Below are 55,515 nucleotides of genomic sequence, written 5' to 3'. Positions count from 1 at the left end.
TAAAACAATCACCTGCAAACCTCTTTCACCGCTGGTAACGCCATGCGTCCCCGGCAGCGGATGCGTACTTTACGCACGAACCGCCGTGAGGGCAAGGGCTTTTTCAAGAGATTGTCATCAGGGTGTCATGCATCTCGTACACCTCCCATCACCTTGGTGCCGATGCTCTATCGACCAGACCGAGAATCGATTGATAGCTGAGCCCGGAGTGCTCACTCAGCCCTATCTCGCAGGTGCGCGAATTGGAAACTCCGTAGTCGCAATCGGCCACTACCTCCTTCAGCCCCTTCAATGCCGAAGCATTAAGCTCCGGGGTACTGAAGCCCTTGTCGCCGGCGAAGCCGCAGCAGGTGATCTCTTGCGGCACGACGACTTCACTGGCGCACTGCCGCGCCAGCGCCACGAACTGCTCCGCCAGCCCCATTCGGACACTGGAGCAGGTGACATGCACCGCGACTTTCGCCTTGAGCGGTGTGATCGAGAGATAGGGCAATAGATAGTCGAGGACCAGCTGCACCGGCTCGACCAGAGTCAGCGACACTTCAAGATGCTCGCGCGCATAGGCCTGAGCCTGTGCCAGGCACGGGCTGGTATCACAGAAGATCGGCAGCCGTCCGCCGTCACTCGCCTCCACCAGCGCCGCTGCCAACTCGGCGGCCTTGGCATCTCCCGCCTCGAACTGCCCCTTGGACTGGAAGGCCATGCCACAGCACAGCGCTTCCCCCCCTTTCGGCAGCACGACCTCGAAGCCTGCCTTGTCCATCAAGGCCAGCGCCATCTCGGTGACACTGCGCGGATCGCGATCATCAGTAGCGACCCCGAAGACACGCGTGGCGCAGGACGGAAAATAGACGACGTGCCCATTCGGCGCCTCACTGCGACCCAAGGGTTGTGCCAGGCGTTTGAGATACGGGCGCGGCGCGGCCGCCGGCATACTGGGAGACCATTGCTGCACCCTGTCACCGGACACCTTGCGAGCAGCCCGGGTCAGGCGACGCATGTTGCGCGTACCGACGACGCCATGCAGCCCATCCGCCAGCCTGAGCACCCCACGCATGCCACTGGTGATATGAGTGAAGTGCTCTCCGGACCACTGCGCCACCTTCACCTTGCCTGGATGATCGGCACCGGCGTTCTCTTCATGACGCAATCCCCGGATCAGATCACCGGTATTGATACCGACCGGACACTGGGTCGCGCACAGGCCATCCCCCGCACAGGTCTCCATGCCCTGATAGGCGTATTCCTTCCTGAGCGCTGCCAGCTGGTCGCGCTGTGCATCATCCGGTGACTCAAGCGCAGCCAGGCGTGCGATCTCCCGACGGATGACGATGCGCTGGCGCGGCGTCAGGCTCAGATTCTTCGACGGACAGACCGACTCACAGAAACCGCACTCGATGCAGCGGTCCACCAGCGGGTCCGCTGCCGGCAGTGGCTTGAGGTTTTCCAGATGCAGGCGAGGATTGCGCGTCAGGATCACTTCCGGGTTGAGCAGGTTGTCCGGATCGAAGACCTCCTTGATTCGCCACATCAGGGCATAGGCATCCTTGCCCCACTCAAGCTCTACATAAGGCGCCATGTTGCGACCGGTGCCATGCTCGGCCTTGAGCGAGCCACCATATTCCTGCCCCACCAGCTGCGCGACGTCATCCATCAGCGCCTGATAGCGCTCCACCTCACCTTCGCGCTCGAAGCCTTGCGGGAAGACGAAGTGAAGATTGCCCTCCAGCGCGTGACCAAACAGGATCGCCTGGGAGTAACCATGCCGCTGGAAGACCTCCGTCAGCGCACCGACGCCTTCCGCCAGCCGCTCGATGGGGAAGGCGACATCCTCGATGATCACGGTAGTCCCCAGATCACGCACTGCGCCGACAGCCGGGAACAGGCCCTTGCGGATCTTCCAGTACAGCGCATAACGCTGCGCATCCTGAGTGAAGGCCCACGACTCGCAGGTTTCGATGCCTTCCAGCACGCGGCCCACCTCGGCCATGCGCGCCTCCAACTCCTGATGATGCGCGCCCCGCACATCCACCAGCAGCGCGACCGCCGCTTCCGGCAGGGTGCGCAACTCGTCCGGCATGCCCGGTGCGTCCTCGACGGAGCGCAGCGCCGCGCGGTCCATCAGCTCCACCGCCGCGACCGGCGCCGTCTTCAGCAACATGGTGGCGCGACAGGCTGCATCGATGTTCGGGTAGTACACCAGCGCCGCTGCCTTGTGCGGCTCCTCGATCACGGTGCGATAGGTAATGGAAGCGATGAAACCCAGCGTGCCTTCCGAACCGATCATCAGATGCTTGAGGATCTCGAGACCATCGGCATAGTCGACCAGTGCATTGAGGCTATAGCCGGTAGTGTTCTTGAGCCGGTACTTGTGGCGGATGCGCTCGGCCAGCTCGGGGTCGGCGCGCACACTGGCCGCCATGCGCTCCAGCTCCGCCAGCAGGCCACCATGGCTGGCACGAAAGGCCTGCACACTCTCCGGCGACGCCGTATCCAGGCAGGTGCCATCGGCGAGAATGACGCGCAGGTCCTCGACGGTGCGATAACTGTTGTGTGCCGTGCCGCAGCACATGCCGGACGCATTGTTGGCCGCGATGCCGCCGATCATGCAGCTGTTGATCGAAGCCGGGTCCGGGCCGATCTTGCGCCCGAAGGGGGCCAGCAGCTGATTGGCACGCGCCCCGATCACCCCCGGCTGCAGGCAGATGCGGCTGCCCTGCTCCAGCACCTGCGCCCCTCGCCACTCGCCGCCCAGCTGGATGAGCACCGAATCCGTCAGCGCCTGCCCGGACAGCGACGTCCCTGCCGCACGGAAGGTCACCGGCAGCTTGCGCGTCCGGCACTCGCGCAACACATGCCCCAGCTCCTGCTCGTCATGCACCCGCACCACCAGCTGCGGCACCAGCCGATAGAAGCTGGCATCCGTGCCGTAGGCCAGGGTACGCAGCGGATCATGGATCAGGCGCTCACCGGGAATGTGCTGCGCCAACGCCTCGCGCAGGGCGTCGTAGGCAGCAGCGCGCGCCTGGGGTGAAGCATGCCCGCACATGGCAGGGTGAGCAGTGGAGTCAGGGGCAGCAGCGACGGTCATGGCCAGTCTCTTTATCAGTCAGGATATCTTTCAGGGTATCAGTCAGCACGGATCACGCTTACGGCAGCAGCGGATCACTCAGACCCACCAGATGGAACGCCAGAATGCCCAGCACGCCGGAGGCCAATAGATAGTAGGCGGTCGGAATCGCCGTCATGCGCAGGGTACGTCCCTCACGCCCCAGCAGACCGACGGTCGCCGAGGCCGCCACGACGTTGTGGATGGCGATCATGTTGCCGGCCGCGGCCCCGACCGCCTGCAGCGCCACCATCAGCGCTCCCGACAGCCCGAGCTGGGCGGCGACATTGAACTGGAACTGGGACAGCATCATGTTGGAAACCGTATTGGAGCCGGCGATGAAGGCGCCCAGCGCGCCGATGCCCGAGGCGAACAACGGGTAAGCCTGACCGAGGCTGTCAGCCACCACGTCCGCCATCACCACCGGCATGGACGCCAGATCGTTCAGATTGACGCCGGAGTTGATCAGGATGCGCACCATCGGAATGGTGAACACCAGCACGAAGCCGGCGCCGACCAGTGTGCGCCAGGATTCGCTGGCCGCCGCCACCAGCTGGCGAGAGGCCATGCGATGCAGCAGCAGCGTGATCAGGGCCACGAAGACCATGATGCCGCCCGGCAGATAGAGCGGCTGTATCGCGCCGGAGATGCCGCTGGCACCCAGCAGGTCAGTGGCACTGAATTGCACGCTGACCAGCCAGCCCTTGAAGTCACTCGATACGCGCGAGGCGACCAGTAGCAGCGCGATCAGCCCATAGGGCAACCACGCCAGCCACAGAGGCAGCGGCTTTCTGCCCGCTGCGGCGGCCTCGACATCATCACGCTCCAGCGTCAGGTCGCCCAGCCAATGCCTGGGCCACTCGGCCTCGGGCGGAAAATCCCAGCTGTCCTTCGGCAATAGAAAGCCGGCACGCGCCGCTGGCACCACGAGGATCAAGCCGACCAGAGCGCCGATCAGTGACGGGAACTCCGGGCCGAGGAAGATACCTGCCGCCACGTAGGGCAGCGTGAAGCACAGGCCGGCGAACAACGCGAACGGTGCTATCGACAGCCCCTCGCTCCAGCTTTTCTTCGCTCCGAAGAAGCGCGTCATCATCACGGTCATGAACAGCGGCATCAGCAGGCCGACGATGCCATGCACGATGGCGACTTCCGAGGTGATCAGCTGCAGGAAGGCCTCCCAGCTGGAATGGTTCGCCAGCAGCTGCTCACCGAGATTGGCCTTGTCGAGGCCCGCATTCACGCCGATCACGATCGGCGTGCCCACCGCCCCGAAGGATACCGGCGTCGACTGGATCATCATGCCCACCATCACCGCCCCCAGCGCCGGGAAGCCGATGGCGACCAGCAACGGCGCCGCGATGGCCGCAGGCGTCCCGAAGCCGGAAGCCCCCTCGATGAAGCTGCCGAACAGCCAGGCAATGATGATGGCCTGTACGCGGCGGTCGGGACTGACGGTGGTGAAGGCGCCGCGGATTACCGCGATCGCCCCGGAATGCTTGAGCGTATTGAGCAGGAAGATGGCGCCGAAGATGATCCACAGCACCGAGACGGTCACCATCAGCCCCTGCAGCGTGGAGGCCAGAATGCGCGTCAGCGACATCTGCCACACGAAATAGCCGATGGCAGCGGTGACGAGGAAGACCAATGGCATGGCGCGACGCGCGGGCCATTGCAGACCGACGAGCAGGATGCCTGCCAGCAGGATAGGGGTGAAGGCCAGCAAGGCCAGCAGTGGCTCGGACATGACGGAAACTCCGCGGGCGGATTGTTGTGATTGTTGTCTGGCACGGCAGTGAAGGACTCGGGGTTGGCGCACCCTTGGGTCAGGCCTTTCGATAAATTGGTCATACCAATTTACCCTGACGTGCTTCGGCATAATCTAGGCGTCGCCTCGAAAGGGGTCAAACATCATGTTGCATAGGGCATCTAGACATTGGTCAAAGCATCTCCATTGCGTAAAATTGGTCTTACCAATTATTGATAGTCCTCATCTCCCACGCGAGGCGTGGTTATCACACATATTGGTAAGACCAATGTCGGCTGTGGCGTGGAATGCCCACGGGCCACACTGATCATCGGCAGCGCCGCAAGCGCCCCTCTCTTGCATGCCGCACTCTGGCCTTCCAGCGCTCGGCGCCGCCTTTCACCTTTGCCGCAAGGACACTTCCATGCGTTACGCCCCCGTCCGCCAACCCCGTATCGCCGATGTACTCACCGAGCGCCTCGAAAGCATGATCATCGAAGGCAGCCTGAAACCCGGCGAGCGCCTGCCACCGGAGCGCACCCTGGCCGAGCAGTTCGAAGTCTCGCGCCCCTCCGTGCGGGAGGCTATCCAGAAGCTGGCCGCGCGCGGACTGCTGACCTCACGCCAGGGCGGCGGCACCTATGTCTCTGAAGAGCTGGCGCGCGCCTGGTCGGACCCGCTCAGTGCACTGCTGGGTCGCCACGGTGAGTTCAATCTCGATCTGCTGGAATTTCGTGATGCGCTGGAGGGCATCAGCGCCTACTACGCCGCCATGCGCTCCACACCTGCCGACAAGGCAATGCTGCGCCAGCGCTTCGAGGACCTGGAGAAGAGCTTCGAGGGACGTGACCCACAGCGCGAGGCCGGTGCCGATGCCGCCTTCCACCTCGCCATCGCCGAGGCCGCGCACAACGTGGTGCTGCTGCATTCCATGCGCAGCCTGTTCCAGCTGCTGGAGAAGAGCATCGTGGCCAACCTGCGCCACCTGTTCGAGAAGCCGGAATCACGCCCGCGCCTGATCCAGCAACACCGCAGCCTGTTCGAGGCGATCATGGAAGGCCGCGCCGAAGATGCGCGCAACGCCGCCCATGAGCATCTGGTCTTCGTCGAGGATTCACTGCTGGAACTGGAACGCGCCGAGACTCGTGCCCAGCGCGCCTTGCGCCGTGCCCAGGCGGCGCCGGATGGCTCATGACGCTCAGTCATGACGCCCTGGCTGAACATGAAGCTCCGGATAAGCAGAGCTTGAGATGAGGGCCTGAACATGAAGGCTTGCCGATGAAGGACACGCGCCTGCCGCAGCTGTGGCGTCTCGTACTGGCGGTCGTGTTACCGCTGGGGCTGATGCTGTGCGTGTGGCAGGCGGTCTCGATGGCGCGCAGCCAGGGGCTGGAGCGCCTGGGGCATGAGGCAGACAACGAACTGCGTCTGACTGCCGCCAGCCTGCGCGGCCAGTTGAATCGACACGCCTATCTGCCCAGGCTGGTGGCAGAGAATGACCAGCTGCGCGACTTTCTGGATCACCCTGAAGATCTCAGCGCGGAAGTGGCGCTCAATCAGCGCCTGGACCGCATGCGTGAGCTGGCCGGCATCTCGGACCTCTATCTGGTCGATGACACCGGCACCACCATCGCCGCCAGCAACTGGCGCTCCGCCAACACCTTCATCGGCCAGAACTACCGCTTCCGCCCCTACTGGCAAGACGCCATCAATGGTGGTGAAGGCCGCTTCTACGGGCTGGGCACCAGCTCAGGAGAACGCGGTTACTTCTTCAGTGCCGCCGTCACCAGCCCCCAGGGGCGACGTGGCGTGGCCGTGGTCAAGGTGCAGATAGAGGCGCTGGAGGCGGCATGGCTCGACCAGAATGCCGACATCATGGTCACTGATCCGCATGGCGTGATCTTCATCGCCAGCCAGGCGCAACGGGTGCTGCGCACGCTGGAGCCACTCAGCGAGGAGACACGCAACCGACTGCTCGATACCCAGCGCTATGCCAATCAGCGCCTGCGTCCGCTGCGCCTGCATCATCGCGAGGCGCTGCCGGAGCTGCTGGGCTCGCCCCTTGAGTCGCGCCGCGACACGACCTCCATCGAATTGTTGCAGCTGACACCGGGGGATCTCTGGCAGCACGCCTGGTTGAGCCTGTCCCAGCCACTGCCGGATATCGGCTGGCGCCTGCATGTACTCAAGCCACTGGCTCCGCTGCGCAGCGGTATCTGGCAGACGGCTGGTCTCGCGGCCGGTGGCTATGCCTTGCTGTGTCTGCTGGCAGGGCTGGGCTGGCAGCGACTGCGCATCCTGCGTGAGCGTCGCCTGTTCGCCGAGCGCGAGCGCCAGAATCTCGCCAGCAGCCAGCAACGGGTGCGCGGCATCATCGACCGCACTCAGGCTGGCCTGTGTATCCTCGATGAGCGGGTGCGGCTGGTGTATCTCAACCCGACGGCCATCGCGCTGTTCGGCTCGCCCTTGAGCGCCGACACCTCACCGGACGACTCAACCCGCCAGCCCAGCGCCCGCGAGGGGCGTGATCTGCGCGAGCTGTTCCTGCCGGCCGAGCGCCACCTGCTGGGCCGCCTGACCCAGGACCGCGCCGTCGGGCCGCTGGAAGTGCATGGCCTGCGCGAGGGAGTCGCGGTGCCACTGGAGCTTTCCTGCTCGCCACTGCCCAGCCCCCATGGTCCACGATGGCTGGTCACGGTCTTCGATGTCAGCGAACGCCGTGCCCAAGCCGAGCAGCTCGCTCAGGCACGTGATGCCTTCGAGCAACGGGTGGTCGAGCGTACCCGCGACCTCGCCGCCAGCAACACGCGCCTGAGTGCCGAAGTCGAGGAACGCACCCGCGCCGAACGCGAGCTGCGCGAGACGCGTGATGAATTGATCCAGACCGCCAAGCTGGCGGTGCTGGGGGAGCTGGCCGCCGGCATCAATCACGAGCTCAATCAGCCTTTGGCCGCCATCCGCGCCTATGCCGAGAACGCGACCGCCTTCCTCGCTCGCGCCCAGACCTCCCAGGTCGAGAGCAACCTGCACCAGATCACCGAGCTGACCCAGCGTATGGGCGAAATCAGCGCGCAGCTGCGTCAGTTCTCGCGCAAGAGCGGTGACCGCCTGGAGGCCATCGACCTCACCACCAGCCTCGACTACGCCCTGCGCCTGCTGCATGCACGCTGCGAGGCGCTCGGCGTGACCCTCATTCGCGAAGCGGGTCCAACGCTGGCCCGGGTGCGCGCCGAGCCGGTACGTCTGGAGCAGGTATTGGTCAACCTGATCGGCAATGCACTGGATGCGCTTGCCGACATGCCCCCCGAGCGCCCGGAGCCCCCCAGCATCCAGCTCAACCTGCATGAGAAAACGGGCAGCGCCGGTGATCAGGTCGTGCTGGAAGTCCACGACAACGGCCCCGGCCTCGAGCCATCGCAACTGGTGCGCGTGTTCGAACCCTTCTATACCCAGCGCGCCGACGGCCAGGGACTCGGGCTGGGGTTATCGATCAGCGCGCGTATCGTCGCCGACCTCGGCGGCACCCTCGAGGCGCACCCCTCTCCACTGGGTGGCGCACTGTTCCGGCTAACGCTGCCGGCGCTCTCGATGCCCTCACAATCCCCGATGCCACCCACCGCCAACCCTTCACAGGAGCCGTCATGAGCGACGTCACGAATACCGACATGCAGGTGCTGGTGGTGGATGACGAACCGCACCTTCGCGACAGCCTGAGCCAGAGCCTGATGCTGGCCGATTACCGCACTCGCCCGCTGGCCAGTGCCGAGCAGGCGCTGGAAATCCTGCGCGCCGAAGCGCCCTTCGAGGGTGTGGTGATCACGGACATTCGCATGCCGGGCATGGATGGCCTGAGCCTGCTGCACGCGGCGCATGCCGTGGATGACGAGCTGCCGGTGATCGTGATGACAGGGCATGGCGACATCGACACCGCCGTCGCGGCCATGCAGGCCGGTGCCTGGGATTTCATCGAGAAGCCCTTCGATCGCGAGCGCATGCTCGATGGCGCGCGGCGCGCGGTGGCCGCTCGCAGGCTGGCGCTGGAGAACCGCTCGCTGCGCGAACAGCTGGATACCCAGCGCAACAGCGCCGGCCCCAGACTGGTGGGCAGCAGTGACCTCATGCAGCGCCTGGATGCTCAGGTGTCACGCCTGGCGGCAGTCGATGCCGACACCCTGCTGTATGGAGAGACCGGTGCCGGCAAGGACCGTGTCGCCCGCTGCCTGCACGAGCGCAGCGCCCGCGCCAGCAAGCCCTTCGTGGCGCTCAACTGTGGCGGCATGCCGGAGACGTTGATCGAGTCGGAACTGTTCGGCCATGAGAAAGGTGCCTTCACCGGTGCCAGCGAGCGCCGCATCGGCAAGCTGGAACACGCCGACGGCGGCACCCTGTTCCTCGATGAGATCGAATCGATGCCGATGTCGTTGCAGATCAAGCTGTTGCGGGTGCTGCAGGAGCGCAGTATCGAGCGGCTCGGCAGCAATACACCACGCCCCATCGACATCCGCGTCATCGCCGCCACCAAGCGGGACCTGCGCGAAGCGGCCAGCGCCGGCGAGTTTCGCGAAGACCTCTACTACCGCCTGAACGTGGTCACGCTGTATCTGCCACCACTGCGCGAGCATGCCGAGGATATCCTGCAACTGTTCCGGCACTTCGCGATCCTGGCCAGCGAACGCACCAGCCTGGAAGTCCCGCCGCTGGACGCCACCACCCTGCAGGCGCTGCTGGCGCATGACTGGCCGGGCAACGTGCGTGAGCTGAGAAACTGTGCGGAGCGCCATGTGCTGCTGGGCGGGCTGGAGGGCAACATCGGCGACAGCATGGCGGAAGGGCGGCCGCTCACCGCGGGCACGAGTGGCACGGCCGTGGACAGCACGAAAGCCACAGGAGAGGCGGACAGAGAAGACATCACCGCCGGCACGGGCGAGCTGGGGAAACTGGAACACAACGTGAAGGCAGCCACGCAGGCGCAATCGCTGCCACAGCGCATGGAGGCGTTCGAGGCCGCGCTGATTCGCGAGGCCCTGGCGACCAGCAAAGGCCAGGTGGTGATGGCCTGCGAACGGCTGGGGCTGCCGCGCAAGACGCTCTACGACAAGCTGAAGAAGCATGGCCTGAGCGCCGAGCCCTATCGTGGTTGAGGCACCGTGGTTGAGGCACCGTGGTTGAGGTATCGTGCCTGATGCACCACAACAGAGGCATCAAAACCAAGGCATCACGACCAAGACAACGCAACGGAGATTCACGCCGACCTTCAGCCAGACAGCATCAGACGCCTGCCATCAGCCGCGAAAGACCTTCGCCGAACACTGACAGCGGCCCCTGTAGATGCATGATGTCCACCAGCACCGATACGGGCGGCAGCCAGGGCGTCATGGCAGCGATCACCGCCACCATCGCCAACGAGTTGCCCGGCTCACGATAATCGAACAGCTTGAAGGCGGTGCCGAAGCTGCGCTTGAGGCGTGCGCCGACCATGTCGACGCTGTACATCTCATCGAGCAACAGGTGAATCATGGCGCCGAACAACAGGGCCGCGCCTTGCCACCAGGCCTGTTCTTCACTCTGGCCCAGCACATGCAGGCTGGCGGCCGTCACGCCCAGCGAGCACAGCAGTGATGCCAGCAGCGAGTGCCAGATGCCGCGATGGACGGTGAAGCGCTTGAAGATGGCGCTGGCCACATAGCGCACGCCCAGATAGGTGGCGCCGCCCGCCATCATCAACGGCCCCGCCAGCAGGCGGTCCTGCAGCAGCAGCACGCAGGCCATGGTCGCCAGTACCGCGAACAGCGTGAACAGGATCCGGATGGCGCGCGAGTTGTCTGAGTCGATATCCGGCAGGATACCGCCGAAGGTGGTCAGACTCGCCAGCGGAACCCCCTCCGCCAGCGACCACAGGCCGCCCTGCCAGCCCGCCGCCGCGACGATGCCGCCGGCAAAGGCCGCTACGGTGATATGGGTACGAAAATTGGCCATGAAATACGGGTCGCGAGCCCTCGACGATGTCACTGGACCAGACGCCACACGCCGGCACTGGATATACGTCCAGATTATGACGCAAGCATTTCATGAAAAACAATGGCTTGTCCTGGTTTGTGCGCGCCACTGCCATCTCTGCCTTCTAAAGCTCGTGGAAAATCCGCCCCTGGCTTGCGGAAAATTCGACCCTGACTTGCGAATAATCCGGCTCTGAAACGAGCACTCCCCCGCTGGCCTGAGCCAACGGGGGAGTGATCATTGCTGCGTCTGCCGCTCTGTGCGAGGGAGATTCAGTCGGCGTAGTCTTCGGCCAGATGCTGATCCTTCAGCTTGACGTAGTTCACCGCCGAATAGGTGAAGAACTCACGCTCACTGTCCTTGATCGGGCGCAGTGCCTTGGCCGGGTTGCCGGCATACACATGCCCGCCCTCGAGACGCTTGCCCGGTGGCACCAGCGCCCCCGCCGCGATGATGACTTCATCTTCCACCACCACGCCGTCCATCACGATGGCGCCCATGCCGACCAGCACGCGGTCGTGAATGGTGCAGCCATGCAACACGGCCTTGTGACCGATGGTGACGTCATCGCCGATTTCCAGCGGATAGCCACCCGGATTGAAATCACTGGCGTGAGTGATATGCAGGACCGCGCCATCCTGCACACTGGTGCGCGCGCCGATGCGGATACGGTGCATATCGCCGCGAATCACCGCCAGCGGCCATACCGAGCTGTCATCCCCGAGGGCGACATCACCCAGCACCACACTGGCCGGATCGACGAAAACCCGCTCGCCCAGTCGCGGCGTCAGGCCCTTGAAGGATCTAATGCTCATGCCTTACCTCCTGAATTAGGCACCCAGCCTACTGCGCCAAACACCGGGATGCCAATAGCGCAACGGCCTGACTCGCGTTGCGATGTTTTCGCCCCCCCGTCCCGACGCCCCGCTTTCAGGTTCGACATGCCCCTCGTATCGCCCCACGCCTGTCGCCGACTCAACGCCAGATTCACGTACCGATGGCACAAGCGGGCTTACTTGAAGAAGCTCCAGCCCAGCACGACGACGACCAGCGGAATCGAGACCCAGCGCAGTACCCAACGCCAGGTGCGGAAGAAGCCACGCGATGTGCCGAGGCCAGCCAGCGCACGATTCTGCGGCATCACCCAGGCCGCGAAGATAGCGATCAGCAGCCCGCCGATCGGCAGGAAGAAGTCCGGCGGAATCGTCGTCACCGCATCGAAGACATTCATTTCGCCCAGCACGTGCACGTCCTTGAGGCTCGAGAAGGACAGCACCGACAACAGCCCCATCGCCCACACCGAGACACCGACCGCCAGTGCCGCGTGGCGACGCTTGAGGCCCCAACCCTCCAGCACCTCGACGATGGGCTCGGCGATGTTGATCGAGCTGGTCCAGGTCGCCAGCAGCAACAGCAGGAAGAACAGCGCCAGCAGCACGCTGCCGCCCGGTAGATTGGCGAAGGCGATCGGCAGGCTGACGAACATCAGGCCGGGGCCGGAGGCCGGGTCCATGCCCTGGCTGAAGACCGCCGCGAAGATGGCGATACCCGCCAGCAGCGCCACACCGATATCCAGCGCCGCCACGGCGATCGCGGCCGTCGGCAGACTCTGGCGCTCCGGCATGTAGGCGCCGTAGGCCATCAGAGCACAGGCGCCGACCGCCAGCGTGAAGAAGGCATGTCCCATGGCATTGAGCATCACGTCCAGCGTGATGGCGCTCGGGTCGGGCATGAACAGCCAGCTCAGCGCGGGACCGAAGCCGGGCGTACTGATGCTGTAACCGGCCAGTGCCAGCAACAACACGTAGAGCAGCGGCATCATCAGGTTGTTGAGGCGCTCGAGCCCGGAAGAGATACCGGCGGCCACCACGCTCATCGTCATCAGCATGAAGACGGTGTGGTTGAAGGTCATCGTGACCGGGTCTTCCAGGAAGGCGCCGAAGGAAGCGCCGATCTCCGGTGGGCTCATGCCGCTGAAGTCACCCTTCAGCGAATCGACCAGATACTCGATCGACCAGCCCGACACCACCGAATAGAACGACAGGATGAAGAACATGGTGATGGCGCCGAACAGTCCCAGCCAGCGCCAGTGCGGGGTGCGGCCACCGCTGACGGCCAGATGGGCCAGCGCCTGCATCGGTCCGCGACGTCCGGCGCGCCCGATCATGATCTCGGCCATCATCACCGGCAGGCCCAGCAGCAGCACGAAACCGATATACAGCAGCAGAAACGCGGAACCGCCGTTCTCGCCGGTCATGTAGGGGAAGCGCCAGATGTTGCCCAGCCCTACGGCGGCGCCGGTCACGGCCAGAATGAAGGCTCGGCGACTGCCCCAGCGTTCGGTGGTTTCGCTCATGTCTGCTCTCGTGGTCTCGGTACGGGGGAAGGATACAGGCCCCACTCGGGGGCCAAGGCCAGCAAGATAGCAGCCGTACCGGCCTCGGCCAATGCGACATGCGCGTGGCAGCGCCCGCCTATCGAGGCGATAGATTGAATAACACGCGCCGAGGCCTCACATTCTTGGTATCACCGCGGCAGCGGTGACGCCGTTTTCACGGCGCAATCGATGCGCAAGTTCTCCTTTATCGCTCACCGCTGCCGCCCACCCGAATGACGCGAGGTACATGATGTCGATCAATCCCCTGCTGGAACGCAACACCCTGCCCCCCTTCGACACCCTCAAGGCCGAGCACGTCGAGGACGCGATCAGCGAACTGCTGGAGCACAACCAGCAGGAGATCGAGCGCCTGATCGAGGCCACCCGCGATGACACGCGCTGGGACAACTTCGCCGCGCCGCTGGAAGCGCTGGGTGACCGCCTGAGCCAGGCCTGGTCGCCGGTCTCGCACCTCAACTCGACCATGAACTCGCCCAAGCTGCGTGAGGCCTATCAGGCCTGTCTCGCCAAACTGTCGGCCTACTCCACCTGGGTGGGTCAGAACAGCGACCTGGCCGCGGCCTATCAGCGCCTCGCGGACAGCGATGAGTTCGCAAGCCTCGAGGAAGCCCAGCAGAAGGCGATCACCAACAGTCTGCGCGACTTCCGCCTCGCCGGTGTCGACCTGCCGCAAGACAAGAAGCAGCGTTACGGCGAGATCCAGGCGCGCCTGTCCGAGCTCTCCAATACCTTCTCCAACCATGTGCTGGATGCCACCCAGGCCTGGCACAAGGATGTCGACGAAGAGGCACTGGCGGGCATACCGGAAAGCGGCCTTGAAGCGCTCAAGGCCAATGCCGAAGCCAAGGGCCTGGATGGCTATCGCATCACCCTGGACTTCCCGAGCTTCTTCCCGGTGCTCAGCTATGCCGACAACCGCGAGCTGCGCGAGGAGGTCTACACTGCCTTCGTCACCCGCGCCTCGGAGAAGGGCCCCAACGCCGGTGAGTTCGACAACGGCCCGGTGATCGAGGAGATTCTAGCCCTGCGTCAGGAGCTGGCCGCGCTGATCGGCTTCGACGACTACGCCTCGCTGTCACTGGCGACCAAGATGGCCGACTCGCCGGCGCAGGTCATCGCCTTCCTGGATGACCTCGCTACCCGCGCCGTGCCGCAGGCGCGTGAGGAGTTCAACGAGCTGGCGGCCTACGCCACCGAGAGCCTCGGCATCGACGACCTGCAGCCGTGGGATGTCGGCTATGCCAGCGAGAAGCTGCGCGAGTCGCGCTACGCGATCAATCAGGAGCAGCTGCGCCCCTACTTCCCGGCGCCGCAGGCCATCGACGGACTGTTCGAGGTCGTCAACCGCCTCTACGGCATCACCTTCAAGCAGCGCGACGTGCCGGTCTGGCACGAGGACGTCAGCTACTACGAGGTGATCGAGAATGACACCCCGATCGCCGGCTTCTATCTCGATCTCTATGCGCGTGAAGGCAAGCGAGGCGGTGCCTGGATGGACGAGTGCCGCGTCCGTCGTCGCCGCGAGGATGGCAGCCTGCAGTTGCCGGTCGCCTACCTGACCTGCAACTTCACCCGCCCGGTGGGCGATCGCCCGGCGCTGCTGACCCACGATGAAGTGGTCACGCTGTTCCACGAGTTCGGTCACGGCCTGCATCACATGCTGACCCGTCAGGAAGTCGCCGAAGTCTCCGGCATCAACGGCGTGGCATGGGACGCCGTCGAGCTGCCCAGCCAGTTCATGGAGAACTTCTGCTACGAGCGTGAAGGGCTGGATCTGATCGCACGTCACGTGGACACCGGCGAGCATCTGCCCGACGACATGCTCGAGCGCCTGCAGGCAGCCCGCAACTTCCAGGCGGCGATGACCATGGTCCGCCAGCTGGAGTTCTCGCTGTTCGACTTCCGCCTGCATCATGAGCTCGACAAGCCGTCTGCCAGCGATGTCCAGGCGCTGCTCGACGAGGTGCGCAGCAAGGTCGCCGTGGTGCCGGCGGTCGAGTTCAATCGCTTCCAGAATGGCTTCAGCCATATCTTCGCCGGCGGATACGCCGCGGGTTACTACAGCTACAAGTGGGCCGAGGTGCTGTCGGCAGACGCCTTCAGTGCCTTCGAGGAAAGCGCGGTCTTCGATACCGCCACCGGCCAGCGCTTCCGTGACGAGGTACTGGCACGCGGTGGCTCGCGTGACGCCGCCGAGCTGTTCCGCGCCTTCCGTGGCCGTGACCCGCAGGTCGATGCCCTGCTGCGTCACTCCGGCATCGGTGCCCAGGCGGCCTGATCTCGCCCCGTCTCGTGATGGCGCAAGCCTGACCACGAGCCGCTGACCATGCGCCCCTGACCTTTACCGGTCGGGGGCGTATCATATGGCGCATCATCCGCCCGAGGCGGGATTGCCAGACCTACCCTGACCCTGACTGGAGGCACCATGTCTACCATCAAGCGCTTCATCGCCGGTGCCGTCTGCCCGCGCTGCGGAGCAATGGACCGCCTGCGCACCTGGGAGCAGAACGAGACACGCTACCGTGACTGCGTGTCCTGCGACTTCTTCGAACAGCAAGCCATCGAGGAGCCGCCGACCCTCGCCGAGATTTCCACGCGCGTGAGCGAGCCCCGCGAGACGCCGGCGGGCGATGAGGTTCAGCCGGTGCGCATTCTGGACCCGGGCAAGCTGCACTGATATCTGCTGTATCACTGCGACATGAAAAAGCCCCGCCAATTGGCGGGGCTTTTTCATGTCATCCCGGCAGGATGATCAATCGACCACGCCGCAGGCGACGCGCGAGCCGCCACCGCCCAGCTTGGGCGTATCGGTGTAGTTGTCACCGCCGGAGTGGATCATCAGCGCATGGCCGCTGAGATCGCTTTCCTTGAGGCGCGGTGCCAGCACCGGCAACGAGATCTTGCCATCGGCATCGACACTCAGCGCCGGAAGATCACCGAGGTGGCCATCACCGTAAGGGCCCTGGTGGGTACCGGTCTCTTCTGGATCGAAGTGGCTACCTGCCGCGGCGGCGGCGACGGTCTCGCCATCCTTCTCGGCCGGTTCGCAGCTGGCATTGGCATGCAGGTGGAAGCCGTGGATGCCGCTCTCGAGCCCCTCGATCTTCGGCGTCAGCAGCAGACCGTCATCGGTATCCTCGGCCATGACACTGCCGACGGACTCACCGACGCCATCACTGCTGACGCGATGCATTTCCACCTCGGTGGCGGCCTGGGCGACGCCGCCGAACAACCAGGCGCCGAGCGCCACCGTCGCGGCGGTCTTGAGGGGCTTTCTGGAAGAGGGCGTAAAGGATGCCGTGTGCTGTGTCTCGTGATTCATGAGCAATCTCTCCATCACTGAGGCCGGCGTCACTGCCGACGCCTTGAGTGGCTTGCGGGCCGCTGTCACGAGCGGCTACCCATCAGACCTCAGGGCGAGCGACGTCACATTCAATGCCGCTCTTCCAATGACTTGCCGTGCACGCCCGGCACACGTGACTCAACGAGAAGCGATACCCAGATTCTCCAGCACCTTCAGACACGGCTCGGCCTGGTTGAGGGTATAGAAGTGCAGGCCCGGCGCGCCGCCATCCAGCAGACGCTGACTCATGCGCGAGATTACCTCGGTGCCGAAGGCCTGAAGGCTCTCGCTGTCATCGCCATAGCTCTCGAGCTGCCGGCGGAGCCAGCGCGGGATGTCCGCACCGCAGGAATCGGAGAAGCGCGCCAGCTTGGTGTAGTTGGTGATCGGCATGATCCCCGGGATGATCGGCTGCTCGATGCCGGCGGCACGCGCGCGCTCCACGAAGTGGAAATAGGCATCGGCATTGAAGAAGTACTGGGTGATGGCGATATCGGCGCCGGCCTGCATCTTGCGCGCGAAGTTCTCGAGATCGCTGTGGTAATTGCCGGCCTGTGGATGGCACTCGGGATAGGCCGCCACCGCGATCTCGAAGTGTTCGCCCGTCTCCTCGCGCACGAATTCGACCAGCTCGTTGGCGTAACGCAGCTCACTGCGCGAGCCCATCCCGGAGGGCAGGTCCCCGCGCAACGCCACCAGGCGCTTGACGCCCTGCTCGCGGTATTGCGCCAGGATCTCACGCAGCTCACCGCGGTCACTGCCGACACATGACAGGTGCGGCGCGGTGCAGATCCCGCTGGCGCTGACCGACTGCACGGTGTTGAAGGTACGCTCACGCGTGGAGCCGCCCGCGCCATAGGTGACGGAGAAGAACTCCGGCTCCAGCGCCGCCAGCTGATCGCGAACCCCCTTGAGCTTTTCACGCCCGGCCTCGGTATTCGGCGGGAAGAATTCGAAGCTGATCCCTAACGGATGTTCGCTTGCACTCATGGGGCGGCCCTCGTGGTCGTCGTGTCCGGCATTGATGTCGTTATCGCCGCACACTTCGCGGTGTGCGTGCAGCAATACACGTCCGGCGCGTCACGCCACCGCCCCTGTACTGCATGTCGAGCATTCTGACCGCCGCCGACGACCCCGGCCAATGAAAGGTTTTCGCCTCAACTTCAATGCCATTCATATAAGAAAGTGCGTGTTTATAACCATTGCTGACAGTGGCGTCCTGCTCCTCAGTCCTGCGCCCTCACCAGCCGCGCAACCACGCGACCCAAAGCCTGATGCGCGACCCAAAGCCTGATGAAGGAAAGGCGCAATGAGTGGCATTCATGGGATGACGCTGACAGGGGCCACACGGCATGATGAGCCAAAAGGACAATGACGCTTCACAAGGAACCGTGATGGACCACATCGATCTGCAGCAACCGCTCTGGATGCTGATCACCTTCGTCGCTCTCGGCGCCCTCTGTGCACGCCGCCTCGCGATCGACCCGCGCCCCATCGCCACCTTGCTGATCTATGTGATCGCGCCGCTGACCTTCTTTCGCGGCCTGGTGCTCGGCGAGCCATCGCTGAGTGATCTGGGCCTGACGCTGGGGCTATTCTCGCTGGCCAGCAGCATCTGCCTGCTGGTGCGCCCGCTGGCCGCGAGGTTCTTCCCGCCGCAGGAAGCCGCCCTGCTCGCCTTCTCCTCGGGAACCGGCAATACCGGCTACTTCGGCCTGCCGGTCGCGATGCTGTTGCTGCCGCCGGAAGGCGTGACCCAGTACCTGTTCTGCCTGCTCGGCATCACGCTGTATGAATTCACGCTGGGCTTCTACGTCAGTGCGCGCGGGCAGTTCTCGATGCGCGAGAGTCTGGTCAAGATCGTGCGTCTGCCGCTGATCTACGCCTTTCTGGCCGCTCTGCTGGTGGGGACACTGGGCCTCGAGGTACCGGGGGCGGTGATGGAGGGACTCGACTACTTCAAGTACAGCTACACGGTGCTGGGCATGATGATCATCGGCATGACGCTGGGCGGTGTCAGCCTGCGCGAGATCGACCCGCGCTTCATTCTGGCCGCGACCGCCCTGCGCTTCGTGATGTGGCCGCTGATGAGTCTGGGCAGCGTGATGTTGCTGGGCAGCCTGTTCGCCCTCGACCCGGTGCTGGCGCAAGTGTTGCTGCTGCTGGGCGTGGTGCCGATGGCCGCCAATGTGGTCGTGCTGGCCATCGAGCTGAATATCCAGCCGGCCAAGGGCGCGATCGCGGTGATGCTGACCACCCTGGCAGCGCCGCTGATCATCCCGCTATACCTGTCATGGATGCTGGCGATCAGCGGCCTGGGGTGAGGCTCAGGCGCCGGCCATCTCGGGCGTGACGGCGTCGGGCGTCGCGGCCGGCACCGGACGCGGCATCAGATGGCGCGGCGCCGTCTCGAGGATCTGACCCTGCCAGTCGATCAGGTGCAGCGCGCCTTGGGCATCTTCCGCCAGCGCGGTGCAGTGCTCGACCCAGTCACCATCGTTGCAGTAGAGCACGCCTTCCTCGACCCGGAAGCCCGCCTGGTGGATATGCCCCCCGACATAGCCATCCAGCCCTTCGAGGCGCGCCTGACGCATGGCGGCTTCCTCGAACTGGGCCACATAGCGCTGGGCGGTGCCGCTGCGCCGCTTGAGCGCGCTGGCCAGCGACCAGTACGGCAGCCCGAACATGCCACGCGCGCGATTGCACCAGCGATTGAGCGACAGGATGAAGCCGTGCATGCCATCGCCCAGCTTGAGCAGCCACGGCGCGATGCGCACATGGGTGTCGAATTCGTCACCGTGGGAGACCAGCAAACGACGACCGCTGCCGGTGGTATGGATCGCGCGCCGCTCGATGCTCACGTTGTGCAGCTTCAGGCCGCACAGGCGCCGGAAGGCGGCATCATGATTGCCGGGAATGTAGATGACCTCGCAGCCGCTGCGCGCCAGACGCAGCACCCGCGCCACCAGCGCCTGCTGGTCCTTGTCGAGCACCGCACGCTTGCGCATCGCCAGCAGGTCGACGATATCGCCGACCAGATACAGGCGTTCCGGGCGCACGCGACGCAGCAGCTTCGCAAGCAGCGCCGCCTGGCAGTCCGGAGTCCCAAGATGCACGTCGGAGATGAACAGCGTACGAACCTGACCGAGAGCGTCGGAAGCAGGCGGCATTTCAGCATGGGGAGCCGATTGCAAAGCGGTCATGTCAGTCACCTCCGGGTTGCCAGGCGGAATCGACAAGCGAGGCCCAGATGGCCCCTGTCGTTGCCCAGCAAGACTGAGGGGAGGCGATGACATACCCGTAACAGCAACATGAAAAAGCGATGACAGCCATTGCCGTCAATCACTTGCGGCATGAATGAAGGGAAGATTGCGGGCTTTCTCACGCCTGAGGGTCGTTGGCCCCCGCCATGGCCCGCCGCCGAGCGCGCTTCTGACGATACATGCGGTCATCCGCGATATGGATCAGATCATCGACATCCACATCTGCCTGCAATACCGGGTCGTGGGTGACACGCCCGATGCTCACCTCGACCGGGAAGGGAATTTGCTGCTCCAGGCGTTGCTCCTGAAGATGGCGCATCAACTGGGTCGTCGCCTGCTGGCTGGCCATATCACAGGCACCGGGCATCACGACCAGGAATTCATCGCCGCCCAGACGGCATGCCAGCCCGTCGTCACCGGCCGCCTGGGCGACGCTCCGGGCCACCAGCTGGATCAAGCGATCACCCTCGGCGTGCCCGAAGCTGTCGTTGACGTGCTTCAGGCGATCGACATCCACGAACAGGATCGACATGCATTGCCGAGTGCTCGTGCTCTCGGCCAGCATCCGCTCGAGAAAATCCAAGCCGAAACGGCGATTGGGCAGCCCCGTCAGCAGATCGTGATTGGCACGGTATTCCAGCTCATGCTGCTGCGTGAGCAGCTGCTGATTCATGTGACTGAGCTCGGCGTTGCGCACTTCCAGTGCCCGGCGCAGCTTGACGGTGCGCTGGAAGGTGGAGCTGCGGGCGTGCGCCAGTGCTGGAGCAATGATCATCGTCGCCAGCGTATATGTTCCGCCGGCCCCGACAAGATCCGTCAATTGCAAAGGGCTCAGCCACAGGAAGATGGGGATGTAGCAAAACATCAACGGCAAGCTGCTGGTCAACTGATAACGCCAGCCCCAGACCAGCCATGCCGGCATGGCAATCAGCATGCAGGTCGAGAAGCTTAGATTCCATAGCGACAGCGTGATGGCATCCTCGATCATCGATGCCCCGAAACAGAAGTACAGATTGGCGCAGACGGCGCCGAGCAATGCGATATCATCTGGTCGCTGGGGATCGTTCCTCAGCAGCGCGAGGCATATCAGGCACACGCCGAGCAGCAGGAATCGTCCGACCCAGAGCGTCGGCCAGGCATTGGGGACCTGGAAATAATCAAATAGCAGAAAACACGACAGCCCCGCCATGGCGAACAGCACGAAGGTGTAGTTGAGGCGCGCACGAAAATGGCGTGACTCATCATCCTCGGTTTCACGTCGGGACAGCAGACGCTCCTGAAGCGACACGGCACTTCCTCTCTGGCAATCAAGGCACCTGCTCATGCTACACCGCGTGGTGGCCTCGCCGTACTGGTGCAGAGGGTTGATCTATAAACGCTACTTCGGTGCAGGCCCCCGCCAGAGTTGTCAGACATGGCGCCATCACGCGCCATGGTGCCGATGATACGCCCCGCCAACACCATCACGATGGGGCCGGAGCCGTGCAGCGCCGAGGCCAGCGCGTAGCCGCCCAGTACCAGCGCCAGGCTCAGCATCACCTCGACCTGACACTGGTCGATGCTGCGCATCAGCTGGTAGACCAGCGCGCCCAACGCCAGCCCGAGCAGAATGCCGCCACCGGCTTCCTCGAGGAACAGAAGCCCCATGTGACCGAGCTCGACCTCGCCACTGCCGGCCGAGGCTGCCCAGAGCGGCTCATGGCTACCAGAGATCGCCGTGGCGTTCACGGTGGCAGAGATAGAGGCGCAGCTCGAACTCACGCTGATGATACTCCGGCTGCATGTGGCAGCAGAGTCGATAGAACGCCTTGTCGTGGGCCTTCTCGCGCAGATGCGCCAGCTCATGCACCACGATCATGTTGAGCAAGGGTTCGGGCAGGCGTCGGAACAGCGATGAGATACGGATCTCATGCTTGGCCTTGAGCTTGCTGCCCTGCACCCGCGACACGAAGGTATGCAGCCCCAGGGCATTGTCGATGACATGAATCCGGTCGTCATAGATCACCTTGCTGATCGGCGCCGAGCTGCGCAGATACTGATTCTTCAGCGTCATGGCGTAGTCATGCAGCGCCCTGGCCCCCTGCAGCTGATGGGGCTCGGGATACTTGCCGAGAAAGAAGTCGGCCGTACGCCCCGAGGCCAGCAGTTCACTCGCCTGCTGCTGGATCTCGGGGGCGTAGCCCTTGAGATAGCGTAGATCAGCCACTGGGCATCTCTCCTGTTGTTGTCCGAAGGAGGGCCAGAGACAAGAAAACCCGCCGAGGCGGGTTTTCTTGTCATGGCATCGAAAGGCGAGGGGCGAGACGTCCGCCACCTGCCAGGCCTGTCGAGCTGGCGGATTTACAGGCCAGCGGCAGCCTTGAGACCAGCGGCACGATCGGTCTTTTCCCACGGGAAAGCGGTGAAGGTTTCGGTCTTCTGCTCGCCGCTCACGTCGGTCCAGCTGTAGCTGTGCTCGAACGGCTCACGACCGAAGTGGCCGTAGGCAGCGGTCAGCTGATACATCGGGTGCGCCAGGTCCAGCATGGTGGTGATGGCGTACGGACGCAGGTCGAAGTGCTCGCGCACCAGCTCGACGATCTTGGCATCGCTGATCTTGCCGGTGCCGAAGGTGTTGATCGAGACGGAGGTCGGCTCGGCGACACCGATGGCGTAGGAGACCTGGATCTCGCACTTGTCGGCCAGGCCGCTGGCGACGACGTTCTTGGCCACGTAGCGACCGGCATAGGCGGCGCTGCGGTCGACCTTGGACGGGTCCTTGCCGGAGAAGGCACCACCACCGTGACGCGCCATGCCGCCGTAGGTGTCGACGATGATCTTGCGACCCGTCAGACCACAGTCACCCACCGGACCGCCGATGACGAAGTTGCCGGTCGGGTTGATGTGGTATTCGGTGGTCTCGGACAGCCACTCGGCCGGCAACACCTGCTCGATGATCTCGCGCTTGACCATCGCGCGCAGGTCTTCCTGGGACACTTCCGGGTCATGCTGGGTGGACAGCACGACGGCTTCGACGGCGACCGGCTTGCCGGCTTCGTCGTAGCGGAAGGTGACCTGGCTCTTCGCATCCGGACGCAGCCACGGCAGCATGCCGTTCTTGCGCAGTTCCGCCTGACGTTCGACCAGACGGTGAGCGTAGTGGATCGGCGCCGGCATGAAGGAGTCGGTCTCGTTGGTGGCGTAGCCGAACATCAGGCCCTGGTCGCCCGCCCCCTGATCTTCCGGCTTGGTGCGATCGACGCCCTGGGCGATATCGATGCTCTGCTTGCCAATCAGGTTGAGGACACCACAGGTCTCGCCGTCGAAGCCGACGTCGGAAGAGGTATAGCCGATATCGGTGATGACACGACGTACCAGCTCCTCGAGATCCACCCACGCGCTGGTGGAGATCTCACCGGCCACGATGGCAACGCCTGTCTTGACGAGCGTTTCGCACGCGACGCGTGCCTGCTTGTCGCGCGCGATGATGGCATCGAGCACGGCGTCGGAAATCTGGTCGGCAATCTTGTCCGGATGCCCCTCGGACACGGACTCGGATGTGAAGAGTGAGTATTCGCTCATTGGTCCTCGACCCTCTTTTCGGATGCGGGGATGATTCGGCCACTGACGGCAGACTGCGTTGACGACCGAGTAGAAACACGCTTGCGGCGCACGATGAGGCTCAACACGGGCGGTTGAGCCTCGGGGGGGCGAGTTTACACGCCACTTATGTGAGTTCCTAGCGCAATGGGGCGCGTGGGGGCGTCCAATCGAGACCTTTTTGCGACAAGCGCTGCATACAGGGTAATAAGCCGTTGCCACCTTTGGACGAGCACACATCCCGGATGCGATTTGCCGCGCCCTGTCATCTCGGTGACAATACCCGCCCGGAGATCACGCTCGGACGCGAGTCCGCGCGTACAAGGTTCACGCGACGCACTGTCCTTTCCGGCGCACTGTTTTCAGGCGCACAGTCCTGAAGGAGACCCAGGCAGCAGCATGCCCTGGCTCTCGGGAGGCACTGGGCGCCCGGCTCAGCACGCCGTGATTCATTGCCCCACTCTTGACGCCCGCAGGCGAGGAGCTACTGCATGCCTTCCCGTTTAGACCTGGCCAACGCCATCCGTGCACTTTCCATGGACGCCGTTCAGAAGGCCAAGTCCGGCCACCCCGGCGCCCCCATGGGCATGGCCGACATCGCTGAGGTGCTCTGGAACGACCACCTCAAGCACAACCCGGCCAACCCGAACTGGGCCGATCGCGACCGCTTCGTGCTGTCCAACGGCCACGGCTCCATGCTGCTCTACTCCCTGCTGCACCTCACGGGCTATCAGCTGAGCCTTGAAGATCTGCAGAACTTCCGCCAGCTGCATTCCAAGACCGCCGGTCACCCGGAATACGGTTATGCGCCGGGCATCGAGACCACCACCGGCCCGCTGGGCCAGGGTCTGGCCAATGCCGTGGGCATGGCGATCGCCGAGAAGACACTGGCGGCGCAGTTCAACCGTCCGGGTCACACCGTCGTCGACCACACCACCTGGTGCTTCCTGGGTGACGGCTGCCTGATGGAAGGCATCTCCCATGAGGTCGGCTCATTGGCCGGTACCCTGGGTCTGGGCAAGCTGATCGCCCTGTATGACGACAACGGCATCTCCATCGATGGCGAAGTCGAAGGCTGGTTCACCGATGACACCGCCAAGCGTTTCGAATCCTACGGCTGGCACGTCGTGGCCAACGTCGACGGCCACAAGCCGGAAGAGATCAACGCCGCCATCGCGCTGGCCAAGAGCCACGCCGACAAGCCGAGCCTGATCATCTGCAAGACCGTGATCGGCTTCGGCTCCCCGAACAAGGAAGGCACCGAGTCCTGCCACGGCGCGCCGCTGGGTGACGACGAAGTCGCCGCCACCCGCGAGAAGCTGGGCTGGGCCCACGCGCCCTTCCATATCCCGGAAGACATCTATCAGGGGTGGGATGCCAGCGAGCGCGGCGCCAAGCTCGAGAGCGACTGGGATACGCGCTTCGCCCGTTACGCCGAAGCACACCCGGAACTGGCCGCCGAGTTCACCCGCCGTCTGGAAGGCAAGCTGCCGCACGCCCTGACCAGCGAGAAGATGATCGAGGATGCCCAGGCCGCCGGCGACAGCCCGGCCTCGCGCAAGGCCTCCTTCGAGTGCCTGAACCAGCTCGGCCCGCAATTGCCGGAACTGCTCGGCGGCAGTGCCGACCTGGCCCCGTCCAACCTGACCTTCTGGAAGGGCGCCCAGGCGATCACCCGCGAAGACTTCAGCGGCAACTACCTGCACTACGGTGTGCGTGAGTTCGGCATGGGCGCGATCATGAACGGTGCCGGTCTGCACGGCGGCTTCATCCCGTATGGCGCGACCTTCCTGATCTTCATGGAATACATGCGCAACGCCGTTCGCATGGCCGCCCTGATGGGTCAGCAGGCCGTCTACGTCTTCACCCACGACTCCATCGGTCTGGGCGAAGATGGCCCGACGCACCAGCCGATCGAACAGCTGACCAGCCTGCGCACCACGCCGAACCTGTCCACCTGGCGTCCGGCGGATGCCGTGGAGACCGCGGCGGCATGGGATGCGGCCATCAAGCGTCACTCCGGCCCGACCGCGCTGATCCTGTCGCGTCAGAACCTGCCGCATCAGAACCGTGACAAGGCTCAGCTGGCCAACATCAGCCGTGGTGGTTATGTGCTGAAGGACGCCGCCAACGGCCAGCCGGAAGTGATCCTGATCGCCACCGGCTCCGAAGTCGGTCTGGCGATGGATGCCGCCGCCGAGCTGGAAGCCGCCGGTCGCGCCGTGCGTGTCGTGTCCATGCCAGCCACCGACCTGTTCGATGCGCAGGACGCGGAATACCGTGAATCCGTGCTGCCGTCTGCCATCACCGCGCGCGTGGCGATCGAAGCCGGTCATCGTGACTACTGGTTCAAGTATGTCGGTCTGAACGGCGACATCATCGGCATGGAGACCTTCGGGGAATCCGCGCCGGCCGGCGACCTGTTCAAGCACTTCGGCTTCACGGTCGAGAACGTGGTCGAACGCGCCAACAAGCTGCTGGGCTGAACACCGCCTGACCCACTTCGTCGATGACGGAGTGGGATGAAGATCGACGCCGCCGCCTCCCGCTGGGAGCGGCGGCGTTTTCGTCTGTGCGACACTCGAGGAGTCCTCAAGCGTCACCGGCTGTCGCCTGTAGTCGACGTGGCTGACACGAGTCGCGGCTTGATGACACGATTCATCTTGCATGAACGGTCATTCTCCAGCGACCGTGCCCATGAAAGACAGCGCAGACGGCGACTACACAACCCCACCAGTTGGGTAGTGTGACTACGCGTCCTTAGACGAAAAAAACCAGAAATCAGGCGCTTGCGCGCCTTTCGCTCTCTCCGCCCAGCAAAGCGATGCGCTACCATGGACCCCCTGAAAAACACTCGGAACACGACATCCTTGAACCACCAGCCGCCTCTGACCACCGCCGACGCCCCCCAGGGAGACAAGGCGTCCCGACGCCAGGGAAATCCTCCCTTGCGAGTGGCCATCAATGGCTACGGACGCATCGGTCAGTGTGTGCTGAGAGCGCTGGTAGAACGTGAAGCACGCGGTGAGTCACTGCCGCTGGAAGTGGTCGCGATCAACGAGCTGTCAGATCTGGACACCATCACCTATCTGACCCGCTACGACACCACCCACGGCCGCTTCCCCGGCACGGTGGAACAGCGCGACGGCCAGCTGGTCGTCAACGGCCATGCGATCAGCATCCTGTCCGAGGCCAATCCAGATTGCCTGCCCTGGCGGGCATTGGGGATTGACCTGGTGCTGGAGTGCTCCGGCAGCTTCAAGGACCGCGCCACCGCCGAGCGGCATCTGGCGGCAGGCGCCGGACGACTGCTGTTCTCCCAGCCCGGCGATACCGACGCCGATGTCGATGCCACCATCGTGTGCGGCATCAACCAGTCGGCGCTGGCCCCCGCCGAGGCGGGGCAGGCAGGCAGCGGCATGCGCATCGTCTCGGCGGCCTCGTGCACCACCAATTGCCTGATTCCGATTCTGACGGTGCTGGAAGAGGCCTTCGGTCTGGAGCGCGGCGTCACCACCACGGTGCACTCGGCGATGAACGACCAGCCGGTGATCGACGCCTACCACCAGACGGACCTGCGCCTGACGCGCTCGGCGATGAGCTCGATCGTGCCGGTGGATACCGGCCTGGCCAAGGGCATCAACCGCCTGATGCCGCACCTGGAAGGACGCTTCGAATGTCTGCACCTGCGCGTGCCGACCATCAACGTGTCCTGCATGGACATGTCCATCGAGGTGAAGCGTGACGTGAGCGCGGATGAGGTCAATGACCTGCTGCGCGAGGCCTGCGCACGACGCCTGCAGGGCCTGATGGGATTGAGCGAGGAGCCGACGGCTTCCATCGACTTCAACCACGATCCGCGCTCGGGTATCGTGGATGCAACCCAGACCCGTGTTGCCGGCGGCCGGCTGATCAAGATGCTGTGCTGGTTCGACAACGAATGGGGCTTTGCCAATCGCATGCTGGACGTCGCCACCCATTGGCACGCCTGCGAGATGACAACGCCTCTGGCGAGGGAAGCTCTCTCCACCGATTCACGACCAAGGAACCCGTCATGAACGTGCAAACGATGACCGCCCTCGACCTGTCCGGAAAGCGTGTGCTGATCCGCGAAGATCTCAACGTGCCGATCCGCGACGGTCAGGTGACCAGCGACGCGCGTATCCGTGCCAGCCTGCCGACCATCAAGGCGGCACGTGACGCCGGCGCACGCGTGATGCTGATGAGTCATCTGGGCCGCCCCACCGAGGGTGAGCCGGAAGATCAGTTCTCGCTGGCACCGGTCGCGGCACATCTGGGCGAGCTGCTGGGCAGCCCGGTGCGCCTGATCAACGACTATCTCGACACGGCACCGGATATCGCCGAAGGCGAGGTCGTGCTGCTGGAGAACGTGCGCTTCAACAAGGGCGAGAAGAAGGACGAGGAATCCCTGTCCCGCGCCTACGCCGCGCTGTGCGATGTCTACGTGATGGATGCCTTCGGCACCGCGCACCGTGCCCAGGCCTCGACCCATGGCGTGGCACGCTTCGCGCCAAACGCCTGCGCCGGCCCGCTGCTGGCCGCCGAGCTGGAAGCCCTCGAGAAGGCACTCGCCGCACCGCGTGCGCCGATGGTCGCCATCGTCGGCGGCTCCAAGGTCTCCACCAAGCTCGACGTACTCAAGGCGCTGTCCGACAAGTGCCATCAGCTGATCGTCGGTGGCGGCATCGCCAATACCTTCATCGCGGCGGCCGGTTACAACGTCGGCAAGTCCCTCTACGAGGCTGACCTGCTCGATACTGCTCGCGCGCTGATGGACAAGGTCGAGATTCCGCTGCCGACCGACGTCGTCGTCGCCACCGAGTTCTCCGACAAGGCTGAAGCCGTCGTGCGCGCCGTCGCCGACGTCCAGGACGACGAGATGATCCTGGATATCGGTCCGGAGACCGCATCACGCTTCGGTGCGCTGCTCAAGGATGCCGGCACCATTCTCTGGAACGGTCCGGTCGGCGTGTTCGAGATCGACCAGTTCGCCAACGGCACCGAGCAGCTGGCGATGGCCATCGCCGAGAGCGACGCCTTCTCCATCGCCGGAGGTGGCGACACCCTGGCGGCCATCGACAAGTACGACGTCGAGTCGCGCGTCTCCTACATTTCCACCGGTGGTGGCGCCTTCCTCGAATACGTGGAAGGCAAGGTACTGCCGGCCGTTGCGGCATTGGAAGCCGCAGCAAGCTGAACCCGCCTGTGTCCTCATTGGCGCAGGCTTAGAGTCACGGCCACAAGGTCGCCCCCCGTCAGCAGACGGGGGGCACCTGACGCTTCTCCACTCGATTCCTCAAAAAGACAGGTGATGTCATGGCATTGATCAGCATGCGCCAGATGTTGGACCACGCAGCCGAGTACGGATACGGCATCCCGGCGTTCAACGTCAACAACCTCGAGCAGATGCGCGCCATCATGGAAGCCGCCGACCACACCGATTCTCCGGTGATCGTCCAGGCCTCCGCCGGCGCACGCAAATACGCGGGCGCGCCGTTCCTTCGCCACCTCATCCTGGCTGCGGTGGAAGAATTCCCGCATATCCCGGTGGTCATGCACCAGGATCACGGTACCTCGCCGGCAGTCTGCCAGCGCTCCATCCAGCTGGGCTTCAGCTCGGTGATGATGGACGGCTCGCTGGGCGAAGACGGCAAGACCCCGACCAGCTACGAATACAATGTCGATGTGACCCGTCGCACCGTCGAGATGGCCCACGCCTGTGGCGTGTCCGTCGAAGGCGAGCTGGGTTGCCTCGGCTCGTTGGAAACCGGCATGGCCGGTGAAGAAGACGGCATCGGTGCCGAAGGCAAGCTGGACCACGACCAGATGCTGACCGACCCGGAAGAAGCCGCCGACTTCGTCAAGAAGACCCACGTCGATGCCCTGGCCATCGCCATCGGTACCTCCCACGGCGCCTACAAGTTCACCAAGCCGCCGACGGGTGACACCCTGTCCATCCAGCGCATCAAGGAAATCCACGCCCGCATCCCCGAGACTCACCTGGTGATGCACGGCTCTTCCTCCGTGCCGCAGGACTGGCTGGAAATCATCAACGAATACGGCGGCAAGATTCCGGAAACCTACGGCGTGCCGGTCGACGAGATCGTCGAAGGCATCAAGCACGGCGTGCGCAAGATCAACGTCGACACCGACCTGCGCCTGGCCTCTACCGGCTCCATCCGTCGCTTCATGGCCCAGAACCCGTCTGAATTCGACCCGCGCAAGTACCTGAAGGAATCCGTGAAGGCGATGCGCGACATCTGCATCGCCCGCTACGAAGCCTTCGGTGCCGCCGGTCATGGCAGCAAGATCGACCCGATCAACCTCGAAGCGATGTTCGAGCGTTACAACCGTGGCGAGCTGGACCCGAAGATCAACTGATCGGGCGGCCCCCGCCAAGGTATCCCTGCCAGCCTGTCCGCACGCGAGCAGGCAGGGAGTGAAGAGAAAGGCGACCCTTCGGGGTCGCCTTTTTTATACGCCTCAGGGTGCCAGCCTCTCGCGCACGCAGGTATCCTTTCGAGATTCCGTTTGGCATTGATCATTCATCACCGTATCGCAGGAGACATCATGGCCTCGCTCAAGGATCAACTGTCCGGGCTTGTCTATTCCACCGAACATGGCGCAACCTGCCCTGAGTGTCGGCGTGCCGAAGCCGAGTGCGAATGTGCCGACCTCGCCGAGCGTGAACGCCTGGCAAGCCTCGATGGCGTGGTGCGTATCCGGCTCGAGACCAGCGGTCGCAAGGGCAAGGGCGTGACCACCGTGAGCGGGATTCCGCTCGCCGAGAAGGAACTCAAGGCCCTGGCCAAGACTCTCAAGCAGCGGTGCGGCACTGGCGGCAGCCTCAAGGATGGCATCGTGGAGATCCAGGGCGATCACCGCGAGACGCTCAAGGCGGAACTCACGCGGATGGGCTATACCGTCAAGCTGGCCGGTGGCTGAACGCCCGCTGCGCGCACCACTGCCTTCCATCTCGCTGCACAAGGGATTTCCATGCTGAACTTCATCACGCCACGCCGGCTTTCGGCTCGCACGCTCTCGCTCTCTGGCCTGCTGCTGGCCACGCTCGGGCTGGGTGGCTGCATGACCGGCCCGGACTTCACGCAGCTGCAGGCGCGCGTGGTGCCGCAGCAGGCCTTCACCGCACCGCCGGATGCGATGCTGGAAGTGCGCCTGGTGGATGTCTCCCGCGCCGACGCCGAGGCTGGACTGATTGCCAGTACCCGCTATGGCGGCCTGCGTGAAGGGCCTTTCCCGGTCAGCCTGCAGTACGATCGCAATGCCATCGAGGAAGGCCATCGCTACGCGCTGCAAGCCGATGTGCGCAGCGATGGCCGCCTGTATTGGATCAATGACAGCGCGGTGCCGGTGCTGGGTGACGCCAGCACCTCACAAGGCGAGGGCGAGGGCGAGGTCGAGATCCCGCTCACGCCGCTGCCGCGGGCACTGGGGCATTGAACATGCCCTCCCTTTCCTTCAGATAGGACATCCCGATGGATTGGCTGGAATACCTGTTACCCGTCTTCTTCCTGACCCCACTGGGTGCCATCGCGCTGGTGGTGCTGGGCATGCGCGGCCTGCATGAGCGGCGCATCCAGTCGCCACTGACCCGCCGTCAGCTGCGCGAACCGGGCCAGAGCCTGCGCGATCGTCTCGATGAGGCCTTCCAGGCGCTGTTTCTCGACGGGGCGCTCGGGCCGCTCATCACCTTGAGCCCGCTGGTCTACGGCATGGGGCGCATGGTGTTCGGTGAAGAGCAGAACTGGCTTGAGTGGGCCGCCTACGGTCTGGCCTGTGCGCTGCTGGTGCTGGTGTTCGCGCTGCGCCTGACGCGGCACTTCCAGCGTATCCGCAAGCTCAAGCTGGGGCTGGCCTGCGAGCTGTCCATCGGTCAGGAGCTCGACCAGCTCATCCGCCCGGAACAGCTCACCAGCATGGTCTATCACGACGTGCCGGCCGATGACTTCCATATCGATCATCTGGTGGTCACCCCCGCCGGGGCCTACGCCATTCGTACCAAGGCGCGCTCACGGCCGCTGGATGCACTGGGCGCACTCAAGGATGAGGTCAAGCTCAAGGATGGTCGCCTGTACTTCCCGGGCTATCGCGAGCGCAAACCGCTGCGCGAGACACGTACCGCACGCGACTGGACGGCCGCCTGGCTGAAGCGTGAGTGCGGTGTCGAGGTTCCGGTGCAGGGGCTGCTGGCCCTGCCGGGCTGGCAGATCGTGCGCGAAGGACCCCAGCGCGAGAATGACCCCGAGGTCGTCAATGGCGAGGGCCTGGCCGAGTGGCTGAGCACCCATTGCATGGCTCCCGAAGAGGGTTGCCCGACCCTGGATGACGCCCTCAAGCAGCGCATCAACGAGGCGATTCTCGACCGCGTTCAGGCCGAGCGCCTCGCCACCAACTGACCCTCCGCCATGCTCCGGCCCCTCGGAGCATGGCAGCGCCAGACAAAGGCTTGCCAAGGCAACCCGCCCGGCGTTAAATACGCGCCGGTCCAGCCTTGGCAACCTTATCGCGCTATCGCAATGATGGCGCTCCTGGCGACATATCCCACATGAAACTCATCACCTTCGACGCTTTTCGCACCCTCGGCATCCCCGGTGTCCGGTATATCAAGCCGGAGCGCATGCTGGATCACCTCGACGAGATCCGCGCCGCCGACATCCTGCTGTTTCCCGAATACTGGCAGATCACCACTCTGGTCTACGGCCTCGGCAAACGCATCTTCCCCAGCCTGCCCAGCTACGCGATCGGCCACGACAAGGTCGAGCAGACGCGCGTCTTTCAGGCCATCTGCCCGGACAATGTGCCGCCGACCGAGATTCGCGGCGCCAGCCGTCAGGCAATCGATGATATCGAGGCGCGCTTCGGCTACCCGCTGATCGTCAAGGAAGTCAAAAGCTCGATGGGTGTCGGTGTGAAGCTGATCCAGTCGCGTGGCGAACTGGAAGAGCATGCGGCGGAGCATCCGGTGCTGTATGCCCAACCGCGCCTGGAGATCGACCGCGACCTGCGCATCGTGGTGGTAGGTGGCGAAGTCATCACCGCCTACTGGCGCGTCACGCCGCTGGGCGGCTATCGCTCCAATGTCAGTCAGGGTGGCGAGACGTCCTACGACAATATCCCGGCCCCCGCCATCGCCCTGGCCCTGCAACTGGCCGAGGCATTGGGTGTCGACCATGCCGGCTTCGATATCGCGATGGTCGATGGCCATCCCATCGTGTTCGAGTTCAATCGTCTGTTCGGCAATCAGGGCATTCCGGACAGCTCGCGTCGCATCGGTGCCGCCATTCGCCGTCATCTAGCGCTCGACAACAGCGACAACGATCCGACACCCCCGCAGCTGACACCGCCCCGCAGGCGCCGCGAGACACTGCTGGAAGCCGGCTGAGCGCTGACCGTTCTGAACGACAGCCCTGAACGACAGCCCTGAACGACAGAACGCCGCCCGATGGGCGGCGCTCTGTCGTCTGGTCGCGGCCATTCGACTGGCCAGCTGGCTCATTTCCTTACAGGCGCGAGGGGCGGCTGTGCGGGTCGCCTTCGACATGATCCTTGGGCGGGTCCTGCCGCGGCTTGCCTGCTGCCGGCACGTCCTCGTCGGGGATTTCCCAGGTGCCTTCTTCAGTCCAGGGGTCATCTTCCGGGAATTCCTCGATATTGATTTCCTTGACCGTGTAATCCGGCTGGTAGCGCAGGTCATAGTGCGCGGCACGCACGATGGAGATACACAGCATCAAGGCCACTGCCAATAGCGGCACACCCCCGATGATGGAAGCCGTCTGCAGGGTCTCCAGCCCGCCGATGAACATCAGCACGATGGGCATGAATGACAGCGCGAAGGCCCAGAACAGGCGGTTCCAGCGCATCGGCTCTTCGTCGACTTCCTTCTGGACCACAGCGGCCAGAATGTAGGAGATGGAGTCGAAGGTGGTTGCGGTGAAGATCAGTGCCAGCAGCGTGAAGGCGAAGATCACCACGTAGTCCAGCGGCAGCGTGTGCAGCATCGCGAAGATGGCCGCGGTCGGGCTCTGGTCATTGAGGATGGTGACCACGTCCAGCTGACCGGACAGCTGCAGGTAGAGGCCGTAGTTGCCCATCACCATGAAGAACAGGAAGCAGCCCATGGTGCCGAAGAACATCGAACCGGCGACCATGGCGCGGATGGTGCGGCCCCGCGAGATACGCGCGATGAAAAGCCCCACGCTGGGCGCGAACACCAGCCACCAAGCCCAGTAGAAGATGGTCCAGTCCTGCGGGAAGTGCGTGTCCTCGAAGCCCTTGAACTCGGCGAACGGCTCCAGCCAGGTGGCCATGAGGATCAGGTTGCTCATCACGCGGCCCAGCGCATCCAGACCGGTATTGGCCATGAACAGGGTCGGCCCCACGATGAAGATGAACAGCAACAGGCCGACCGCCAGCCAGAAGTTGATGTCTGACAGCAGCTTGATGCCCTTCTTGAGACCCACGTAGGCGCTGTAGCCGAACAGGGCGGTACACACCAGCAGCACCACGATCTGCGTGGTCAGCGACTTGGGTACCCCGAACAGCTCGTGCACCCCCTCGTTGATCATCGGTGCCGCCAGCCCCAGGGTGGTCGCTCCGCCGCCCAGCATGCCGAAGACGAAGCTGATATCGATCAGCTTGCCCAGCCAGCCATGCGCCAGCTTTTCGCCCAGCACCGGCATCAGCGCTTCGGAAATCTTCAACACGCTGTGGTGACGCACGTAGTAGAAGTAGGCGATCGGCACGGCGGGGATCAGGTAGATCGCCCAGGCCAGCGGGCCCCAGTGGAAGATGCCGTAGGCCGCGGCCCATTCCGCTGCCTCCGGTGTCTTGCCTTCCACATGGAACGGGGGCGACTGGTAGTAGTAGACCCACTCGATCATCGACCAGTACAGGATGGAGGCCCCGATCCCGGCACAGAACAGCATCGCTGCCCATGAGACGATGGAGAATTCGGGCTTCTCCTCGGCATCACCGAGCTTTATCTGACCGATGTCGCTGAAGATGATGTAGATCATGAAGCCGCCGGCCCCCACGCCGAGCAGCAGATAGAGCACACCGAGCTTGCTGGTGACGAAGTTCTTGGCCGCCGATACCCACATCGCGCCCTGCTCGGGGAAGATGACCAGGGGCAGCGTCACTGCCAACAGCAGGAAGATCGAGCCGAAGAAGGTCGGCTTGTCGATCATGTCGAAGGCCTTTTCCGGCCGATCCCCCGCCGTCTTGGCCGATACCGTTCGGGTTTCCTTGCTCATTTATAAGCCTCATTTATCGTTATTGCTGTGCATAATAACAGCTTATCATGGTTGATTGCGATACACGCATCTCCACTGCGTACAATCCTAGTACAACGATCCAAGCGCCTACGTAAAGATAATTTAACGCATGCAAGTCATTCATTGACGCGCGGAGGGCCTTGGCGCCTAGGGCCCAGAGAGGAACAGGAAGCACGACGACAGACTGACAGCGACAGGCAAATCAGCAGGGAAGACACAGCCAGAACAGGCAGCGCAGAGGTGGGCAGCCACAGAGGGGTAAAACGCAAGGAAGGCGCAGCAAAGGCAGCAGATGTCAGGCCGGACAGCAGGCATCCGCCAGGAAACAGCACGGCACCGCTGCCGCTCCCCGGCGGGTAATGATGAGGCTGAAAGTGATGAAGCCTGCAGTGATCAGGCTTTAGATGATCGGGCTGATGGCGCCTCGCTCTCAGTCGCCGCGCAGGCGCCCGCCCATCTCCTGGGCGAGATCCACCGCGAAGTGGTCCGTCATGCCGCCGATGAAGTCGAGCATGCGCCGATAGCTGCGGTAGAGATCCCAGTCCTTGGTCGGCGTGTTCTCGCCGATCAATGCCAGCACACGTTGATGCTTGAAGCTGGAACGTCCCTTGGTATGCAGCTCATGCGCAGCGCCGATGAAGGCCTCGAGCAGGATACCCAGCGTGGTGTAGGCGCCTATCTCCAGCTTGGCCTTGCGCTCGTTGCGGAAGATCTTCTGGCGCGCCAGATTCTTGGCTTCCCGCACGCCCCAGCCAAGGTCGGGGTGGCACAGGTCGAGCAGGTCTTCGCTGAGCGTACCGGCCAGCAGTTCCGTCTCGCGCTGGACGAAAGCCTCGGCGACATCATTGACGGCACGCTCCATCGCCGCGCCTCTCAGCGCCGCCACCTTACGCCGCTGGGAAGTGCCGCGGGCGACCATCTCCTGATATTCGCGCGGCTCGCCACCGCTGATGCCGGTGAGAATCTCGAACACTTCCTCGAACTGCAGGATGCCCATCTCGAGGCCATCTTCCAGGTCCAGCAGCGCATAGCAGATGTCATCGGCGGCCTCGACCAGCCACGCCAGCGGGTGACGGCACCAGCGTCCATCGGCCCGTGCCAGCAGACCGCAACGCTCGGCGACCTGATCCAGCAGCCCACGTTCGCTCTGATAGCAGCCGAATTTGCCGCCCGCCGTGGCGTGCTCCACCGTCCACGGGTACTTGAGCAGCGTGCCCAGCGTCGCTGCCGTCAGGCGCATGCCGCCATGGAACTGGTTGTATTCGATCTGGGTGACGATGCGAAAGCCCTGGGCATTGCCTTCGTAGGTGAGCAGGTCCTCGCGCTCGGCATCGCTCAGCCCGGCCAGCCGACCGTTATCACTGGCGGCCTCGGCGGCGAACCAGTCACGGATGGCATACTCCCCGGCATGCCCGAAGGGCGGGTTGCCGATGTCATGTCCCAGGCAGCCGGTCTGGACGATGACGCCGAGATCCGACGGCGTGATCCAGTCGGGCAACTGCTCCTTGAGCTTCTCGCCGACCATCATGCCCAGCGAGCGACCGACGCAGCCGACCTCCAGCGAGTGGGTCAGGCGCGTGTGGATGTGGTCGTTGTCGGTCAGCGGATGAACCTGGGTCTTGCGCCCCAGGCGACGGAAGGAACCCGCGAACACGATGCGGTCGTGGTCCTTGTGGAAGGGAGTCCGCCCCATCTCACGCGATACGGTGCCCGGTGCGTCATGCAGGCGACTCGGTTCCAGCAGTCGCTCCCAGCTCATCGATGACATCAGGCAACTCCTTGGCAGGCGCCGAGCACTGGCGCCGGCGAGCAGATAACAGGTGAATGACGCGCATGAAAAAGAGAACAGGGATTGTGGCACCCTGTTCTCCTTGTCTCCAGCCCGCTCAAGTCATCCTCAGCTCGCCAAGATTACCCTCGACCCCGCTCAGGCAGTCCTCAGTCCTCGGCCAGCGCCGGCAGCAGCACCTTGAGCTTGCGGGTCAGGGTGTTGCGTCCCCAGCCCAGCAGCTCGGCGGCTTCGCCCTTGCGACCACCGGTATGCTTGAGGGCCGTCTCGATCAGGATGCGCTCGAAGTCGGGCACCGCTTCTTCCAGCAGATGGGTATGACCGGCGGCAAGTGCGCGGTCTGCCCACTCGCGGAAGGCACCACGCCAATCGCCGGAGGCCGCCTCGGTGCCGCTGGCATCGCGCAGCTCCGGCGGCAGGTCCTCGATCATCACTTCTCGCCCCGAGGCCATCACCGTCAGCCAGCGACAGGTGTTCTCGAGCTGGCGCACGTTGCCCGGCCAGTCGAAACGCGTCAGGTGTTTCTCCGCGGCCTCCGTCAGCACCTTGGGCTCGGTCGACAGCTCACGCGCGGCCTCGCCCAGGAAGTGGCTCATCAGACGCGGGATGTCTTCGCGGCGCTCAGACAGGCGCGGCAGATGCACGCGAATCACGTTGAGGCGGTGGAAGAGATCCTCACGGAAACGCCCATCCTCGACCAGCTTTTCCAGGTGCTGGTGCGTCGCGGCGATAATGCGCACGTCGACCTTGACCGGCGTGATGCCACCGACACGATAGAACTCGCCATCGGCCAGCACACGCAGCAGGCGAGTCTGGGTCTCGGCGGGCATGTCACCGATCTCATCGAGGAACAGCGTGCCGCCATCGGCCTGCTCGAAGCGCCCGCGGCGCAGCGCCGTGGCGCCGGTGAAGGCGCCCTTTTCGTGGCCGAACAGCTCCGATTCCATCAGGTCCTTGGGAATCGCGGCCATGTTGAGTGCGATGAACGGCTTGCCGGCGCGCGGCGAGTGCTGATGCAGCGCCTGGGCCACGCGCTCCTTGCCGGTACCGGACTCGCCGTTGATCAGGACGGTGATATGCGACTGTGACAGGCGGCCGATGGCGCGAAAGACTTCCTGCATCGCCGGCGCTTCGCCGATGATTTCCTTGGTCAGTCCTTCCGGCACGGCGGCGGGTGCCTTGGACTCACGGGCATGTGCCACGGCGCGCCGTACCAGCGCCAGCGCTTCATCCACATCGAACGGCTTGGGCAGGTATTCGAAGGCGCCGCCCTGATAGGAAGCCACGGCGCTGTCGAGGTCGGAATGCGCCGTCATCACGATGACGGGCAGGTCCGGGTACTTCTCGCGCACGCGCGCCATCAGGTCGAGGCCATCGGTGCCGGGCATGCGGATATCGGTGATCAGGACATCCGGGCACTGACGCATGATGCTGGCTTCGGCCTGATCAGCACGCTCGAAGGTTTCCACCTCGAGGTCGGGTTGTGCCAGAGCGCGCTCCAGCACCCAGCGAATGGCGCGGTCGTCATCGACGATACAGACGCGGGCAGTCTCGCTCATGTGTGATCTCCAGAAGTGCCGGCTAGCGGAATGAGTAAACGGAATTCGGTATGCCCGGGGCGCGAGTCACACTCGATCAGCCCCTGATGCTGGTGCAGGATGCCCTGGGCGATCGACAGCCCGAGCCCTGAGCCTTCGGCGCGCCCCGAGACCATCGGGTAGAACAGCGTCTCGCGCAGGCTCTCCGGGATGCCGGGGCCGTTGTCGATGATCGCCAGCTCGCACACCAGTCGGTGGCGCTCATGGCCCAGCGTGAACTGACGACGAGCGCGGGTCCGCAGCGTGATCTCCCAGGGCGCCTCTTCGCCCTCGTGCGTATCCGGACGGGGCTGCTCGTTGAGCGCCTGGGTGGCGTTGCGTGCGATGTTGAGTACCGCCTGGATCAGCTGGCCTTCGTCGCCGATCACCTCCGGCAAGCTCGGGTCATAGTCGGCCGTCAGCTTGATGTGATGCCCTTCCGCCGCCAGCAGGGAGCGCACCCGCTCGGTCACCGAGTGGATGTTGACCGGTGACTGCAGCGGTGGCCGGTTCGGCCCCAGCATGCGGTCGACCAGATCCCGCAGGCGGTCCACCTCCTCGATGATGATGCGCGTGAATTCCACCATCTGCGGTTCGGGCAGGTCACGCTCGAGGAGCTGGGCAGCGCCACGAATGCCGCCGAGCGGGTTCTTGACCTCATGCGCCAGCCCGCGTGTCAGCACCTTGACCGCCTCCTGGCGGGCGATCAGCGCTTCTTCGCGCGAGATCTGCATCAGGCGGTCACGCGGTTCTATCTCGACCAGCAGTTCATTGGCGCTGATGGGCGTCGCGGTGAAATCCACCGTCAGCGCTTCATTGGCTGCGTTGATGATCTCGGCCTCACGCTGGGTGTAGGGATGCTGTTCCTCCAGCGCCTTGCGCAGCACATTGACCAGGGTGTCATCCAACCCCGGCATGTTGTCGGGCGTACTGCCCTTCACGCGCACCAGACTCACCGCCAGCAACGTCTCCGCGGCGGGATTCATCCAGACCATCTGCAGTTGTGAGTCCAGCACCACCACGGCAGTGTTGAGGTGTTCGAGCAGTCGTTGATGCATGGGTTTGTTCGCCATCTGCAGTACGTCTCCCTGTTCTGCAATAACCGCGCCAGTCTGGTGCAGGCACCGAAAACACGGCGTCCGATGCTGTGCAACCATTTCTGGCCCCTCATATTGGCACCAAAATGGTGCAGGCGAGAAATCGCGCTCGAGCTCGTGTTGCTTCACTCCGCCATCAGGCAACCCGATATCGACTGGCCCAGACACGAAAAAGCCGCCCGAGGGCGGCCTGTCAGCGAAGGTGAAACGCGCGATGAAAGAAGGCCGCCCAGACGCTGCTAGCCTCCGCCAGCATTGGCAGGATTGTTCGGGTTACGAGGCAGATTGACGCTGGCGCGTTGCACATAGACCACCTTCGGCTCGCTGGTCTGGCGTACGCGACCGGTGGAATCCAGCAACTCCGCCTGGATGACATGCTTGCCACGCTCCAACGCCGGCACCATGAAGACGGTACTGTGCATGGCGGATTGAGACGGCGCGCCATCCACGGTCACGCGCACCTTGTCTTCCGGACGCAGCTTGGGCTCGATCCCCAGGCGTACCGCCAGATTGCCCGCCTGTCCGGTCTGCAGCGTTTCCTCGTTGGACGGGCTCTGGATGGTGAAGGTGGTATAGCCACGGAAAGCCACATCCACCGCAGGCGCCCGGGTGCTCTCGCTGGATGAGGAAGAACTCACGCGCGACGGCGTGCTGCGCCGCGGCGGCAGGGATTCCGTCGATGGCACCACGCTGAGCGGCGTCAGCTGCACCTTGCTGCCGCCCGCAGGCTGATCACTGAAGACCACGTTGCCATTGGCATCGACGTGGCGATAGACCTGAGCCGCCTGAAGATCGAACGACAGGCTCGTCAGCATCAGCGTCGCTGCCAGCAGCAGGCACTGCAGTGGCTCGGGGCGCGCTGCTGGCAGTGCACGCGAGTCAGTCGCGGGGTTCGCGACGCGCAGGGAGGATACGAAGGGCCACATCCGAAGATTCCTGAAGAGAGTCATGGGAGGCCAGAAGCCGCAGGCAGCTCCAGCGGGATTGGGTCTATCGGCAGGCGATCCTGCTGCCTGTTGACAAGGCTAACAAGTTACAAAGCTTACCGCGTTGATGCCAGCATTTGGGGCCCTCGACAAGACGCCTGTGGGCATTGACTGTCACGCAAGGCTACCACCGCGCCCTGCAGGTCTGTCAGCAGCATTGCCGATATCAGGCAAAAGGATCAGAGCAAAGAGCCAGAACGAAAAACAGGGCCACACCTGTCGGTATGGCCCTGCTGTCGTCATCGTCGTGGGCTTGCCTCCACCTGGAAGGCACTCCGCCAGATGGCGTGGCTAGCGAATGACTGCCTCAACCTCTGCAGCGCCTGGGCGTTGCTGTACTTGGGCGTTGCAGTGCTTAGGCGTTGCAGTGCTTAGACGCTGTAGTACATGTCGAATTCGAGCGGGTGAGTCGCCATGCGCAGGCGCTGGACGTCTTCGCCCTTCAGCTCGAGATAGGCATCGATCATGTTGTCTGTGAAGACGCCGCCCTGGGTCAGGAACTCACGATCGCCGTCAAGCGCGGTCAGGGCCTGTTCGAGGCTCTCGGCCACAGTCGGGATGGACTTGGCTTCTTCGGCCGGCAGGTCGTAGAGGTTCTTGTCCATCGCGTCACCCGGGTGGATCTTGTTCTTGATACCGTCGATACCGGCCATCAGCATCGCGGAGAACGCCAGGTACGGGTTGGCCGTCGGATCCGGGAAACGCGCCTCGACACGCTTGCCTTTCGGGCTGGCAGTGTACGGAATGCGGATGGAAGCGGAACGGTTGCGGGCAGAGTAGGCCAGCATGACCGGCGCTTCGAAGCCCGGCACCAGACGCTTGTAGGAGTTGGTGGACGCATTGGTGAAGGCGTTCAGGGCACGAGCGTGCTTGATGATGCCGCCAATGTAGTAGAGAGCCATTTCGGACAGACCCGCGTACTCGTCACCGGCGAACTGGTTGTCGCCATCCTTCCAGAAGGACTGGTGAACGTGCATGCCTGAACCGTTGTCCCCGACCAGCGGCTTGGGCATGAAGGTCGCGGACTTGCCGTAGGCGTGAGCCACGTTGTGGATCACGTACTTGAGTTCCTGAACCTCATCGGCCTTCTTGACCAGGGTATTGAACTTGACGCCAATCTCGTTCTGGCCGGCGTTCGCCACTTCGTGGTGGTGAACTTCGACTTCCTGACCGATGGCTTCCAGGGTGTTGCACATGGCAGCACGGATATCGTGGAAGCTGTCGATCGGCGGGACCGGGAAGTAGCCGCCCTTCAGACGCGGACGGTGACCCAGGTTGCCGCCTTCCGGCGTGGAATCGGTCGCCCAGGCACCTTCTTCGGAAGAGATCTTGAACATGGAACCGTTCATCTCGTTCTTCCAGTGCACTTCGTCGAAGATGAAGAATTCCGGCTCCGGACCGAAGAAGGCGGTGTCGCCCAGACCGGTAGACTTCAGGTATTCCTCGGCGCGCTTGGCGACGGAGCGCGGATCGCGCTCATAGCCCTGCATGGTGGCCGGCTCGATGACGTCGCAGCGCAGCACCAGGGTAGTGTCTTCGGTGAACGGGTCGAGGAAGGCAGTGCCGTCGTCCGGCATCAGGATCATGTCGGATTCGTTGATGCCCTTCCAACCTTCGATGGAGGAACCATCGAACATCTGGCCGTTCTCGAAGAATTCCTCATCCACTGCACGCGCCGGGATGGAGACGTGCTGCTCCTTGCCCTTGGTGTCGGTGAAGCGCAGATCAACCCACTTGACTTCGTGTTCTTCAATCAGGGCAAGTGTCTTCTCAGCCATGGTAATTCTCCGATGGAGCCGGCGGCTCTGGTTACAGTTGGTGTCAGCGTTGTCTGGGGTTATTGCTCTATTTTGTAAGCCTTTTCTCTCATGGTCGGCGTCGTTATGCCAGCCATCAGACAGGATGCTCTAACAATGCAGTGAGCGTGCCAGAATGGCGCACGCCGCATCGTCGATTTCAGTAAGCTAATGAATATGCTAAAAAAAAACATCACCATCTTCATGCATACAGCACGAAAACCCGACCAAGGATGGGCCGACAAGGTGCAAAAATTCTTGCCGCGCAGTGCAGATTCATCATTTGGGTGCACCAAAAAACGTCATTGCTCCACATTGGTGCAAAATACTGGATCTCAAGTATTTCTCCGCTCACACCCGATGATCACGTCAGCATCAGATTGCGGTCATTTCTTCCTTTCCTCCTGATGTTGGCCTCGACTCACAAGTTTTTTTCATGCGCGACAGGGGGGCGGAAAAGACTTGAGAGACAATCATTTGGGCACTTCAGACCAATTGAAGGCACTCGCTGACTCGCCTCGTGAATGCACGATGCTGGCAGGAGGCATGCCATGCCCCCTATAATGCGCCCCAAATCACAAGCGCCCGGTACGCGAGCGCCCATTTTCCGCACAGGTTCCCGTCGTGATCGAGAAACTTCGCAACATAGCCATCATCGCCCACGTTGACCACGGTAAAACTACCCTGGTCGACAAGCTCCTGAGTCAGTCTGGCACCCTGGACCGCAAGGCCGAGGGTCAGGAACGCATCATGGATTCCAACGACCAGGAAAAAGAGCGCGGCATCACCATTCTCGCGAAGAACACCGCGATCCAGTGGAACGACTACCACATCAACATCGTGGATACCCCCGGGCACGCTGACTTCGGTGGCGAAGTCGAGCGCGTGATGTCCATGGTCGATTCCGTACTGCTGCTGGTCGATGCCGTCGATGGCCCGATGCCGCAGACGCGCTTCGTGACCCAGAAGGCATTCGCCCAGGGCCTGAAGCCGATCGTCGTCGTCAACAAGATCGACCGTCCGGGCTCTCGTCCTGACTGGGTCGTTGACCAGATCTTCGATCTGTTCGACAACCTGGGCGCGACTGACGAGCAGCTCGACTTCCCGATCATCTACTGCTCTGCCCTCAACGGCATTGCCGGTATGGACCCGGAAGACCTGAAAGACACCATGGACCCGATGTTCCAGTCCATCGTCGACATCGTCGAGCCGCCGAAGGTCGAGCTGGACGGTCCGTTCCAGATGCAGATCTCCGCACTGGACTACAACAGCTACGTCGGCGTCATCGGTCTGGGCCGCATCAAGCGCGGCGCCGTCAGCCCGGGTCAGCAGGTGTCCATCATCACCAAGGAAGGCGCTGTCCGTAAGGGCAAGATCGGCCAGGTCATGACTCACATGGGTCTGGACCGCGTGCAGACCGACAAGGCGACTGCCGGCGATATCGTCTGCATCACCGGTATCGAGAACCTCGCGATCTCCGACACCATCTGCGACACCGCCACTGTCGAGGCGCTGCCGCCGCTGACCGTCGATGAGCCGACCGTCTCCATGACCTTCCAGGTCAATGACTCTCCGTTCGCCGGTCAGGACGGCAAGTTCGTCACCAGCCGCAACATCCGTGAGCGTCTGGATCAGGAACTGATCCACAACGTCGCACTGCGCGTCGAACAGGGCGAGACGCCGGAGAAATTCGTCGTCTCCGGTCGTGGTGAGCTTCACCTCTCCGTTCTCATCGAATCCATGCGTCGTGAAGGCTTCGAGCTGGCCGTGGGTCGTCCGGAAGTCATCATCAAGGAAATCGACGGCAAGAAGCAGGAGCCGTACGAAGAAGTCATCATCGACTGTGAAGAGCAGCACCAGGGCTCCATCATGGAAGAGCTGGGCTACCGCAAGGGCGAGCTGACCAACATGAACCCGGATGGCAAGGGTCGTGTGCGTCTGGACTTCATCATCCCGTCTCGCGGTCTGATCGGCTTCCGTGGCCAGTTCCTGACCCTGACCTCCGGTACCGGTATTTTGACCAGCCGCTTCGATCACTACGGTGACCTGAAGGAAGGCGCAGGCGTCGAGCGCCGCAACGGCGTCATGATCTCCATGGTGCCGGGCAAGGCGCTGTCCTACGCCCTGTACACCCTGCAGGAACGTGGCAAGCTGATCATCGGTCACGGTACCGAAGTCTATGAAGGCATGCTGGTCGGTATTCACAACCGTGCCAATGACCTGGTCGTGAACCCGACCAAGGCCAAGAAGCTCGATAACATGCGTTCTACCGGCAACGATGAAAACATCGTGCTGACGCCGCCGATTCGCTTCACCCTGGAACAGGCGATCGAGTTCCTGGATTCCGATGAGCTGGTAGAAGTCACTCCGCAGCACATCCGTATCCGCAAGAAGTACCTGAAAGAGAACGAGCGCAAGCGCGCCAGCAAGTAAGCTGGCCCAGCCCGCCCCCTGTCTGATGTCAGGGGGCATCGTGCTCAAACGCAAAAGACCCGCCAACTCGGCGGGTCTTTTGCGTTTGAGCACTTTTCGTTGTTGCCGTAAAGGGCTGCATGACTACCTCTCTAATACTTGTGAATGTCATTGCAGAAAGTGCGTCGCTATTAGGGCTCGCAGAATAAGGCAACTTTGCGCGATACCTTGGCCTGAGGCATCTCTAACACTTAAATGAGGGTTATATGAGGCATATTAGTGTTGTGCATATAGCGTCTTCATTCAGAGCATGCCACTCGCGGCCAACGCCCCTGCGCAACGTCATGCCTTGATCTATTGATAGCGCGCAATCACACGACACCGAGCAAGGATAAATCGTCGAATTATGATGATGCGTCGCGTTTGAACGACGCAAAAACGAGACGTCGATGCGCAGTCACTAGGGTCAACGCAACGGAGCAGGTATCTTCTGCCGGAGTCTTCTTCATGCATATCCTGCAGTTAACGAAGGCTTGTTCGCCACACGCCACCCGGAGCAGGGTCCTCTTACCGATCCTCGTGAGCACTCGCCATGTGTCGCCATTGCCAAGCCAGATGTGTGCAATGCGTCACGAATACGCTCCAGAAGACCCGTATGAAAGGATTCAGCAATGAGCATCAAGCAACGCCTCGAAGTCCTGCCATGGGACACGCTGGCGCGTTACCGCCTGATCGAGATCATCGCCTTGTGGGAGGGGCGAGTCACTTCGCGTCATCTGGGCAACGCCTTCGGTATCGCCAGGCAGCAAGCCTCGCGCGTCATGAAGACCTACCGCGAGACGGTCGCCGAGAACAATCTCGAGTATGACCCCGTCATCAAGGGCTACCGTCCGTCGGCGAATTTCTGCCCCATGCTGACGCGGGGTGAGGTCGATGAATACCTGCAATTGCTTGGCAATCACGACAATCTGAATCCACATTTCACCGGGCTGGGGCTAGGCCAGGCAAATACCGAGGCCCTGCGTCTGCCGTCGCGCAGCGCCAGCCCGCCGGTGGTCAGAGCCTTGATCGAAGCCGCCAGTCAGGGCGCGCGTCTCGAGGTGACCTACGCCTCTCTCAACTCTCCCCAGGGAGAGGAGCGCATCCTGTGCCCACATACGCTGGTCTACGCCGCCGGCCGCTGGCATGTGCGCGCCTTCTGCGAGAAGAACCGCGCTTTTCGCGACTTCGTGCTGTCTCGATTCCGCGCGGTGCCGGAGCTGTTCGGTGAAGCCCTCGAGGGCAGCCAGCGCGAGTGCGATGAAGGCTGGGAGACGCGCGTCACCTTGAAACTGGGCGCCGACCCGCGCCTGACACCCGCCGAGCGCGGCCTGATAGAGCAGGACCACGGCATGGTGGATGGCGAGCTGCACCTGCCGACACGCGGCGCTTTGGTGCAGTACGTCCTGCGTGAACTTGGCATCAATCCGGACCATCTGGAAGAGTCTCCGCGCGCCCAGCAGCTGGTCGTGCTCAATCGCGACGAGATCACTGACTGGCTGTTCGTCAGCTCCAGCGCCTGACGCGGGAGTGAGCGGGTCTGCCCCTTGCTCTTTCCTGGCTCTCCCAATGCCCGACCACTGTCCAGCCATGGCCCAGTCATAGCCCTCGCGCTGACCTCAAGTTGCCTGAATGGACTATCCATCGCCGAGCGAAGTTTATATGATGACTTCTGCACACAGTCCTTCGCCCTTCCCGGCGGAGGGCTGTTTTTTTGGTGTCCAGCAAGGCCTTGCTCGCAAGGGGCTGACACCACGACTGACAGGAGGTCTCATGGCCACACTTCCCTCGATCATCATCAATCGTCTGGACGCCGAACGCCTCGAGCGCCTGATTGATCGCGTTGCCGCCGCCGACCGTCAGGTGGCAGAACAGCTTGAGGACGAGCTGGAGCGCGGCGAGGTCGTCGAGCCTCACGAGGTGCCCGCCGATATCGTCAGCATGAACAGCCGCGTGGAGTTCACGGACCTGACCCGCCAGCAGACTCTGGTGCGCACGCTGGTCTATCCGCATGCGCTGCCCGGCCAGCAGGATGGCCTGTCGGTGCTGGCGCCACTGGGGGCTGCCCTGCTCGGCCTCAAGGTCGGTAGCCTCATCGAGTGGCGGCTGCCGGATGGCAGCCTGCATGAGGTGCGTATCGAGGCGCTGCATTACCAGCCGGAAAGTGCCGGCGACCTGCACCGCTGAAACGCCTAGCGCATCAGCAGGCGGCGGATAAGACCATGGATGGCGCGCGCTGTCGGCCCGTCGGCATAGGGCGGATACATCAGTCGTGCGCCATTCATGCGCCCCTTGGCGAAGATTCCCTTGGCCTTGCTGAGCGTCTGGAAGCCTTCCCTGCCATGATAATGCCCCATGCCGGACGGCCCGATGCCGCCGAACGGCATGTCATCCTGCGCCACATGCAGCAGGGTGTCGTTCAGACACATTCCACCCGCATGCGTCCCCTCGGTGACCCGCTGCTGTTCATGTTTGTCGTGGCCGAAGTAATACAGCGCCAGCGGCCGGGGCCGGGCGTTCACATAGGCCATCGCGACGGATAGCATATCCGCCGCGCCCTTCTCGCTGGACCCAGTCTTCTCCCTCGACTCGCGATCAGCCTCGTTCGCGTCCTGCACGACGGCCAGGCCGACGATCGGCAGCAGCGGGCCGAAGATCTCTTCCTGCATCACGCGCATCTCATCCGTCACATCGAGCAACGCCAGCGGCGGCATCAGACGCTTCTCGACCAGCTCCGGGTCGTTCCAGTCAGGGCTATCGACCAGCGGCCTGAGTGTCGCGCCCTTCGCCAGGGCGTCCTCGAGCACTTCGCGCAAGCGCTGGTACTGACGCTGATTGATGATGCGCGAATAGTCCTGCGTCTCGCAGAAGCGCGGATAGAAGCGCTGGAAGGCCTTGCCCAGCGCCGTGACCAGCAGCGGGACCTGGTCGTCACTGCACAGCACGTAGTCCGGCGCGACGCAGGTCTGGCCGGCGTTCATGCCCTTGCCGAAGGCCAGCCGCCCTGCTGCTTCACGACGCTGCGCCTCATCCGCCATCAGCTCACGCGACATGATCACCGGCGACTTGCCGCCCAGCTCCAGCGTCACGGGGGTCAGGTTATGCGCCGCGGCACGCATCACATGCTTGCCGACCGCCGTGCTGCCGGTGAACAGCAGATGGTCGAAGGGCAAGGCCGAGAAGGCCGCCGCCACATCGGCCTCCCCCGTCACGACTGCCACCTGCACCTCCTCGAAGGCATCGAGCAGCATCACGCGCAGCGCCTCGGCGGTCTCGGGGGTGAACTCGCTCATCTTGATCATCACCCGATTACCGGCGCTCAGGGCGCTGATCAAGGGGCCGATCGCCAGATAGAGGGGATAGTTCCAGGGCACGATGATGCCGACCACGCCCAGCGGCTGATAGACGACGCGCGCAGAGGCCGGCTGGAAGGCGGCGCTGACATGGCGCTTCGAGGGCTTCATCCAGCCCTTCAGGTGACGGCGCGCATGACGAATGCCTTCATAGCTCGGTACCAGTTCGGCCAGACGCGTCTCATGGGCGCTGCGGTGGCCGAAATCGGCGCTGATCGCCGCGATCAAGGCCTCCTCGTGTGACTTGAGCGCATCACGCAGCGCGGTCAGCCAGGCCTGTCGCTCGTCGGCGCTGGGCATCGGCGACAGGCCATAGGCGGCGCGCTGGTCTTCCAGCAGCGCCTGCATGCGCGTGATTTCCCGACTGGCAGCCTCGCGGCTCTCAGTAGACGAGCCAGCAGGCGAGGCAGCAGATTCAGCCGAGGTAGCAGACTCAGGCGAAGCAGGATCAACAGGGGTGGCAGTCGTCATGAGAACATCCAGTGAGGGCCGGCGGAGCCAGCAGCGAAGGCAGATAGCCACAAGTATGGCATACCAGCCGATAGCGACCGGCGCGAGGAGAATCGCCGGCGTGGTTCACCCCGTTTTAGAACACTCGTTTGATGGCGTCAAAGAAAGTCGCCTGCGCCGCTATCGCGCGCCGCAATGCAAAAAGCCCCCGCACCGTGAGGTACGAGGGCTTTTCGGGTGTCGACCGGCAATGCCGGTGACGGGAATTCGTTGGCGCGCCCAGCAGGATTTGAACCTGCGACCCCTGCCTTCGGAGGGCAGTACTCTATCCAGCTGAGCTATGGGCGCGCATGCCAGGGTTGCAGTGAACCGAGGCGCGCTTATGGTAACGTCTTGATTCTACGATGTCGAGATATCCCGCCAGCCATGCGGTTGCTGCGCCTCCGGCGAGCGCTATACTGGCTCGATACACAGCCCCAAAAGGTGCACGCCATGCAAGCTCGCCGGCCAGCTGATTTTCCCCTCAAGCGCTCTCCCCTGTCATTCTCATTGAGCGCGATGCTGTTCAGCGTGCTTGTCAGCGCATCCGCACAGGCCGCAGACAACTCCCGCGAGGCGATTGCCGAGCGACTCAAGCCGGTGGGCGAGCTATGCGTGAAGGGCGACGCCTGCGCCGGTGATGCCTCGGCAGCAAGCTCACAGCCGGCGGACAGTGGCGCTGGCGGGCAAGCCAATGCCGCCAGCGCGATAGACGGCGAGAAGGTCTACGGTGGCATCTGCATGGCCTGTCACACCACTGGTGCCGCCGGGGCCCCGCGCCTGGGCGAGGCCGGCGACTGGGAAGGCCGTCTCTCCAAGGGCGACGAGACGCTCTACACCCACGCCATCCAAGGCTTCAATGCCATGCCGGCCAAGGGCGGCAACCCGGCGCTTTCCGATGAGGAAGTGAAGGCCGCGGTGGATTACCTGCTCGATTCCGTGCGCTGAACCTCAGCGCACAGCACCCGACGGTAAACATCAGCCCAGCAACGAACGCAGGCCCGCGATGGCATCCCGTCCGCGGGCCACTTTCTTCTCCTGATCCTGCGGCTTGTCGGCCCGCCCTTCCCACTCGAGGTCTTCCGGCGGCAGCTCGTCCAGGAAGCGGCTCGGTACACAGTCCATCATCTCGCCGTAGGTCTTGCGCTGGCGCGCCAGCGTCAGCACCAGAGTACGCCGCGCCCGCGTGATGCCCACGTAGGCGAGGCGGCGCTCCTCCTCCACCGTGTCCATCTCGATGGAGTTGCGGTGCGGCAGCAGGTCTTCCTCCAGCCCCAGCACGTAGACATGCGGAAACTCCAGGCCCTTGGAGGCATGCAGCGTCAGCAATTGCACGCGGTCCGAGTCATCTTCCTCGGCCTGCTGCTCGAGAATGTCGCGCAGTACCAGGCGTGAGATGGCCGCCGCGACATCGCCAGTCTCAGTATCGCCGATCATCGCCTCGCTGCCTTCGAGCTCCTCCACCTCTTCCTGCGGATTGCCGCTGATCGACTTCTCGAGCTGATCGACCAGAATCCAGACGTTGGCCATGCGCCGCTCGGCGATCTTGGGCGCACTGGCGTTCTGATACAGCCAGCCTTCGTAATCCACCTCGCGGAACAGCTCGCGGATCGCGCTGATCGACTGGCCGGCGTCCATCTCGCGGCGCACGCGGTCCAGCGTGTGGGTGAAGCGGCCGAGGCGGTCCAGCGCCCGCTCGCTCAGCTGCTCGCGCAGGCCCATCTCGCTGCAGGCGGCGTAGAGCGACACACCACGCCCGGTGGCGTAGTTGGCCAGCTTCTCCAGCGTGCCCGGCCCGACTTCCCGCCGCGGCACATTGACGATGCGCAGGAAGGCGTTGTCGTCCGCCGGGTTGATCAGCAGACGCAGGTAGGCCATCGCGTCCTTGATCTCGTTGCGCCCGAAGAAGGAGGTGCCGCCGGAGAGCTTGTAGGGAATCTGGTAGTGCTGCAGCTTCAGTTCCAGCAGGCGCGCCTGGAAGTTGCCGCGATAGAGCACCGCGAAGTCACGCCATTCGGCGCCTTCCTTGATGCGCCGCGTGAGAATCTCGCCCGCCACGCGCTCGGCCTCGGCCTCTTCGTTGCGATTCATGATGATGCGGATCGGGTCGCCATCGCCCATCTGCGACCACAGCGTCTTGTCGTAGACGTGCGGGTTGTTGGCGATCAGGGTGTTCGCCGCGCGCAGAATGATGCCGGTGGAGCGATAGTTCTGCTCCAGCTTGATCAGGTTCAGGCGCGGGAAGTCCTCACCGAGGGTGACGAGGTTCTCGGGGCGCGCGCCGCGCCAGGCGTAGATCGACTGGTCATCATCGCCCACCACCGTGAAGGTCTGGCGCTCCTGCATCAGCATCTTCACCAGCAGGTACTGGCTGATGTTGGTGTCCTGATACTCATCGACCAGCATGTAGTGGATGCGCCGCTGCCAGCGCGCCAGTACCTCGGGGTGATCACGGAACAGCACCACCGGCAGCAGGATCAGGTCATCGAAGTCGACCGCGTTGTAGGCCTTGAGATGCCGGTTGTAGGCCTCGTAGATCACCGCGGCGTACTGGGCGTCTTCATCCTCGGCATGCGACAGCGCCGCCCCGGGCAGGACCAAGTCATTCTTCCAGGTGGAAATCTGACTCTGCACCGCGTTGATCTGCTCGGCGTCGGTGTCGGCTTCCTTGTGCATCAGCTCCTTGATCAACACCTTGGCGTCATCGGTGTCGAACAGCGAGAAGCCCGGCTTGTAGCCCAGCGTCTTCAGCTCGCCGCGGATGATGGTCAGCCCGAGAGTGTGGAAGGTCGAGACGATCAGCCCGTGGCCCTCTCGGCCCTTGAGCATCTTGCCGACACGCTCCTTCATCTCGCGCGCCGCCTTGTTGGTGAAGGTCACGGCGGCGATGTTGCGTGCCTTCATGCCGCATTCCTGCACCAGATAGGCGATCTTGGTCGTGATCACGCTGGTCTTGCCTGATCCGGCACCGGCCAGCACCAGACAGGGGCCATCGATGGCGCGCACGGCTTCCTGCTGGCGGGGGTTGAGCTTGGCGAGGCGATCACGGATCTCGGTCATCACGGTGTCCTGCTGGGCGAAGAAAGGGAGCGGAAATGCATCTCACGCGGGGCGATGGTCGATCAATCTAGGGCTGGCCGATCAATCGCGTGCTGGTCGATCAATCAAGGATTGCGGCGCCGGCGAAATCGAGCTGACGCCAGCTCTCATAGACGACCACGGCGACGGCATTCGACAGGTTCATGCTGCGGCTGTCGGCCAGCATCGGCAGGCGCAACACCTGCTCACGGGGCAGACTGTCGAGCATCGCCTGTGGCAGGCCGCGGGTCTCGGGGCCGAACACCAGCGCATCACCGGCCTGGAAGCTGGCCTCATGCGGCGCGGTGCGCCCACGCGTCGAGAGCGCGAAGACCCGCGAAGGCCTCACGCTCGCCACGAAGGCATCGAGGCTGGCATGGCGCTGCACACGTGCCCACTCATGATAATCGAGTCCGGCGCGGCGCAGGCGCTTGTCATCCAGCTCGAACCCCAATGGCTCGATCAGATGCAGGCGGTAACCGGTGTTGGCACACAGCCGGATGATGTTGCCGGTATTGGGCGGAATCTCGGGCTGATAGAGCACGATATCGAGCATGAGCAGACTCGCGGCAGAAGGCGAAAACAGGGGGCTGGCCGGCGATGATCACCTGGCCATGACAACGCAAAGCGGGCCCCGAAGGGCCCGCCATCTTACCGCAATGCGTGACTCACGCGGAGCACGCGTTGCCGAGAACCATGCTCAGAACTGCAGACGCATGCCGACCAGCGGGCCGGAATCCAGTGTGCGTTCGTCACGGTTCTCGAAGTCGGCCTTCACCTTGCGATAGCCGACATAGCCCTCGACGTTGTCGATGACCTGATAGCGTGCGCGCAGGCCGTATTCGTAGCTGTGCTCGAGGTCGTTGCTGGTCGCGACGTCCGGGGTCACGTAGCCGTAGCCACCCAGCGAGACGCGCGGTGCGCCCGGCAGGTAGTAGTAGCCGTAGCCGCCGAGACCCAGACCGCCGCCGTCACCGTGGTCGGTGTCGTACTGGCTCCAGCGTGCGCCGAGGCCCACGTCGTATTCGCTGGTGCGCTCGGTGCCCAGCAGCTGGACGTGGCCGGCCGTGACGTCGTCGTGGTCATCGCTGGACAGGATACCGCCGCCGAGCTGGACGCCATTGCTGATCTCGCCATTGATTTCGCCCTGAACGGCTTCACTATTCAGGTTGAGGTCAGCGTTGCCGGCCATGGCCGGGGCGGACAGACTGGCCGCGAGGATGGCTGCCGAAAGGCCGAGAATGTTACGGTGAGCTGTCATGTATGCACCTCTGTACGTGACTGGGAAGGTAATGCTGCGCGGGTCATGAACGCTCTCAGGCGCCCTGGAGACCGTATTGCGCACGATAGTCGCGAATCGCGACCGCATGCCCAGACAGTTCCTGCTGTGCGTATTGTTCCAGATATTCGAGCACCTGGTCGAGCGTCACGATACTGACCACGGGCATGGAGAAACGTGCCTCCACTTCCTGAATGGCGCTGTTCGCCTTCAGGCCTCCCTCACCATCGGGAGCGCGCTCCTGGCGGTCCAGTGCGATCACGACGCCCGCCGCCTTGGCACTCTCGGCGTGGATGATCTCCATCACTTCGCCGATGGCGGTGCCGGCGGTGATGACATCATCGATGATCATCACGCGGCCTTCGAGGGGCGCGCCGACCAACGAGCCCCCTTCACCGTGGGTCTTGGCTTCCTTGCGATTGAAGGTGAACGGCATGTCTCGATCATGATGGTCAGCCAGCGCCACGGCCGTCACGGCACCCAGCGGGATACCCTTGTACGCCGGACCGAACAGCACATCGGCCTGCAGGCCTGATTCGACGATGGCACGCGCATAGAAGCGTCCCAGACGCGCCAGGGCCTGTCCGGAGCGGAATAGACCAGCATTGAAGAAGTAGGGGCTCACCCGCCCGGACTTGAGCGTAAACTCGCCAAACCGCAGCACGTCCTGCTCGATGGCAAACTCAATGAACTCCCGCTGGTAGTCCTGCATCCGATATCACCTTTGAATTCGTTAGCCATTTACCAAATCGTCTAAAGCTCGGGTATCATACAGGCGCGACGAACCAGGGACCACGTATGAAAATCGCTACAGTTAACGTCAATGGTATTCGAGAAGCGGTCAGCCGCGGCTTCCTCGACTGGCTTGCCAGTCAGGACGCCGACGTCGTCTGCATCCAGAACCTCAAGGCCAAGAGCTTCGAGCTCGACGACAGCATCCTCTACCCGGAAGGGTACGAAGGCTACTTCCTGGACGCCGAAAAAGACGGCTTCTCAGGGGTTGGCCTCTATTGCCGCCAGATTCCCAAGGCCATCATGTATGGACTGGGCTTCGAGCAGTGCGATAACGAAGGCCGCTACCTGCAGGCCGATTACGACCGCTTCAGCATCTGCTCTTTCCTGATGCCTGACGGAAGTGATCCGGCTGCCAAGGGCGCCTTCATGGAGCAGTATCAGGAATACCTCAGCAAGCTGCGCCGCAAGCGTCGTGATTACATGATCTGCGGCACCTGGCATGTGGCCCACAAGACTGTCGACCTCGCCAACTGGTCCGACAATCAGATGACGCCGGGCTTCAAGCCGGAAGAACGCGCATGGATGGATCAGGTCTTCGGCCCGATCGGCTTCATCGACGCCTTCCGCGAAGTCAATCGCGATGCCGACCAGTACTCCTGGTGGCCAGCGCTGGACAGTGACCAGCCGCGCGCCCGTCAGGAAGGCTGGCGCCTCGACTATCAGGTCATCGACCCGAACCTGCGTCGTCATATCAAGGACGCCTGGATCGACACCGATGCCACCTTCAGCGAGTTCGCACCGGTCATCGTCGAGTACGACCTCGAGCTGTGATGTACGCTGTCACCCCTTGAGCGTTCGGCCTCGGGCCACCCTGCCAGTCGCATGATGTGCCTTCGGGCACTGACGAAAACGCCCCCATCGCTTGCGCGGTGGGGGCGTTTTCTGTCTGGCATCAAGCGCTCATGACATGACACTCATGGCATCGCTCTCATGGCATGGCCCTGATGACACAGCGCCGTGTCGCAGGACTCAGGCGTCGGCCGGCATGCCGAGTGCGGCGCGCTGCGCGGCGAACAGCTGCTCACCGGTACGCTCGGCGAGATCCAGCAGGGCATTGAGCTCGGCGCGATCGAAGGCCGCTCCTTCGGCCGTACCCTGCACCTCGATCAGCCCCTTGCCTTCGGCCATCACGACATTCATGTCGGTATCGGCCTTGCTGTCTTCCGGGTAGTCGAGATCGGTGACCGGCACACCCTTGTAGATGCCGACCGAGACGGCGCTGACCAGACTCACCAGCGGATCGGTCTTGATCTTGCGCTCACGCTGCAGGCCCTGCAGCGCATCGACCAGTGCCACACAGCCACCGGTGATCGCCGCGGTGCGCGTGCCACCATCGGCCTGCAGCACATCGCAATCGATGGTGATGGTGTATTCGCCCAGCTTCTTGAGGTCCACTGCGGCGCGCAGCGCACGGCCGATCAGACGCTGGATCTCCACCGTGCGGCCACCCTGCTTGCCACGCGCCGCTTCACGATCATTACGGGTGTGGGTCGCACGCGGCAGCATGCCGTACTCGGCGGTCAGCCAGCCCTTGCCGGAACCACGCAGCCAGCGCGGCACGCCCGCCACGACAGAGGCGGTGCACAGCACGCGGGTCTCCCCGAACTCCACCAGCACCGAACCCTCGGCGTGACGAGTGAACTCACGGGTCAGGCGGATCTCGCGCGGCTGCTCCGGGGTACGGCCACTGGGACGGATCACGTTGGCTTCGCTCATGGGGATTCCTTGTTGCAGTATTCGGGAGGCCAGAGTCTACACGCCGCAGCCACGGGCGACGACCTTCGCGCCGCGCGGGCCTGACCCGCGCCTGATCACTGGGCGCTCAAGAGCGGCACGCGTACACTTCAGGCTATCAGCGCGGTCGCTCATGCGCCGCCTCTCTCTCGACAGCCAACCGACAAGGAGCACGTCATGGTCCACAGCATGACCGCCTTCAGCCGCCAGACCCATGAAGCCGACTACGGCACCCTGACGCTGGAGCTGCGCTCGGTGAACCAGCGCTATCTCGAACCGCACTTCCGCCTGCCCGACAGCCTGCGCGAACTCGAAAGTACCTTCCGCGAAGGCCTGCGCA

44 protein-coding genes and 1 tRNA gene (1 of these 45 cut by a window edge) are annotated in these 55,515 nt (G+C 63.5%); 20 read left to right on the top strand and 25 right to left on the bottom strand.

All coding sequences use genetic code 11. The annotated features are described in order from the left end of the window. Window positions 1–148: 148 nt before the first annotated feature. On the bottom strand, window positions 149–3,091 hold the full coding sequence (locus NH396_RS11110; RefSeq protein WP_253063589.1) for an FAD-binding and (Fe-S)-binding domain-containing protein: 2,943 nt from the start codon (window positions 3,089–3,091) through the stop codon (window positions 149–151). A 58-nt stretch (window positions 3,092–3,149) separates the two neighbouring features. Then, complete coding sequence (locus NH396_RS11105; protein WP_176678503.1) at window positions 3,150–4,856, bottom strand: L-lactate permease; 1,707 nt, start codon at window positions 4,854–4,856, stop codon at window positions 3,150–3,152. A 424-nt stretch (window positions 4,857–5,280) separates the two neighbouring features. Here NH396_RS11105 and NH396_RS11100 point away from each other — a divergent pair, with 424 nt between their 5' ends. From NH396_RS11100 to NH396_RS11090, 3 genes are all read left to right on the top strand, one after another. Further along, window positions 5,281–6,051 (top strand): FCD domain-containing protein, encoded by a 771-nt coding sequence (locus tag NH396_RS11100; protein WP_176678504.1) that lies wholly within the window; start codon window positions 5,281–5,283, stop codon window positions 6,049–6,051. An 83-nt stretch (window positions 6,052–6,134) separates the two neighbouring features. Beyond that, window positions 6,135–8,501: an ATP-binding protein gene (locus tag NH396_RS11095; RefSeq protein ID WP_176678505.1), complete on the top strand. Its 2,367-nt coding sequence runs from the start codon at window positions 6,135–6,137 to the stop codon at window positions 8,499–8,501. Beyond that, window positions 8,498–9,997, top strand: coding sequence for a sigma-54 dependent transcriptional regulator (locus tag NH396_RS11090; RefSeq protein WP_253063587.1), 1,500 nt, complete (start codon window positions 8,498–8,500; stop codon window positions 9,995–9,997). Before NH396_RS11095 ends, NH396_RS11090 begins: the two co-directional genes overlap by 4 nt. Before the next feature lie 127 nt (window positions 9,998–10,124). On the opposite strand, the gene NH396_RS11085 is transcribed toward NH396_RS11090, so the two are convergent. The 3 genes from NH396_RS11085 to NH396_RS11075 form a co-directional block, all read right to left on the bottom strand. Further along, complete coding sequence (locus tag NH396_RS11085; RefSeq protein WP_175090651.1) at window positions 10,125–10,832, bottom strand: metal-dependent hydrolase; 708 nt, start codon at window positions 10,830–10,832, stop codon at window positions 10,125–10,127. A 293-nt stretch (window positions 10,833–11,125) separates the two neighbouring features. Continuing rightward, a complete protein-coding gene (locus NH396_RS11080; protein ID WP_153636693.1) occupies window positions 11,126–11,668 on the bottom strand; it encodes a gamma carbonic anhydrase family protein in 543 nt (180 codons plus the stop codon). A 197-nt stretch (window positions 11,669–11,865) separates the two neighbouring features. Continuing rightward, a complete protein-coding gene (locus tag NH396_RS11075) occupies window positions 11,866–13,209 on the bottom strand; it encodes a sodium-dependent transporter (protein ID WP_176678506.1) in 1,344 nt (447 codons plus the stop codon). 271 nt (window positions 13,210–13,480) lie between these two features. Here NH396_RS11075 and prlC point away from each other — a divergent pair, with 271 nt between their 5' ends. Further along, window positions 13,481–15,529, top strand: coding sequence for an oligopeptidase A (gene prlC, locus NH396_RS11070; protein WP_176678507.1), 2,049 nt, complete (start codon window positions 13,481–13,483; stop codon window positions 15,527–15,529). 147 nt (window positions 15,530–15,676) lie between these two features. Then, complete coding sequence (locus tag NH396_RS11065) at window positions 15,677–15,928, top strand: YheV family putative zinc ribbon protein (RefSeq protein ID WP_176678508.1); 252 nt, start codon at window positions 15,677–15,679, stop codon at window positions 15,926–15,928. Between the two features lie 75 nt (window positions 15,929–16,003). Here NH396_RS11065 and sodC read toward each other — a convergent pair whose 3' ends face one another. Together sodC and metF are read right to left on the bottom strand one after the other, a co-directional pair. Beyond that, window positions 16,004–16,573 carry a superoxide dismutase family protein gene (sodC, locus tag NH396_RS11060; protein WP_176678509.1) on the bottom strand — a complete coding sequence of 190 codons (570 nt, stop codon included), beginning with the start codon at window positions 16,571–16,573 and terminating at the stop codon, window positions 16,004–16,006. Window positions 16,574–16,732: 159 nt separating this feature from the next. Further along, entirely contained in the window at window positions 16,733–17,584 is an 852-nt protein-coding gene (metF, locus tag NH396_RS11055) for a methylenetetrahydrofolate reductase [NAD(P)H] (RefSeq protein WP_176678510.1), read from the bottom strand. Window positions 17,585–17,988: 404 nt separating this feature from the next. Between metF and NH396_RS11050 the strand changes: the two genes are divergently transcribed. After that, window positions 17,989–18,918: an AEC family transporter gene (locus NH396_RS11050; protein WP_176678511.1), complete on the top strand. Its 930-nt coding sequence runs from the start codon at window positions 17,989–17,991 to the stop codon at window positions 18,916–18,918. 3 nt (window positions 18,919–18,921) lie between these two features. Here NH396_RS11050 and NH396_RS11045 read toward each other — a convergent pair whose 3' ends face one another. From NH396_RS11045 to metK, 5 genes are all read right to left on the bottom strand, one after another. Beyond that, on the bottom strand, window positions 18,922–19,797 hold the full coding sequence (locus NH396_RS11045; RefSeq protein WP_253063585.1) for a UDP-2,3-diacylglucosamine diphosphatase: 876 nt from the start codon (window positions 19,795–19,797) through the stop codon (window positions 18,922–18,924). A 178-nt stretch (window positions 19,798–19,975) separates the two neighbouring features. Continuing rightward, on the bottom strand, window positions 19,976–21,145 hold the full coding sequence (locus tag NH396_RS17175) for a diguanylate cyclase (RefSeq protein WP_176678512.1): 1,170 nt from the start codon (window positions 21,143–21,145) through the stop codon (window positions 19,976–19,978). A 32-nt stretch (window positions 21,146–21,177) separates the two neighbouring features. Next, window positions 21,178–21,585 (bottom strand): cation:proton antiporter, encoded by a 408-nt coding sequence (locus NH396_RS11035; protein ID WP_366071723.1) that lies wholly within the window; start codon window positions 21,583–21,585, stop codon window positions 21,178–21,180. Further along, complete coding sequence (locus tag NH396_RS11030) at window positions 21,560–22,063, bottom strand: YgjP-like metallopeptidase domain-containing protein (RefSeq protein ID WP_176678513.1); 504 nt, start codon at window positions 22,061–22,063, stop codon at window positions 21,560–21,562. The genes NH396_RS11035 and NH396_RS11030 overlap by 26 nt, the downstream gene beginning before the upstream one ends. Window positions 22,064–22,197: 134 nt before the next feature. Beyond that, entirely contained in the window at window positions 22,198–23,418 is a 1,221-nt protein-coding gene (metK, locus tag NH396_RS11025) for a methionine adenosyltransferase (protein ID WP_043335733.1), read from the bottom strand. Window positions 23,419–23,927: 509 nt separating this feature from the next. Between metK and tkt the strand changes: the two genes are divergently transcribed. The 8 genes from tkt (at window position 23,928) to NH396_RS10985 (ending at window position 32,860) form a co-directional block, all read left to right on the top strand. Beyond that, window positions 23,928–25,922: a transketolase gene (gene tkt, locus NH396_RS11020; protein WP_176678514.1), complete on the top strand. Its 1,995-nt coding sequence runs from the start codon at window positions 23,928–23,930 to the stop codon at window positions 25,920–25,922. A gap of 462 nt (window positions 25,923–26,384) precedes the next feature. Further along, window positions 26,385–27,494, top strand: a complete 1,110-nt coding sequence (locus NH396_RS11015; protein WP_253063583.1) for a glyceraldehyde 3-phosphate dehydrogenase NAD-binding domain-containing protein — start codon at window positions 26,385–26,387, stop codon at window positions 27,492–27,494. Beyond that, window positions 27,491–28,654: a phosphoglycerate kinase gene (locus NH396_RS11010; RefSeq protein ID WP_176678516.1), complete on the top strand. Its 1,164-nt coding sequence runs from the start codon at window positions 27,491–27,493 to the stop codon at window positions 28,652–28,654. Before NH396_RS11015 ends, NH396_RS11010 begins: the two co-directional genes overlap by 4 nt. A gap of 119 nt (window positions 28,655–28,773) precedes the next feature. After that, the gene (gene fba / locus NH396_RS11005) at window positions 28,774–29,838 is read left to right on the top strand and encodes a class II fructose-bisphosphate aldolase (protein WP_043335741.1); all 1,065 of its coding nucleotides are present in this window, start codon (window positions 28,774–28,776) and stop codon (window positions 29,836–29,838) included. 189 nt (window positions 29,839–30,027) lie between these two features. Next, window positions 30,028–30,402 (top strand): translation initiation factor Sui1, encoded by a 375-nt coding sequence (locus NH396_RS11000; protein WP_176678517.1) that lies wholly within the window; start codon window positions 30,028–30,030, stop codon window positions 30,400–30,402. Window positions 30,403–30,453: 51 nt separating this feature from the next. Continuing rightward, window positions 30,454–30,918 (top strand): YbaY family lipoprotein, encoded by a 465-nt coding sequence (locus NH396_RS10995; protein ID WP_176678518.1) that lies wholly within the window; start codon window positions 30,454–30,456, stop codon window positions 30,916–30,918. 35 nt (window positions 30,919–30,953) lie between these two features. After that, entirely contained in the window at window positions 30,954–31,874 is a 921-nt protein-coding gene (locus NH396_RS10990; protein ID WP_176678519.1) for a nuclease-related domain-containing protein, read from the top strand. 149 nt (window positions 31,875–32,023) lie between these two features. Further along, window positions 32,024–32,860 (top strand): hypothetical protein, encoded by an 837-nt coding sequence (locus tag NH396_RS10985; protein WP_176678520.1) that lies wholly within the window; start codon window positions 32,024–32,026, stop codon window positions 32,858–32,860. 118 nt (window positions 32,861–32,978) lie between these two features. Here NH396_RS10985 and NH396_RS10980 read toward each other — a convergent pair whose 3' ends face one another. From NH396_RS10980 to glnA, 6 genes are all read right to left on the bottom strand, one after another. Beyond that, the gene (locus NH396_RS10980) at window positions 32,979–34,730 is read right to left on the bottom strand and encodes a BCCT family transporter (RefSeq protein ID WP_176678521.1); all 1,752 of its coding nucleotides are present in this window, start codon (window positions 34,728–34,730) and stop codon (window positions 32,979–32,981) included. 451 nt (window positions 34,731–35,181) lie between these two features. Continuing rightward, entirely contained in the window at window positions 35,182–36,519 is a 1,338-nt protein-coding gene (locus NH396_RS10975; RefSeq protein WP_176678522.1) for a deoxyguanosinetriphosphate triphosphohydrolase, read from the bottom strand. A gap of 170 nt (window positions 36,520–36,689) precedes the next feature. Next, on the bottom strand, window positions 36,690–38,099 hold the full coding sequence (gene ntrC, locus NH396_RS10970) for a nitrogen regulation protein NR(I) (protein ID WP_176678523.1): 1,410 nt from the start codon (window positions 38,097–38,099) through the stop codon (window positions 36,690–36,692). Next, window positions 38,096–39,190, bottom strand: a complete 1,095-nt coding sequence (gene glnL, locus NH396_RS10965) for a nitrogen regulation protein NR(II) (protein ID WP_290441751.1) — start codon at window positions 39,188–39,190, stop codon at window positions 38,096–38,098. Before glnL ends, ntrC begins: the two co-directional genes overlap by 4 nt. A 263-nt stretch (window positions 39,191–39,453) precedes the next feature. After that, window positions 39,454–40,140 carry a DUF4124 domain-containing protein gene (locus NH396_RS10960; protein ID WP_253063581.1) on the bottom strand — a complete coding sequence of 229 codons (687 nt, stop codon included), beginning with the start codon at window positions 40,138–40,140 and terminating at the stop codon, window positions 39,454–39,456. A gap of 431 nt (window positions 40,141–40,571) precedes the next feature. Further along, window positions 40,572–41,978 carry a glutamate--ammonia ligase gene (gene glnA / locus NH396_RS10955; protein WP_253063579.1) on the bottom strand — a complete coding sequence of 469 codons (1,407 nt, stop codon included), beginning with the start codon at window positions 41,976–41,978 and terminating at the stop codon, window positions 40,572–40,574. 642 nt (window positions 41,979–42,620) lie between these two features. Between glnA and typA the strand changes: the two genes are divergently transcribed. From typA to rnk, 3 genes are all read left to right on the top strand, one after another. Then, the gene (typA, locus tag NH396_RS10950) at window positions 42,621–44,429 is read left to right on the top strand and encodes a translational GTPase TypA (RefSeq protein WP_176678524.1); all 1,809 of its coding nucleotides are present in this window, start codon (window positions 42,621–42,623) and stop codon (window positions 44,427–44,429) included. Between the two features lie 650 nt (window positions 44,430–45,079). Continuing rightward, entirely contained in the window at window positions 45,080–45,970 is an 891-nt protein-coding gene (locus NH396_RS10945) for a WYL domain-containing protein (RefSeq protein ID WP_043331776.1), read from the top strand. A gap of 250 nt (window positions 45,971–46,220) precedes the next feature. Next, window positions 46,221–46,634, top strand: coding sequence for a nucleoside diphosphate kinase regulator (gene rnk, locus NH396_RS10940; protein WP_175090630.1), 414 nt, complete (start codon window positions 46,221–46,223; stop codon window positions 46,632–46,634). A gap of 5 nt (window positions 46,635–46,639) precedes the next feature. Here rnk and NH396_RS10935 read toward each other — a convergent pair whose 3' ends face one another. After that, window positions 46,640–48,271 carry a coniferyl aldehyde dehydrogenase gene (locus NH396_RS10935; protein ID WP_253063577.1) on the bottom strand — a complete coding sequence of 544 codons (1,632 nt, stop codon included), beginning with the start codon at window positions 48,269–48,271 and terminating at the stop codon, window positions 46,640–46,642. 250 nt (window positions 48,272–48,521) lie between these two features. After that, window positions 48,522–48,598: transfer RNA gene (locus NH396_RS10930), tRNA-Arg, on the bottom strand. 144 nt (window positions 48,599–48,742) lie between these two features. Between NH396_RS10930 and NH396_RS10925 the strand changes: the two genes are divergently transcribed. Next, a complete protein-coding gene (locus NH396_RS10925) occupies window positions 48,743–49,237 on the top strand; it encodes a c-type cytochrome (RefSeq protein ID WP_176678525.1) in 495 nt (164 codons plus the stop codon). 30 nt (window positions 49,238–49,267) lie between these two features. On the opposite strand, the gene rep is transcribed toward NH396_RS10925, so the two are convergent. From rep to pyrE, 4 genes are all read right to left on the bottom strand, one after another. Then, the gene (rep, locus tag NH396_RS10920; protein WP_176678526.1) at window positions 49,268–51,349 is read right to left on the bottom strand and encodes a DNA helicase Rep; all 2,082 of its coding nucleotides are present in this window, start codon (window positions 51,347–51,349) and stop codon (window positions 49,268–49,270) included. A gap of 100 nt (window positions 51,350–51,449) precedes the next feature. Continuing rightward, window positions 51,450–51,923, bottom strand: coding sequence for a tRNA (uridine(34)/cytosine(34)/5-carboxymethylaminomethyluridine(34)-2'-O)-methyltransferase TrmL (trmL, locus tag NH396_RS10915; protein ID WP_176678527.1), 474 nt, complete (start codon window positions 51,921–51,923; stop codon window positions 51,450–51,452). A 144-nt stretch (window positions 51,924–52,067) separates the two neighbouring features. Then, window positions 52,068–52,628, bottom strand: coding sequence for a YfaZ family outer membrane protein (locus NH396_RS10910; RefSeq protein WP_175090625.1), 561 nt, complete (start codon window positions 52,626–52,628; stop codon window positions 52,068–52,070). 55 nt (window positions 52,629–52,683) lie between these two features. Then, a complete protein-coding gene (gene pyrE, locus NH396_RS10905) occupies window positions 52,684–53,358 on the bottom strand; it encodes an orotate phosphoribosyltransferase (protein WP_176678528.1) in 675 nt (224 codons plus the stop codon). A gap of 86 nt (window positions 53,359–53,444) precedes the next feature. Here pyrE and NH396_RS10900 point away from each other — a divergent pair, with 86 nt between their 5' ends. Beyond that, window positions 53,445–54,212 (top strand): exodeoxyribonuclease III, encoded by a 768-nt coding sequence (locus NH396_RS10900; protein WP_043331765.1) that lies wholly within the window; start codon window positions 53,445–53,447, stop codon window positions 54,210–54,212. Between the two features lie 198 nt (window positions 54,213–54,410). On the opposite strand, the gene rph is transcribed toward NH396_RS10900, so the two are convergent. Next, window positions 54,411–55,157 (bottom strand): ribonuclease PH, encoded by a 747-nt coding sequence (gene rph / locus NH396_RS10895; protein WP_176678529.1) that lies wholly within the window; start codon window positions 55,155–55,157, stop codon window positions 54,411–54,413. Window positions 55,158–55,352: 195 nt separating this feature from the next. Between rph and NH396_RS10890 the strand changes: the two genes are divergently transcribed. Further along, on the top strand, window positions 55,353–55,515 hold the 5' end (the start) of the coding sequence (locus NH396_RS10890; RefSeq protein WP_176678530.1) for a YicC/YloC family endoribonuclease. Its footprint extends 701 nt past the window's final position; only the first 163 of its 864 coding nucleotides appear in the window; the start codon lies at window positions 55,353–55,355; its stop codon lies beyond the right edge, outside the window.

The organism is Cobetia sp. Dlab-2-AX, assembly GCF_024124625.1.
GTDB lineage: Bacteria > Pseudomonadota > Gammaproteobacteria > Pseudomonadales > Halomonadaceae > Cobetia.
This window is presented reverse-complemented; position numbering and strand designations above follow the sequence as displayed.

What these genes read in the sequence shown, in the direction of transcription:
- NH396_RS11110 (WP_253063589.1), bottom strand. Translation starts at nt 3,091, where the DNA reads ATGACCGTCGCTGCTGCCCCTGACTCCACTGCTCACCCTGCCATGTGC.
- NH396_RS11105 (WP_176678503.1), bottom strand. Translation starts at nt 4,856, where the DNA reads ATGTCCGAGCCACTGCTGGCCTTGCTGGCCTTCACCCCTATCCTGCTG.
- NH396_RS11100 (WP_176678504.1), top strand. Translation starts at nt 5,281, where the DNA reads ATGCGTTACGCCCCCGTCCGCCAACCCCGTATCGCCGATGTACTCACC.
- NH396_RS11095 (WP_176678505.1), top strand. Translation starts at nt 6,135, where the DNA reads ATGAAGGACACGCGCCTGCCGCAGCTGTGGCGTCTCGTACTGGCGGTC.
- NH396_RS11090 (WP_253063587.1), top strand. Translation starts at nt 8,498, where the DNA reads ATGAGCGACGTCACGAATACCGACATGCAGGTGCTGGTGGTGGATGAC.
- NH396_RS11085 (WP_175090651.1), bottom strand. Translation starts at nt 10,832, where the DNA reads ATGGCCAATTTTCGTACCCATATCACCGTAGCGGCCTTTGCCGGCGGC.
- NH396_RS11080 (WP_153636693.1), bottom strand. Translation starts at nt 11,668, where the DNA reads ATGAGCATTAGATCCTTCAAGGGCCTGACGCCGCGACTGGGCGAGCGG.
- NH396_RS11075 (WP_176678506.1), bottom strand. Translation starts at nt 13,209, where the DNA reads ATGAGCGAAACCACCGAACGCTGGGGCAGTCGCCGAGCCTTCATTCTG.
- prlC (WP_176678507.1), top strand. Translation starts at nt 13,481, where the DNA reads ATGTCGATCAATCCCCTGCTGGAACGCAACACCCTGCCCCCCTTCGAC.
- NH396_RS11065 (WP_176678508.1), top strand. Translation starts at nt 15,677, where the DNA reads ATGTCTACCATCAAGCGCTTCATCGCCGGTGCCGTCTGCCCGCGCTGC.
- sodC (WP_176678509.1), bottom strand. Translation starts at nt 16,573, where the DNA reads ATGAATCACGAGACACAGCACACGGCATCCTTTACGCCCTCTTCCAGA.
- metF (WP_176678510.1), bottom strand. Translation starts at nt 17,584, where the DNA reads ATGAGTGCAAGCGAACATCCGTTAGGGATCAGCTTCGAATTCTTCCCG.
- NH396_RS11050 (WP_176678511.1), top strand. Translation starts at nt 17,989, where the DNA reads ATGGACCACATCGATCTGCAGCAACCGCTCTGGATGCTGATCACCTTC.
- NH396_RS11045 (WP_253063585.1), bottom strand. Translation starts at nt 19,797, where the DNA reads ATGACCGCTTTGCAATCGGCTCCCCATGCTGAAATGCCGCCTGCTTCC.
- metK (WP_043335733.1), bottom strand. Translation starts at nt 23,418, where the DNA reads ATGAGCGAATACTCACTCTTCACATCCGAGTCCGTGTCCGAGGGGCAT.
- tkt (WP_176678514.1), top strand. Translation starts at nt 23,928, where the DNA reads ATGCCTTCCCGTTTAGACCTGGCCAACGCCATCCGTGCACTTTCCATG.
- NH396_RS11010 (WP_176678516.1), top strand. Translation starts at nt 27,491, where the DNA reads ATGAACGTGCAAACGATGACCGCCCTCGACCTGTCCGGAAAGCGTGTG.
- fba (WP_043335741.1), top strand. Translation starts at nt 28,774, where the DNA reads ATGGCATTGATCAGCATGCGCCAGATGTTGGACCACGCAGCCGAGTAC.
- NH396_RS11000 (WP_176678517.1), top strand. Translation starts at nt 30,028, where the DNA reads ATGGCCTCGCTCAAGGATCAACTGTCCGGGCTTGTCTATTCCACCGAA.
- NH396_RS10995 (WP_176678518.1), top strand. Translation starts at nt 30,454, where the DNA reads ATGCTGAACTTCATCACGCCACGCCGGCTTTCGGCTCGCACGCTCTCG.
- NH396_RS10990 (WP_176678519.1), top strand. Translation starts at nt 30,954, where the DNA reads ATGGATTGGCTGGAATACCTGTTACCCGTCTTCTTCCTGACCCCACTG.
- NH396_RS10985 (WP_176678520.1), top strand. Translation starts at nt 32,024, where the DNA reads ATGAAACTCATCACCTTCGACGCTTTTCGCACCCTCGGCATCCCCGGT.
- NH396_RS10980 (WP_176678521.1), bottom strand. Translation starts at nt 34,730, where the DNA reads ATGAGCAAGGAAACCCGAACGGTATCGGCCAAGACGGCGGGGGATCGG.
- NH396_RS10975 (WP_176678522.1), bottom strand. Translation starts at nt 36,519, where the DNA reads ATGTCATCGATGAGCTGGGAGCGACTGCTGGAACCGAGTCGCCTGCAT.
- ntrC (WP_176678523.1), bottom strand. Translation starts at nt 38,099, where the DNA reads ATGAGCGAGACTGCCCGCGTCTGTATCGTCGATGACGACCGCGCCATT.
- glnL (WP_290441751.1), bottom strand. Translation starts at nt 39,190, where the DNA reads ATGGCGAACAAACCCATGCATCAACGACTGCTCGAACACCTCAACACT.
- NH396_RS10960 (WP_253063581.1), bottom strand. Translation starts at nt 40,140, where the DNA reads ATGTGGCCCTTCGTATCCTCCCTGCGCGTCGCGAACCCCGCGACTGAC.
- glnA (WP_253063579.1), bottom strand. Translation starts at nt 41,978, where the DNA reads ATGGCTGAGAAGACACTTGCCCTGATTGAAGAACACGAAGTCAAGTGG.
- NH396_RS10945 (WP_043331776.1), top strand. Translation starts at nt 45,080, where the DNA reads ATGAGCATCAAGCAACGCCTCGAAGTCCTGCCATGGGACACGCTGGCG.
- rnk (WP_175090630.1), top strand. Translation starts at nt 46,221, where the DNA reads ATGGCCACACTTCCCTCGATCATCATCAATCGTCTGGACGCCGAACGC.
- NH396_RS10935 (WP_253063577.1), bottom strand. Translation starts at nt 48,271, where the DNA reads ATGACGACTGCCACCCCTGTTGATCCTGCTTCGCCTGAGTCTGCTACC.
- NH396_RS10925 (WP_176678525.1), top strand. Translation starts at nt 48,743, where the DNA reads ATGCAAGCTCGCCGGCCAGCTGATTTTCCCCTCAAGCGCTCTCCCCTG.
- rep (WP_176678526.1), bottom strand. Translation starts at nt 51,349, where the DNA reads ATGACCGAGATCCGTGATCGCCTCGCCAAGCTCAACCCCCGCCAGCAG.
- trmL (WP_176678527.1), bottom strand. Translation starts at nt 51,923, where the DNA reads ATGCTCGATATCGTGCTCTATCAGCCCGAGATTCCGCCCAATACCGGC.
- NH396_RS10910 (WP_175090625.1), bottom strand. Translation starts at nt 52,628, where the DNA reads ATGACAGCTCACCGTAACATTCTCGGCCTTTCGGCAGCCATCCTCGCG.
- pyrE (WP_176678528.1), bottom strand. Translation starts at nt 53,358, where the DNA reads ATGCAGGACTACCAGCGGGAGTTCATTGAGTTTGCCATCGAGCAGGAC.
- NH396_RS10900 (WP_043331765.1), top strand. Translation starts at nt 53,445, where the DNA reads ATGAAAATCGCTACAGTTAACGTCAATGGTATTCGAGAAGCGGTCAGC.
- rph (WP_176678529.1), bottom strand. Translation starts at nt 55,157, where the DNA reads ATGAGCGAAGCCAACGTGATCCGTCCCAGTGGCCGTACCCCGGAGCAG.